Raw genomic sequence first — 57671 nt, forward strand, 5'->3', positions numbered from 1 at the left:
TGATCAGTGCCGCCCGTACCGGGGATGCGCAAAGTCTGAATATTCGGCTGGGTTAACTGACAAAACAGTGTTTGCACTGAACAGCGCGGGGCTTCTCCAAGGATAGAGAAGCCGGTCTGTAGAGGTATCCGCAAAATCCGACGGGCGGGATCAATGAAGAACCCGTGGCCCCTCTTCCTTATCAAATTCGCCTTCAACCAGGCGTCCTGCCATCTGAACACCGACGCTCAACATCGCCTTGGCGACTTCCACGTGCTGGCCTTGCAGGAAAGCCTTGGCATCCTCGGAGAAATCCAAAGTAACCAGGGAACCCTCGTCCTCGGCCCTACGCAGCTCGATTCGGCCGTCTGGTAACTCGACAATTTCTAGAAAGGACGTTGGCATAAAGGACTGTTCTCCACGAAAGGCAGGGATTATATAGGCATCGGCCAAGCTTCGCTCGGGATCTTGACCAGATGCCATCACGAAGAGAAATTTCTGACATCATGCTTCTTTGAGCGGGCCATTCGCCAAGCACTCAATCCTTCAGCACTCGTTCAGCCCTTCGCGAAACCGGATCGCCAGGCTTTTCAGACTCTGGCGCCAGCTCTCCAGTTCTTCCCGGCTCAGCTCTTCAGGCGCCTCTTCTTCGTCCAGATTGACCGCCAGAATGAGCGGTTGCGTCACATCACCCTTGGGTTTGTGCGGCGCACGAGGCGGCTGAAACAGTGCGGCATAAGCCGACAGCAGTTTGGCCAGCCAGGTTTCAGGGTTTTGCGCCAACTCGACCATCTCGGCCATTTCCGGAATAGCGATGGTTTCGAGCACTTCGCGGGTCAGCAGCATCTCTGCCCGCGGCGCATTGGCCTGAGGCAAGCGATAGAAACCGGCGATTTCATGGCACAGCCCCAACAGCGCTCCGTACAGGTGAAACAACGCCGATTCGCGCCCGGCCTGAATCAGTGCCAGGGAGTTCATCGCCCGCCCCTCTTCAGCCTTGGCGAGCGCTTCCAGCGAAAGGCCGGCGAAATAAATCTTCTGGTTGGTACGGGTATAGAGTTCGTGGGCCATGACGGCAGCCTCCACAACGAAATAATTGCTTCACGCAGGTCTGACAGTGTCGTGGATCACCCAAGCTCACCGCAAGCCCAAAACAAAAAGGCCGCATGAAAACCCGAGGGTTGTCATGCGGCCTTTTATGTACAGCGGCTTTTAAGCCTTGGCTGCTGGACGCTTGTCTTCAACCGTCCACTTGCCGCCATCGTAATACGCTTTCCAACCAGTCGGCTTACCGTCGACTTCTGTCTGCACGTATTGCTCTTTGGTCTTGCGGCTATAACGGATCACTGCTGGCAGACCGTCAGGATCTTTCTTCGGCGCTTCGCAGAGGAAGTGGTACTTCGGATCGATCTCATCCTTGTGCGGCACGATCTCGACGACCAATGGCGCACGGGTCTCGCGGTTTTTCGGGAACTGGCTGGCCGCCAGGAACAGGCCGGAAGCACCGTCACGCAGGATGTAGGTGTCGTTGACCTTTTCGCATTTGAGCTCAGGCATCTTCACCGGATCCATCTTCGGCGGCGCCGCATCACCGCTCTTCAGCAGCTTGCGGGTGTTCTTGCAGGTTGCGTTGGTGCAACCGAAGAATTTGCCGAAACGGCCGGTCTTGAGCTGCATCTCGCTGCCGCACTTGTCGCATTCCAGGCTCGGACCTTCGTAGCCCTTGATGCGGTAAGTGCCCTCTTCGATCTCGTAGCCTGCGCAATCCGGGTTATTACCGCAGATGTGCAGCTTGCGCTTCTCGTCGAGCAGGTAAGCGTCCATCGCCGTGCTGCAGATCGGGCAACGGTGCTTGCCGCGCAGAACCAGCGACTCCGACTCGCCCTCGTCGTCCGCAGCGATTTCGTCGCCCGGCACTAGGTTGACGGTGGCCTTGCAGCGCTCTTTCGGCGGCAGGCTGTAACCCGAGCAACCGAGGAACACGCCGGTCGATGCAGTACGAATCTGCATCGGACGACCGCACACCACACAAGGAATATCAGTCATTACCGGCTGGTTGGCGCGCATACCGCCTTCGGCGCTTTCGGCCACTTCGAGCTTCTTCTTGAAGTCGCCATAGAACTCGTCGAGCACGTTTTTCCAGTCGCGCTCGCCCTGGGCCACGTCATCGAGATTCTCTTCCATGCCGGCGGTGAAGCCGTAGTCCATGAGATTGGAGAAGCTCTCGGCCAGACGCTCGGTGACGATGTCGCCCATCTTTTCCGAATAGAAACGACGGTTGTGCAGCGCCACGTAGCCGCGGTCCTGGATGGTCGAAATGATCGCCGCGTAGGTCGAAGGACGACCGATGCCGCGTTTTTCCATTTCCTTTACCAGGCTCGCTTCCGAGTAACGCGCCGGCGGCTTGGTGAAGTGCTGGGTCGGATCAAGCTTGATCAGCTTCATCGCATCGCCCTGAGCCATGTCCGGCAGCACGTCGTCATCGCCAGGCTTGGTGATTTGCGGCATGACGCGGGTGTAACCGTCGAACTTCAGGATGCGGCCCTTGGCCCGCAACTCGAAGTCACCGGCACCGACGGTGACCGTGGTCGACAGGTATTGGGCCGGCAGCATCTGGCAGGCGAGGAACTGGCGCCAGATCAGCTCGTAAAGCCGCTCGGCATCACGCTCCATGCCCGACAGCTTGCTTGGCTCGGTATTGGCGTCGGACGGACGAATCGCCTCGTGAGCCTCTTGTGCGCCTTCCTTGCTGCTGTAGACGTTCGGGGTTTCCGGCAGGTACTTCTTGCCGAATTCGCCTTCAATATAAGTACGCGCCATCGTCACGGCATCGGCCGAGAGGTTGGTGGAGTCGGTACGCATATAAGTGATGTAGCCGGCTTCGTACAGACGCTGGGCCATCATCATGGTTTTCTTCACACCGAAGCCCAGGCGGTTGCTCGCGGCCTGCTGCAGGGTGGAGGTGATGAACGGTGCCGACGGCTTGCTGCTGGTCGGTTTGTCTTCGCGCTTGACGATACTGTAGCTGGAAGCCTTGAGCTTCTCCAGCGCGGCCATGGCCTGGGCTTCGTTGAGCGGCTTGAAGGCTTCGCCTTTCTCGCGAGCCACGTCGAAGCGCACAGTCGCGCCCTTGGCGGTGCCGAGGTCAGCGTGAACTTCCCAGTACTCTTCCGGGTTGAACGCGCGGATTTCACGCTCACGCTCAACCACCAGCTTCACGGCAACCGATTGCACGCGACCGGCGGACAGGCCACGGGCGACCTTGGCCCACAGCAGCGGCGAAACCATGTAACCCACCACGCGGTCGAGGAAGCGACGCGCCTGCTGGGCGTTTACGCGATCGATGTCCAGCTCGCCCGGTTGGGAGAAAGCTTCCTGGATCGCTTTTTTGGTGATTTCGTTGAACACCACGCGCTTGTAGCGGCTGTCGTCACCACCGATGGCTTCGCGCAGGTGCCAGGCAATGGCTTCCCCCTCGCGATCCAAGTCGGTTGCGAGATAGATGGTGTCAGCATCTTTGGCGAGCCGGCGCAGCTCTTCGATAACCTTTTCCTTGCCCGGGAGGATCTCGTACTTGGCTTTCCAGCCATGATCGGGATCGACACCCATGCGCGAGACCAGCTGCTTGCGCGCTTTCTCTTTCGGCGTGAGCACCGGACCTTCGCCTGCGGCGGCCTTGCCACGCTTGGCGGCAGGCTCTTTGCTGGCGCTAGCCGAACCGCTGGTGGGCAGGTCTCGGATATGGCCGATACTCGACTTCACCACGTATTGGTTACCCAGATACTTGTTGATGGTCTTGGCCTTAGCCGGGGATTCCACAATGACCAGCGATTTGCCCATGGATCAGAAAATTCCTGAATTCTAGAAGTGAAAGGCGGTTGGCGCCTGACGCGGCACCGCTATATATAGTGGCTACAAGGTGAGGTCAAGCGCAGGGTTCTGCGCGCACTCCCCTTATGGCTGCGGAAAAATGCTCGGTTCGGCTTGCACCAAAGCAAAGCGTGGCACCTGTTCGCCGTCAACCTCGACCGACTCCAGGAACATGCTCAAGGGGCGCACCCAAAAGCCGTAATCGCCATACAGGGCTTGGTAGAAGACCACTTCTTCTTCGGTCTCCGAATGCCGCGCAACACTGAATACGCGGTACTGCGGACCTTTGTAATGTTGGTAGAGCCCAGGTTGTATCGGCATGCTTTGGCCCTCACTCAAATTTTTTCAAAATAAAAACAAAAATAAATCCGGAAAAACAAAAACCGGGGCACTTGGCCCCGGCTTCCATCGACGAAACGCTTAAACGCGTTCGAAGACGGTGGAGATACCTTGGCCGAGACCAATGCACATGGTGGCCACCCCGAAGGTGCCGCCATTCTGCTTCATCACGTTCAGCAAGGTGCCCGAAATACGTGCACCGGAGCAACCGAACGGGTGACCCAGGGCGATCGCGCCGCCGTGCAGGTTAACCTTCTCGTTCATCTTGTCGAGCACTTTCAAATCTTTCAGCACTGGCAGGGCCTGTGCAGCGAAAGCTTCGTTGAGCTCGAAGAAGTCGATATCGTTGATGCCAAGGCCCGCGCGCTTCAATGCTTTCTGCGTTGCCGGTACTGGACCATAGCCCATGATCGCCGGGTCCACACCTGCCACTGCCATCGAGCGAATCACCGCCAGCGGCTGGATGCCCAGGTCCTGGGCACGCTGTGCCGACATCACGATCATGCACGAAGCACCATCGGTGATCTGCGACGAAGTACCAGCGGTCACGGTGCCGCCCTTCGGATTAAACGCTGGTTTCAGAGCCGCCAGGCTTTCCAGGGTGGTTTCCGGACGAATGGTTTCGTCGTAGTCGAACAGTTTCAGGAAACCGTTCTCGTCGTAGCCCTGCATCGGGATGATTTCGTCCTTGAACTTGCCTTCCACGGTCGCCTTGTGGGCGAGTTGGTGGGAGCGCACGCCAAAGGCGTCCTGCTGTTCGCGAGTAATGCCGTGCATTTTACCGAGCATTTCTGCAGTCAGGCCCATCATGCCCGAGGCTTTCGCCGCGTACAGGGACATGTGCGGGTTCGGATCGACACCGTGCATCATGCTCACATGACCCATATGCTCGACGCCGCCAACGACGAACACGTCACCGTTGCCGGTCATGATTGCTTGTGCGGCAGTGTGCAGCGCACTCATCGAGGAGCCACACAGACGGCTGACGGTCTGGCCGGCCGAGGTGTGCGGGATCTGAGTCATCAGGGACGCCATGCGGGCGATGTTCCAGCCCTGCTCCAGGGTCTGGTTCACGCAGCCCCAGATCACGTCTTCGACTTCGCTCGGGTCGACCTTGACGTTGCGTTCCAGCAATTTGCTGATCAGGTGTGCCGACATGTCTTCGGCGCGGGTGTTGCGGTGCATGCCGCCCTTGGAGCGGCCCATCGGCGTACGACCGAAGTCGACAATCACGACGTCTCTAGGATTCAAGCTCATATACTTTCACTCTCGCTCTAGTGTGGGCGCTTAACCGAAGAAGCTCTGACCGTTCTTGGCCATTGCACGCAGCTTCGCGGTCGGGTGGTACAGCGCGCCCAAATCAGCGTACTGGTCAGCCAGGGCAACGAACTCTGCAACACCGATCGAATCGATGTAGCGCAGCGCACCGCCACGGAATGGAGGGAAACCAATACCGTAGACCAGACCCATGTCGGCTTCGGCGGCGGTTTCGACGATGCCGTCTTCCAGGCAGCGCACGGTTTCCAGGCACAGCGGGATCATCATCCAGTTGATGATGTCTTCGTCAGTGACTTCAAGCTGTTGGAAAACGATCGGCTTGAGCACTTCCAGCACCGACGGATCGGCGACTTTCTTCTGCTTGCCGCGCTTGTCGGTCTCGTAGGCGTAGAAGCCCTTGCCATTTTTCTGGCCCAGGCGCTTGGCTTCATAGAGCACGTCGACGGCCGAACGGCGATCGTCCTTCATGCGATCCGGGAAGCCTTCAGCCATGACGTCACGACCGTGGTGGCCGGTGTCGATGCCGACCACGTCCATCAGGTATGCCGGGCCCATTGGCCAGCCGAATTTTTCCATGACCTTGTCGATACGGACGAAGTCCACGCCGGCGCTGACCAGCTTGGCGAAACCGCCGAAGTACGGGAACAGCACGCGGTTGACCAGGAAGCCCGGGCAGTCGTTGACGACGATCGGGTTCTTGCCCATTTTCTTGGCGTAGGCAACGGTGGTGGCAACGGCCACTTCGCTGGACTTCTCGCCACGGATCACTTCAACCAGCGGCATCATGTGCACCGGGTTGAAGAAGTGCATGCCGACGAAGTTTTCCGGACGCTTGAGGGCTTTGGCCAGCAAGGTGATGGAAATAGTCGAGGTGTTGGACGCGAGGATGGTGTCCTCTTTGACCTTGTCTTCGACTTCGGCCAGAACGGCTTGCTTGACCTTCGGGTTCTCGACCACGGCTTCGACGACCAGATCGACGTGACCGAAATCGCCGTAGGACAGGGTCGGACGAATACCGTTGAGCACTTCGGCCATCTTCGCCGGGGTCATGCGACCTTTATCAACGCGACCAACCAGCAGCTTGGCGGCTTCAGCCAGACCTTGCTCGATACCATGCTCGTTGATGTCCTTCATCAGGATCGGCGTGCCTTTGGAGGCCGACTGATAAGCGATACCGCCACCCATGATGCCGGCGCCCAATACGGCGGCCTGCTTCACTTCCTTAGCGATTTCGTCGTAGGCCTTGGCCTTTTTCTTAAGCTCCTGATCGTTCAGGAACAGACCGATCAAGCTCTGCGCGGCAGAGGTCTTGGCCAGTTTGACGAAACCGGCGGCTTCAACTTCCAGGGCCTTGTCGCGACCGAAGTTCGCGGCTTTCTGGATGGTCTTGATCGCTTCGACCGGCGCCGGGTAGTTCGGGCCCGCCTGGCCGGCCACGAAACCTTTGGCGGTTTCGAACGACATCATTTGTTCGATGGCGTTGAGCTTGAGCTTTTCGAGCTTCGGCTGACGCTTGGCTTTGTAGTCAAACGTGCCGGAGATGGCGCCCTTGATCAGGTTCAGCGCCGCTTCGTGCAACTTCTGCGAGTCGACCACCGCGTCGACGGCACCGACTTTCAGTGCGTCTTCAGCGCGGTTTTCCTTACCGGCGGCAATCCACTCGATGGCGTTGTCGGCACCGATGATGCGCGGCAGGCGCACGGTACCGCCGAAGCCTGGGTAGATGCCCAGCTTGACTTCCGGCAGACCGATTTTGGCGGTGCTGGCCATGACGCGGAAATCCGCTGCCAGGCACATTTCCAGACCGCCACCCAGTGCGATGCCATTGATCGCGGCAACAGTCGGGACGTTGAGGTCTTCGAAATCGCTGAAAATCTTGTTGGCTTCGAGGTTGCCAGCAACAAGCTCGGCATCCGGCAGCTTGAAGTTGTCGACGAATTCGGTGATGTCGGCGCCGACGATGAATACGTCCTTGCCACTGCTGACGATCACACCCTTGATCGAAGCATCTGCCTTGATGGTGTCTACAGCCTGACGCAGTTCGTTCAGGGTAAGACGGTTGAACTTGTTGACGGACTCACCCTTGAGGTCGAACTTCAGTTCGACGATGCCACTTTCAAGAGCCTTAACCGTGATGGCTTTACCTTCGTAAATCATCAACTGATCTCCACGATATGGAAGCTGAACAGTACACGTCGGACGCAGGCGGCTGGCTCGGCAGGGACGTTTATCGTCAATGCTAACGCCAACTCACCCGGCACACCCGCCAACGCGATAGTCGGGATTCTGTAGGAGCAGTCTGTAATACAAACGCTCAATTCATACGCCCGTTTGATTTGGGTGTGTCACCTTCACGGAATTTCCGGCAATTGTCAATCGCCCAAAATACTGGTTGAAACGCGACTTTCCGGTCACTTCCGTACCACGAAGCCCTGCAACACGCGGATGCATGTGAGGCCATTCATAGAATCAATAGTTAGAAAAGTCGCCCTAATTCGCGGCAACCTGTGTTTAACAGGCTACGCTGGCGGGACCCTGAAGAAAAAATTGAACGCTTTTGACGAATGCCAAGCGTAAGATCTGTGCCACAAAGAATTACCGGCCTGCCTGGCCAACCCCAGCCCGATGATGATGTCGGGCTTTTTATTGCCTTCCGCAGCAGATCGGGGTTCAGGCGAGTGCCTTGAGCGTAGCGTCGATCTGTTGCAGAACCTCGGCTTCGCCCTTCTCGCCCCAATACAGGGCAATCATTTGCTTGTCTGCCTCGACCTTGTAGACGTTGGCAGGCAATTTTTCGAAATGATTCAGCAGCACTCCATCCTCGCAGACTTCCTGCCACTGATTGACCCACACACCCGGCGTCTTCTGCCAATAGCTCCAGCACGCCGGCTGAGTGCCACGGCGCGGTCGGTGGTACTGGGCGCAAGGGCTTGGCGGCTCCTGGCTCAGCCAGTGCGGCCACTCTTGGGGCGCCAATTGCATGGCAAGGCCGATGCGCCGCGCCTCCATGCGCAGGGCCATGCGACCGCTCTGGACACGAGACGGTCGCAACCAGGCCAGCGGGCTCAGCACCACCAGCAGGATTGACACCACTATCCAGACCGTCATATCTGTACTCCCGATTCTTGATGAGCCCATTGGGTCACGTTGAAACCAATGCGCTTGAAACCAGCCATACTTACCAATATTGCAATCCTCAGGAGGAGCACCTCATGCCCTACCACCATATTCTGGTCGCTGTAGATCTAACCGAAGAGTGCGATCCTGTAATCCACCGCGCCCGCGAACTTTCGGTGAGCAATGGCGCAAAGCTGTCCCTGGTGCATATCGTCGAGCCGATGGCCATGGCCTTTGGCGGCGACGTGCCGATGGACCTTTCCCAGTTGCAACAGCAACAGTTCGATCAGGCCAAGGAGCGCCTTGAGCGGTTGATCCTGAAATACCCGGAGCTCTCCAAGGAATACAGCCACCTGACCTACGGCCAGCCGCGACAGGAGATTCACCATCTCGCCAAGGAGCAAACGTGCGACCTGATCGTGGTGGGCAGTCATGGCCGGCATGGCCTGGCACTGTTGCTCGGCTCCACTGCCAATGACGTGCTGCACGGCGCGCCTTGCGATGTACTTGCCGTGCGCCTGCAAAAAAGCTGACAACAAGCAACAATTAAACCGTTACGAAAAGCCCGGCATTCACACGAGTGAAGCCGGGCTTTTTTATAGCCGGATCAATCAGGCATCCAGTTCGGCCCAGCGCTCGACCATCACGTCGAGTTCAGCCTGCAACTGCTCAAGCTGAGCGATCACTGCAGCCGTCTCGGCAGGAGGACGCTGGTAGAAGCCGGCGTCCGCCATCTGCGCTTCAACCACCGCGATCTGCTGCTCCATGGCTTCGATCTGGCCAGGCAAGGCTTCCAGCTCACGCTGCAACTTGTAGCTGAGTTTCTTTTTCGCCACCGGCGCTGGCGTTTCCACTGCAGCAACCGGCGCAGGTTCGGCCGTCACGACAGCCGAGTTCAGGTCGGCCTTGCCGGACTTGCTCTCGGTCACGCCCAGCAGGCGCGGCGAGCCGCCCTGACGCAGCCAGTCCTGATAACCACCGACGTACTCGCGAACCTTGCCTTCACCTTCGAAGACCAGGGTGCTGGTGACCACGTTGTCGAGGAATGCCCGGTCGTGGCTGACCATCAGCACAGTGCCGTTGAAGGTCAGCAAGACCTCTTCCAGCAGTTCGAGGGTTTCCACGTCGAGGTCGTTGGTCGGTTCGTCGAGCACCAGCAGGTTCGCCGGCTTGCTGAACAGTTTCGCCAGCAGCAGACGCGCTCGCTCACCACCGGACAGCGCCTTGACCGGCGTGCGGGCACGCTGCGGGCTGAACAGGAAGTCGCCAAGGTAGCTCAGCACGTGACGGCTCTGGCCATCGATATCGATGAAGTCGCGACCTTCAGCGACGTTGTCAATCACGGTCTTTTCCAGATCCAACTGATGGCGCAACTGGTCGAAATAGGCCACGTCGATGCGCGTCCCCTCTTCCACTGTGCCGCTGGTCGGTTGCAGACCGTTGAGCATCAGCTTCAACAGCGTGGTCTTGCCGGTACCGTTGGCGCCGAGCAGACCGATGCGGTCGCCGCGCTGCAGGACCATCGAGAAATCCTTGATCAGGAACGGGCCGCCCGGGTGCGCGAAGCTCACGTTCTCGAGCACCATCACCTGCTTGCCGGACTTGTCGGCGGTATCGAGCTGAATGTTGGCCTTGCCGGTACGCTCACGACGCTCGCTACGCTCGACGCGCAGGGCTTTCAGTGCACGGACACGGCCTTCGTTACGGGTGCGACGCGCCTTGATGCCCTGGCGGATCCAGACTTCTTCCTGGGCCAGTTTTTTGTCGAACAGCGCGTTGGCGGTTTCTTCAGCGGCCAGCGTGGCCTCTTTGTGCACGAGGAAGCTGGCGTAATCGCCGTTCCAGTCGATCAAGCCACCGCGATCCAGTTCCAGGATACGGGTTGCAAGGTTCTGCAGGAATGAACGGTCGTGCGTGATGAACAGCACGGCGCCCTGGAAATCCTTCAGCGCTTCTTCAAGCCAGGCAATGGCACCGATATCCAGGTGGTTGGTCGGTTCGTCGAGCAGCAGCAGGTCCGGTTCGGAAACCAGCGCCTGAGCCAGCAGGACGCGACGACGCCAGCCGCCGGACAATTCGGCGAGGGTCTTGTCGGCAGGCAACTGCAGACGGCTCAAGGTGCTGTCGACCAGTTGCTGCAAGCGCCAGCCATCGCGGGCTTCGAGGTCGTGCTGGACGTGCATCAGCTTGTCCAGATCGGCGTCGGTGACGATGTTCTGGCTCAGGTGATGATATTCGGCAAGCAACGCGCCAACGCCGTCGAGGCCTTCGGCAACCACGTCGAACACAGTCCGCTCGTCGGCTACCGGCAATTCTTGCGGCAATTCGCCAATCTTGAGGCCGGGCGCGCGCCAAACGGAGCCATCGTCAGGCTTCTGGTCGCCCTTGACGAGCTTCATCATGCTGGACTTGCCAGTGCCGTTGCGGCCGATGATGCACACCCGCTCACCACGGGCGATCTGCCAGGACACCTTGTCCAACAACGGCATAGCGCCGAAAGCAAGGGACACATCGCTGAATTTGAGCAGGGTCATGAGCTTCTCCAAAAACCGGGCGCGCATTCTACCTGACTTGAGGCTACAGAAGGCCGGCAATTTCAATGTCGAAGCACTCTGCACAACAATTGTTGCGAACTTGTGCCGACAGCTCGGCAAAGCTTTCGCCCGTTGCTGGCAAAAGGCTAAGCTACAGACAATTCAGTGCCGCTCCTGCTGGCACTTGTCATGATTTCTCTGCCCGGACGTCTCATGCGCAGTCGCCTTTTCAGTCTTTTTTCGTGTTTGCTTCTTACAGCCGCTGCCGTTCAATCCGCCCAGGCGGTAGACCTGTCTACCCAACGCCAGTATTACGACGAAGCCAAGCGTGCCTTGGCCAAGGGCGATTCCGGCCCTTATTTCCGTTATAGCCAGGCGCTCAGCGATTATCCGCTGACCCCCTACCTGGCTTATGACGAACTGACCGCGCGGCTGAAAACCGCGAGCAATGCCGAAATCGAGAACTTCCTCGCCGAACACGGTGACCTGCCGCAAGCCAACTGGATGAAATTGCGCTGGCTGCGCTGGCTGGCCGAACGCGGCGATTGGGCGACCTTCGTCAAATATTATGACCCCAAGCTCAATTTCACCGAACTGGACTGCCTGAACGCGCAGTATCTGATCAGCCATAACCGTAAGGCCGAAGGCTACGCCAGCGCCGACAAGCTCTGGTTGAGCGGCAAAACCCGGCCCGAGGCATGCGATGCAGCGTTCGGCATGTGGGCCGCCGATGGTCAACTGACTGAACAGAAACGCTGGGAACGCACCAAGCTCGCCGCCCAGGCCAGCAACTACCCGCTGGCCAACAGCCTGATCAATGGCCTGACGACCCTCGCCCCGCGCGGTCGCCTGCTGGTGGATGTGGCGCAGAAACCCGAACTGCTGAATCAGCCGTCGCGCTTTATCCCGGCCGATGAGCCGATGTCCGATATCGTCAGCCTTGGCCTGCGCCGCCTGGCCCGTCAGGATCCGGACAGGGCTATGGCCCTGCTCGACGGTTACGCCAGCACCATGCACTTCTCCCGTGATGAAAAAGTCGCGATCGCCCGGGAAATCGGGCTGACCCTCGCTCGACGTTTCGACAGCCGCGCGCTGGACGTGATGACCAAATACGACCCGGAACTGCGGGACAACACCGTTTCCGAATGGCGCTTGCGCCTGCTGTTGCGTCTGGCCCGCTGGGACGATGCCTATCAGTTGACTCGCCGCCTGCCTCAGGACCTGGCCACCACCAACCGCTGGCGTTACTGGCAGGCTCGCACCCTGGAACTGGCGCAGCCACAGAATCCGCAAGCACAAACGCTTTACAAGGGCTTGGCTCGCGAACGCGACTTCTACGGTTTCCTGGCAGCCGATCGCTCGCAGTCTCCCTATTCGCTGATCAACAAACCGCTGGTGCTCAGCCAGGCGCTGATCAACAAGGTGCGCAATACCCCAGGTGTGCGCCGCGCGCTGGAGTTCCATGCCCGCGGGCAGATCGTCGATGGCCGACGCGAGTGGTACCACGTCAGCCAGCATTTCAGTCGTGACGAAATGGTCGCCCAGGCGAAACTGGCCTATGACCTGAAATGGTATTTCCCGGCAATCCGCACCATCAGTAAGGCGCAGTACTGGGACGACCTGGACATCCGCTTCCCGATGGCTCACCGCGATACCCTGGTGCGTGAAGCCAAGGTCCGTGGCCTGCACTCGAGCTGGGTGTTCGCGATCACTCGTCAGGAAAGCGCCTTCATGGACGACGCCCGCTCCGGCGTCGGCGCCAGCGGCCTGATGCAACTGATGCCCGGCACCGCCAAGGAAACCGCGCGCAAGTTCAGCATTCCCCTGGCCTCGCCGCAGCAAGTGCTCGATCCGGACAAGAATATCCAACTCGGCGCCGCTTATCTGAGCCAGGTCCATAGCCAGTTCAACGGCAACCGCGTGCTCGCCTCCGCTGCCTACAACGCCGGCCCCGGCCGCGTGCGTCAATGGCTGCGCGGCGCCGACCACCTGAGCTTCGATGTGTGGGTGGAAAGCATCCCGTTCGACGAAACCCGCCAGTACGTGCAGAACGTGCTGTCGTATTCGGTGATCTACGGCCAGAAGCTCAATTCACCGCAGCCGCTGGTGGATTGGCATGAACGTTACTTTGACGATCAATAAAATGCCGATTACGTAAGAGCTGCGTAGGAGCTACGTAGGAGCTGGTAGGAGCTGTCGAGTGAAACGAGGCTGCGATCCTTTGATCTTGCTTTAAAAAAAATGCCCACATCAATCGATGCGGGCATTTTTTGTTGTGGTCTCAAAGCAAGATCAAAAGATCGCAGCCTCGTTTCACTCGGCAGCTCCTACGATTGAAGTTTCAACCTTGCCATCGTTGAACTGCAACGCAGCCAATCGCGCATACAACGCATTGCTCGCAATCAACTCCTGATGCGTCCCCACCGCCACCAGTTTCCCTTGGTCCATCACCGCGATTCGGTCAGCGTTTTTCACTGTCGCCAGTCGATGGGCGATGACCAGTGTGGTGCGGTTTTTCATCAGGCTGGGCAGGGCTTGCTGGATCAGATGCTCGCTCTGGGCGTCGAGGGCGCTGGTGGCTTCGTCGAGCAGCAGGATCGGCGCGTCCACCAACAGTGCCCGGGCGATGGCCAAGCGCTGGCGTTGACCGCCGGACAAACCGAGACCCGCGTCGCCGAGGTGGGTCTGGTAGCCGTTGGGCATTTGCTCGATGAAGTCGTGGGCGTAGGCAATTTTCGCGGCTTCCTGGACCTGGGCCAAAGTCGCCGTCGGGTGGCCGTAGCGAATGTTCTCTTCGATGCTGCCGAAGAACAGCGCCGGGGTTTGCGAGACGAGGGCGAAGCAGCGACGCAGGTCCAGAGGGTCGAGTTGGGTCAGCGGCACACCGTCCAGCAGGATGCGTCCTTCAGCGGGGTCGTAAAAGCGCAGCAGCAGGTCATACACCGTCGATTTGCCGGCACCTGACGGCCCGACCAGGGCGAGGGTTTCGCCGGCGTTGATCGTCAGACTCAAACCATCGACGGCATAGCTCTCAGGACGCGACGGGTAGGAAAAGCGCACATCTTGCAGCACCAGATCGCCCTTCACCCGTTCAGGCAAGGTCACCAGCCCATGGGTCGGTGGCTGGATGATGTTTTCCGAACGCAACAGCTCGGCAATCCGTTCCGCCGCTCCTGCTGCTCGCTGCAGTTCGCCGATCACTTCACTCAGTGTGCCGAAGGCGCCACCGACGATCAGGCTGTAAAAGACGAACGCTGCCAACTCACCCGCGGAAATCCGCCCGGCGATGACGTCCATGCCGCCGACCCAGAGCATCACCCCGACCGCGCCCAACACCAGCAGGATCACCAGGGTAATCAACCAGGCCCGCTGGAAAATGCGTTTGCGGGCAGTATTGAAAGCCTCTTCCACGGTCGCGGCAAAACGCTGCTCGTCCTGCACCTGATGGTTGTAGGCCTGCACGGTTTTGATCTGACTCAGGGTTTCGGAAACATAACTGCCAATGTCGGCAATCCGGTCCTGGCTCTGTCGCGACAGGGTGCGCACCCGGCGGCCAAAAATCAGGATCGGTGCGACCACCAGCGGCAATGCGATCACCACGATGCTGGTGAGTTTGGGGTTGGTGATAAACAGCAAGACAATCCCGCCGATTACCATCAGCCCGTTGCGCAGGAACAGCGACAGCGAAGAACCGATCACCGATTGCAGCAGCGTGGTGTCGGCAGTCAGTCGTGACTGGATCTCGGAGCTGCGGTTGTCTTCATAAAAACCCGGATGCAGATAGACCAGGTGGTTGAACACCCGACGACGGATGTCCGCGACAACGCGCTCGCCGATCCACGACACCAGGTAAAAGCGCACAAAGGTGCCGATCGCCAGACCGATCACCAGCAACATGAACAGGCCGATGGATTGATTGAGCAAATGCGTCGACTGGGTCATGAAGCCCTGATCCACCAACAGGCGAATCCCCTGCCCCATGGACAAGGTGATGCCGGCAGTGACAATCAACGCCAGCAAGGCGCCGAAGGCCGGCCAACGGTAAGGCGAGATGAAACGGCTGGCCAGGCGAATGGCGCGGCGGTGACGGGCAGAGAGCATGAAGATCATCCGAAGGCTTAACCCATTGCTTTGACCCGATCAAGCCTACACTGCTCAATCGGATTGAACGCTGTAAATCACAATGAGTCGGGTTAATTATGACCGCCTAGACTAGTAGCTAGAGATTATTGGTCTAAAGTCCGGGTGGAAACATCAGGGTATTTCTGATGGACTGAAGATGCCGACCTGAAAGATCGCAGGGAATTGTCACAGCCCGGTCACCTGGCGGTTTTACAGTAAGCGCACAACCTGATGAGGAGACAGGCCATGTCCTTGCAAAACAGCAGCGATGACAAGATTCAAGTGATCCGCACACAGCCAGACCAGTCTCTGGGTTGCTCGATTATCGATGAGGAAGGACGCGAAGTACCGATCACTGAAAGCATGATCCAGGACGCTTGTCGCGAACTGGAAAAGCGATTGGTCAAGCCTGCCGAACAAAAGTGATATAGCCACCGTCTTCTTGACCCGGCCCTGTTGGCCGGGTTTTTTATGGGTGCCTGTTTCGCGTAGCTTGTGTAGGAGCTGCCGAAGGCTGCGATCTTTTGATCCTGGCTTTTGATTTCCGAGGATTACAAGCAAGATCAAAAGATCGCAGCCTTCGGCAGCTCCTACAGGGGTCCGGTCAGTTTGCTAGGCCGAGGTTGCGCCCAAGGCCGCCACGATCTGCTGCAACGCCGGCGAATCCCCGTCAATCCGCACTTTCAATCCATCGATCTCACGCCGCAGCGGGTAATGCTTGCGCAGCGCATCGAACGCCGCACGCTGTTCACTCACATTGCCTACAAGGCTGCGACGGAAATCCGCGTCATCACGGCGCGGGTCGTACACGCCACGGCACAACATCGCCAGCGCCCAGGCCGGATCGGTATCAGCATTCAACGTAACAGCCGACAGCCATGGCGCTGGCAGCAAATCGTTCAGGCTGACCTGTTCCGGTTGCCCAAGAAATTTGCAAAACGCCTGATAGATCTGCGCCGTCCCGCGCTGTTTGCCGTCGAGGCTGTAGCCGGCAATGTGCGGCGTCGCGATGACACACAACTCCGCCAGCGCTACATCGACTTCAGGCTCAGCCTCCCAGACATCCAGCACCGCTTGCAGATCTTCACGCTGCAACAGCACCTGACGCAGGGCGGCGTTGTCGATCACCGGGCCACGACTTGCGTTGATCAGCCAGGTGCCGGGTTTGAGTTGGTTCAAACGGTTTTTATCGAACAGATGCCAGGTTGCCTGAGGGCCCTGTTTGTCCAGCGGCGTGTGCAGGCTGACGACATCGCATTGCTCGATGATCTGCTCGAGACTGACGTAATCGCCCCCTTCAGCGGCTTGCCGTGGCGGATCGCAAACCAGCACGTTCCAACCCAGGCCTTGCAGAACCTTGACCAGCCGCCCGCCCACCTCGCCAGCGCCGACCACGCCGTAAGTGCGCTGAGCCAGGTCGACTCCTTCGATTTCGGCCAGGGTCAGCAGACTGCCCAGCACGTAATCGACCACACCCCGGGCATTGCAGCCTGGCGCGCTGGACCAGGTGATGCCGGCCTGCTGAAAGTAGTCCAGGTCCAAATGATCGGTGCCGATGGTGCACGTGCCAACAAAGCGCACGTTGCTGCCTTCGAGCAATGCACGGTTGACGTTGGTCACCGAGCGCACCAGCAGCACATCGGCCTGCTCGACAGTGGCGCGGTCGATGGAACGTCCCGGCACTCGGCGGATTTCACCGAAACCTTCGAAGAAGGCATCGAGCAGCGGGATATTTTCGTCGGCAACAATCAACATGGCAGGCTCCTTTGGCGGACCGGCAGTTTAGGCGCAGATGACCGTCATGGGCCAGCGGGCATTGCGCAGCTCGAAGTGATGAGACAGCACCGCCCCTGTGGCGAGGGGGCTTGCCCCCGTTGGGCTGCGAAGCGCCCCCTTGAAGCTGCGCGTGCAACTACAGACACACCAGGTGCAATGGATTGGCGACTGCTTCGCAGCCGAACGGGGGCAAGCCCCCTCGCCACAGAGAATGTCGCAACGTTCGAAACCATTTACAAATCGGTAACACAGGATTTTTCCTGACCATTGCGTCAAGGCGTAGAATGCGCCGCCTCGCGCATCAAAATCCTTTGGACGTTTCGCCTTGAATTCCGTGACTGATCACACCGCCGCTATTTCCCTCAACCGCCCGGCCCGGGTTCGCCTGGAGCTGAAAAACCTGCTCGGCCTGGCGTTGCCGATCATGATCGCGCAACTGGCGACCACCGCCATGGGCTTCGTCGATGCGGTGATGGCGGGACGGGTCGGGCCTCGCGATCTTGCGGCCGTCGCGTTAGGCAACTCGATCTGGGTGCCGGTGTTTCTGTTGATGACCGGTACGCTGCTGGCCACCACCCCGAAAGTCGCCCAGCGCTTCGGTGCCGGCACTCACAGCGAGATTGGCCCGATCGTGCGTCAGGCCTTGTGGCTGGCGCTGGTGGTGGGTTTGATGGCGACCGGCCTGCTGTTCAGCGCCGAACCGATCCTGCATATCATGAAGGTCGATCCCGAGCTGATCGGCCCGTGCATGCAGTACCTGCACGGCATCGCCAGCGGCCTGCCCGCCGTCGCGTTCTATCACGTATTGCGCTGTTTCAGTGATGGCCTGGGTCGCACGCGTCCGGCCATGGTCCTTGGCTTGTGCGGGCTGACGCTGAACATTCCGCTCAATTACATCTTCATCTATGGTCACTTTGGTGTGTCGGCGATGGGTGGTGTCGGCTGCGGCTGGGCCACGGCAATCGTGATGTGGGTGATGGCGCTGGGGATGGCCGGCTGGGAACGGTGGGCGCCGGCCTATCAGTCGAGCCAGTTGTTCAGCCGTTTCGACTGGCCCCAGTGGGCGGTGATCAAACGCTTGCTGGGCATCGGCCTGCCGATCGGCATCGCCGTTTTCGCCGAGTCGAGCATCTTTGCCGTGATCGCCCTGCTGATCGGCAGCCTCGGCGCCACGGTGGTCGCCGGGCACCAGATCGCCCTGAATTTCAGTTCACTGGTGTTCATGATCCCCTACTCCCTGGGCATGGCCGTGACCGTGCGGGTCGGCCAGGCACTGGGCCGTGAAGAACCACGCGAAGCACGCTTCGCCGCCGGAGTCGGCATGGGCACGGCACTGGCTTATGCGTGTATTTCCGCAAGCATGATGCTGTTGCTGCGTGAACCCATCGCCGCGATCTACACCGCCGACCCGACGGTGATTCACGTGGCCGCGATGCTGATTGTGTACTCGGCGCTGTTCCAGTTTTCCGATGCGATCCAGGTGACGGCGGCCGGTGCACTGCGCGGCTATCAAGACACGCGAGTGACGATGATCCTGACGCTGTTCGCTTATTGGGGCATCGGTTTGCCGGTGGGTTACGCCTTGGGCCTGACCGATTGGTTCGGTGCGCCGAGCGGCCCGAGCGGGCTGTGGCAGGGCTTGATCGTCGGCTTGAGTTGCGCGGCGCTGATGCTGTCGATCCGCCTGGCGCGCAGCGCACGCAAGCGGATCCGCATTAGCCGTTCGGCCGGTTAAGCGAGCGCAAAAAAGGGCCTGGCTATGCAGCTGGCTATGCAGGCCCTTTTTTTGTGCCCGTTAAGCGAGTTTCTTGCGGATCCAGTACAGGTAGGTGCCTGCCTCTTCGTGCTGCGCCACCAACTCGTGGTCAAGGAACACGCAGAACTTGGGAATGTCGCGACGGGTCGACGGGTCAGTGGCGATCACCTTCAGCAGGCCGCCGGGCACCAGATCACGGATGTGCTGGTGCAGCATCATCACCGGTTCCGGGCAATTGAGGCCGGTGGCGTCGAGGGTGCCGTCAACCGGCGTATCGATCATTTCACTCATGGTTTACTCCTGAAACTTGCCGGCATTGTCGCGCATTGCCGGGTATGTGGCGAGGGAGCTTGCTCCCTCGCCACACAAGTCCGCACATTAATTCGGGTGTATCAGCGGGATTTCGGTTTTTTCACGTCAAGCCGGCGCAAATGGCAGGTCACTTCTTCACGGTCGTGATACAGCTGCTTGCAGCCGATTTCAACCCGAATGCCCCGCGCCTTGAACCCATCGGCAATACGCTCCAGCAAGCGCTTCACTTCGGCATAACGCTGTTTCATCGGCAGCTTGAGGTTGACCACCGCTTCCCGGCAATGCCCCTCGCCAATCCATTCTTCCAGCATCGCCGCGTTGCGCGCCGGCTTCTCGACGATGTCACAGACCATCCAGTCCACCGGCTGCTTGGGCTTGAAGGTGAAACCGTCGGCCATCAAGTGCTGCACCAGACCGGTATCCATCAGGCTTTCGGCCATCGGGCCGTTGTCGATGGCGGTCACCAGCATGCCGCGATTGACCAGTTGCCAGGTCCAGCCGCCAGGGGCGGCGCCGAGGTCGACACCGGTCATGTCGCTGTGCAGACGCTCATCCCACTGGTCGCGGGGAATGAAGTGATGCCAGGCCTCTTCCAGCTTCAACGTCGAACGGCTCGGCGCTTCACGGGGGAACTTCAGGCGTGGAATGCCCATCGGCCACATCGCCGAGTTGTTCGACTCCGCCAACCCCATGAACACTTCGCGGCCGCTCTTGAAGGTCAGCAACAGCCGTGGCTTGTTGGCGTCTTCCACCAGTTTGCCGGCCGCCATCAGCGCCTTGCGCAGGTGCACTTCGAATTTCTTGCAGAAGTTCGACAGCTCTTTGCCATCGTTGGTGTCGACCATCTCCAGCCACAGGCTGCCGCACAGCGGGAAGTCCGCCATGTGCGCGAGGATCACGCTGATGCGGTCGGTTTCCGGCAGATCAATAAAGATCCCGCGGGCCCACTGGCGCGGGAAGATCAGGTCGGCGAAACGCTGGCCACGCATCAGGCGCTCGGCACCGTCTTCTTCGGTGCAGATGAATTCGGCATAGGCGCTGGCGGTCTTGGCCTTCGCATAACCGGCCACGTTCAGCCGCGCGGCATGTTCGGAAATCTCGGAACAGACTTCGCCTTCGAAGCCCGGCCGGCAATGCATAAAGAGGGTGTTCATTCTTACTCCTGGGCAGTTGGCGGAAAAATTGCGCCACTGCGCGATGCCCAGACTTGCGTTGAAGCAAAGCCTGTCACGAAAACCGGCGCATGATAGCCGAGTTCGGAACCTTGGACTTGCCCTTAGGGTCCAGTTATTAGCCTTAAGCACCAAACAGGACTAGGTTTAAACCTCTGCCCTTCCCTCAGTCCGTAGCCGTGTGGACTTAAAGGAGTCATTTCAATGCCGTCCCTCGATAGCCTGAAAACCCTTAAAACCTTACAAGTCGACGACAAGACCTATCACTATTTCAGCCTGCGCGAAGCCGCCAAGAGCCTGGGCGATCTGGACAAGCTGCCGATGTCGTTGAAAGTGTTGCTGGAAAACCTGCTGCGCTGGGAGGACGAGAAAACCGTCACCGGCGCCGACCTCAAGGCGATTGCCGCCTGGCTCAAGGAGCGTCGCTCCGACCGCGAAATCCAATACCGCCCCGCGCGGGTATTGATGCAGGACTTTACCGGTGTCCCGGCCGTAGTCGACCTGGCCGCCATGCGCGCCGCCATGGCCAAGGCCGGTGGCGACCCGCAGCGCATTAATCCGCTGTCGCCGGTGGACCTGGTGATCGACCACTCGGTGATGGTCGACAAATTCGCCAGCAGTAGCGCCTTCGAACAGAACGTCGACATCGAAATGCAGCGCAACCACGAGCGTTACGCCTTCCTGCGCTGGGGCCAGAGCGCCTTCGACAACTTCAGCGTGGTGCCGCCGGGCACCGGCATCTGTCACCAGGTAAACCTTGAATATCTGGGTCGCACCGTCTGGACCAAGGATGAGGACGGCCGCACCTATGCCTTCCCCGACACCCTGGTCGGCACCGATTCCCACACCACCATGATCAACGGCCTCGGCGTACTCGGCTGGGGCGTCGGCGGGATCGAAGCGGAAGCGGCGATGCTTGGCCAACCGGTGTCGATGCTGATTCCGGAAGTGATCGGCTTCAAACTCACTGGCAAGCTCAAGGAAGGCATCACCGCCACCGACCTGGTGCTGACCGTCACCCAGATGCTGCGCAAGAAAGGCGTGGTCGGCAAATTCGTCGAGTTCTATGGCGACGGCCTCGCCGACCTGCCGCTGGCCGACCGCGCAACTATTGCCAACATGGCTCCGGAATATGGCGCCACCTGCGGCTTCTTCCCGGTAGACGAAGTGACACTGGAGTATTTGCGCCTGTCCGGCCGCACAGCACAAACCGTGAAACTGGTGGAGGCCTACAGCAAGACTCAAGGCCTGTGGCGCCTACCTGGCAAAGAGCCGGTGTTCACCGACAGCCTGGCCCTGGACATGGGCAGCGTCGAGGCCAGCCTCGCCGGGCCGAAACGCCCACAAGACCGTGTCTCGTTGCCGAATGTCGCGCAAGCGTTCACCGACTTTCTCGGCTTGCAAATCAAACCGACCAGCAAGGAAGAAGGTCGCCTCGAAAGTGAGGGCGGCGGTGGCGTCGCGGTAGGCAACGCCGATCTGATCGGTGAAGCGGACTACGCCCACGAAGGCCATACGCATCGGCTGAAAAACGGTGCGGTGGTGATTGCCGCGATCACCTCCTGCACCAACACCTCCAACCCCAGCGTGATGATGGCGGCTGGACTATTGGCAAAAAAAGCCGTGGAAAAAGGCCTCAAGCGCAAACCCTGGGTCAAGAGTTCGCTGGCCCCCGGTTCGAAAGTGGTCACCGACTACTACAAGGCAGCCGGCCTGACCCACTACCTCGACCAACTCGGCTTTGCCCTGGTCGGTTATGGCTGCACCACCTGCATCGGCAACTCCGGGCCGTTGCCGGAGCCGATCGAAAAAGCCATCCAGAAAGCTGACCTGACCGTCGCCTCGGTGCTGTCGGGCAACCGCAACTTCGAAGGCCGTGTGCATCCGCTGGTGAAAACCAACTGGCTGGCCTCCCCGCCCCTGGTCGTCGCCTATGCATTGGCCGGCACGGTGCGCATCGACATCAGCACTGAGCCCTTGGGTAACGACAAGGACGGCCACCCGGTTTACCTGCGAGACATCTGGCCGAGCACCAAGGAAATCGCCGACGCGGTGACTCAGGTGAACACCGCGATGTTCCACAAGGAGTACGCCGAAGTGTTCGCCGGCGACGAGCAGTGGCAAGCCATCGAAGTGCCGCAGGCGGCAACTTATGTCTGGAACAACGATTCGACCTATATCCAGCATCCGCCCTTCTTCGATGACATTGGCGGCCCTGCGCCAGTGGTCAAGGATGTCGAAGGAGCGAAAGTCCTCGCGCTGCTCGGCGATTCGGTAACCACCGACCACATCTCCCCCGCCGGCAACATCAAGGTCGACAGCCCTGCCGGCCGTTACCTGCGTGAGCAAGGGGTGGAACCGCGGGACTTCAACTCCTACGGCTCGCGTCGAGGCAACCACGAAGTGATGATGCGCGGCACCTTCGCCAACATCCGCATTCGCAACGAAATGCTCGGTGGTGAAGAAGGCGGCAACACGATTTACATTCCGACCGGGGAGAAGCTGCCGATCTACGACGCGGCCATGCGTTACCAGGCGTCGGGCACGCCGCTGGTGGTGATTGCCGGGCAAGAATACGGCACCGGCTCGAGCCGTGACTGGGCGGCCAAGGGCACCAACCTGCTGGGGGTCAAAGCCGTCATCGCAGAAAGCTTCGAGCGGATTCACCGTTCAAATCTGGTGGGCATGGGCGTGTTGCCGCTGCAGTTCAAGCTGGATCAGAACCGCAAAAGCCTGAACCTCACCGGCAAGGAAACCCTGGACATTCTTGGCCTGACGGGCGTCGAACTGACTCCGCGGATGAACCTGACACTGGTCATCACCCGTGAAGACGGCAGTAAGGAAAAGGTCGAGGTGCTGTGCCGGATTGATACGCTGAACGAGGTGGAGTACTTCAAGGCCGGAGGGATTTTGCATTACGTGTTGCGGCAATTGATTGCCTCGTAACAGCCAGCTGACAACGACACCGCCTTCGGGCGGTGTTTTTGTTTGGGCGACGTATGTCTCTATAATTGCGCGCCCCAAGAAAACAGGCACCTCCGCCCTCAAGGACTTCAAATGATCGCTCTGCCATGGATCTATCTGGCACTTCTCTCGCTCGGCTACAGCCTGGCTTTGATCTACGGCCATCTCGGCTGGCTGGCTGCCATTTCTTTCGGGTTACTGCTGATCGCCGGTTTCGCCGTTCGCCAACAACAGATTCCCCTCGGCCGCCACCTCGGCCACGGCTTGTTCATCGTCCTGGCGGTGGCGCTGGCGACACACTGGCTTCCCGGTTTCTACAACGGTCGCGCTATCGATCCCCTGCGTTTCACCGACGATGCCGTGCGGTTCGCCATGTACCTGAATCAGGACAAACCCCTGATCGGCTTTTGGCTGTTGCTGGTTTGTCCGTGGATTATCGGCCGGCGCTCCCTGCGCCTGTCCGTGTATGCCACCGCCCTCGCCCTGACCGTGAGTGCCGTACTGGCTCTGGGTGGTGCGCTATTGCTGGGCGTGATCAGTTGGGCACCGAAATGGCCGGATCAGGCCTGGCTGTGGATGCTGAACAATCTGTTGCTGGTGACGCTGGTGGAAGAAGCGCTGTTTCGCGGCTACATCCAGGGCGGTCTGAGCCGGCAGTTCAAACACCTGCCTTATGGCGAAAGCCTCGCGCTGGTGCTCGCATCATTGCTATTTGGCCTCGTTCATCTGGGCGCAGGCTGGCAATGGGTGTTACTGGCCAGCCTGGCCGGTGTCGGCTATGGCCTGGCTTACCGTTTCGGTGGGTTGGCCGCCGCCATCGCCACCCATTTTGGTTTGAATCTGCTGCATTTCGGCTTGTTCACGTATCCGATGCTCGCGGGATGATGACGCAGCGGTCGTTTTGCGACGCGTTACTGATTTATTGAAAAAAAACTTCAATAAATGCCTGACGATGCCGATACACCATCAAAGCCTTGCGGATTGAAAAAGCCATGCGTAACAACCAGCCCATTACACAACGCGAACGGACCTTCCCGGCGCAGCAACGGTTGATTTCCACCACCGATGCCAAGGGCATGATCACCTACTGCAACGATGCTTTCATCGAAATCAGCGGGTTTTCGCGTGAGGAACTGATCCGTGCGCCGCATAACCTGGTTCGTCATCCCGACGTCCCGGCTGCGGTGTTCGCGCACATGTGGGGCACACTGAAACAAGGCTTGCCATGGATGGGCATTGTCAAGAATCGCTGCAAGACCGGTGACCACTACTGGGTTAACGCCTATGTCACACCGGTGTTCGAAGGCAATCAGGTGATCGGCTACGAGTCGGTGCGGGTCAAGCCCACCGCCGAGCAGATCCGCCGTGCCGAAGCGCTCTACCAACGCATCAATCAGGGCAAGTCAGCCGTTCCTCAAAGGGATAAGTGGTTGCCGGTGCTTCAGGACTGGCTGCCGTTCATTCTGGTCAGCCAGTTGAGCTTCATGATCGGCGCCACCCTGACGTCGCAATGGGGCTTCGCCCTCGCCGCCGGTCTTTCGGTGCCGTTGGGCTTGATGGGCTTGAGCTGGCAACAGCGCGGCATCAAGCGTTTGCTGCGCCTGGCCGAACAGACCACGTCCGACCCGCTGATCGCGCAGATGTACACCGACAGCCGCGGTGCCCAGGCACGCTTGGAAATGTCCATTCTCAGCCAGGAAGCTCGCCTGAAAACCTGCCTGACGCGCCTGCAAGACACCGCCGAGCATCTGAACGAACAAGCGAAACAGTCCGACACCCTGGCCCACAACAGCTCCACCGGCCTGGAACGTCAGCGCGTCGAAACCGAGCAAGTGGCGACCGCCGTCAATCAGATGGCCGCTACCACTCAGGAAGTCGCCAGTCACGTGCAGCGCACCGCCGACGCCACTCAGGAAGCCAATCGCCTGACCGGGCGCGGTCGCGACATTGCCGGCGAAACCCGCGAAGCCATCCAACGCCTGTCGGTGGTGGTCGGTGAAACCGGCCTGACCGTTACGCAACTGGCCAAGGACAGCGACGAAATCGGTGGCGTGGTCGATGTGATCAAAGGTATTGCCGACCAGACCAACCTGCTCGCTTTGAACGCTGCGATCGAAGCCGCACGTGCCGGTGAGATGGGCCGTGGTTTTGCGGTGGTGGCCGACGAAGTGCGCCAATTGGCGCAGCGCACCAGCGAATCCACCGGGCAGATCCACGCCCTGATCGCCAAGCTGCAACAAACCGCCAGCACGGCGGTACAAACCATGGAGGCCGGTCATCGCCAGGCTGAAGAAGGTGTTGCGCGGGTATTGGAAGCGGATCAGGCGCTGGTGGGCATCAGCGAAGCGGTGGCCCACATCACTGACATGACCACCCAAATCGCTGCCGCGACCGAAGAGCAAAGTTCGGTGGCCGAAGAAATCAGCCGCAACATCAGCAACATCTCACAACTGGCAGACCAGACCTCGGAACAGGCACAGAACTCGGCGCTGCTGAGTGAAGAACTGACCAAAACCGCGAATACACAGTATTCGTTGGTGGAGCGGTTTAACCGCTGACAACAAAGTCAAAAGATCGCAGGCTGCGCCGGCTCCTACATTTGAACGGCGTACACCCCGTAGGAGCTGCCGAAGGCTCGGGCCGCGTTCGGACGATCTTTTGATCTTGCTTCTCACAGAAACCCGGCGACCTTCTTCGCTGTCGCGTCCAAATGCTGCTCATGCGTAAACCCTGAAGCTTTCAACGGCTTCAGATCATGATCCGCCGCCTCCAGCCAGAACACCTCGATACCCGGCGCCAACGTATAAGCCTCAACGGCCTCACGATTGCCCAGCGCATCGCGCTCGCCCTGCACAATCAACGTCCGTGTCTTTAGCGCAGCCAAATGCTCAACCCGAGGTTTCTCCGGTTTGCCGACGGCATAAAACGGATAACCGAGGCACACCAGCGCATCCGCTTCCAGCTCATCGGCCAAAAGACTGGCCATCCGCCCGCCCATGGACTTGCCGCCAATGGCCAGACGCCCAGTGACATGGCGTCGCACCACGGCGTACACCTCGCGCCAGCATTCCAGCAACTTCGGCGCTGGATTCGGTGGGCGCTTGCCGCCGTCCACTCGCCGCTGGGCCATGTACGGAAACTCGAAGCGCAATACGTTGACGCCTTGATCGGCGAGGCGTGCAGCCATGTCGCTCATCCAGCCGCTGTCCATCGGCGCACCGGCGCCATGGGCGAGAATCAGTGTCGCCGAGGCCGGCACCGAGGCGGCATTCCACAGCCATCCGTGATCCCGCACGCACTGCGCCCATTGATCCCCGTCAATACTGGCCTTGTGCTGTTTGTCCATGCTTGCCTCGCTTTTAGTCTGCCTATAACTCCAGGCGAAGGGAGCGTCTGCCTTGCGGCTTACTCGCAAAGACAGGCCCTCACTTCGGCTGAACCGTGGATGGGGAACCATGAACACTTCTATCAGTACCGCCTACAACTACAAGGTGGTCCGCCAATTCGCCATTATGACGGTGGTGTGGGGCATCGTCGGCATGGGGCTCGGGGTTTTTCTCGCCGCCCAGTTGGTCTGGCCCGAACTCAACTTCAATCTGCCATGGACCAGTTTCGGCCGGTTGCGCCCGCTGCACACCAACGCGGTGATCTTCGCCTTCGGCGGCTGCGCGTTGTTCGCCAGTTCGTTCTACTCGGTACAGCGTACCTGCCAGACTCGATTGTTTGCGCCGAAAATCGCCGCGTTCTGCTTCTGGGGCTGGCAACTGGTGATCCTGTTGGCGGCGATCAGCCTGCCGCTGGGTTACACCAGTTCCAAGGAATACGCCGAACTGGAATGGCCGATCGACATCCTGATCACCATCGTCTGGGTGGCCTACGCCATCGTGTTCTTCGGCACGATCATGCAGCGCAAGACCAAGCACATCTATGTCGGTAACTGGTTCTTCGGTGGATTCATCATCACCGTGGCAATCCTGCATATCGTCAACAACCTGGAATTGCCGGTGAGTCTGACCAAGTCCTACTCGCTGTACTCCGGTGCGACCGATGCCATGGTGCAGTGGTGGTACGGCCACAACGCCGTAGGCTTTTTCCTCACCGCAGGTTTCCTCGGAATGATGTACTACTTCGTGCCGAAACAGGCCGAACGCCCGGTGTATTCCTATCGCTTGTCGATCGTGCACTTCTGGGCGCTGATCACCCTGTACATCTGGGCCGGTCCCCACCACTTGCACTACACCGCGCTGCCGGACTGGGCGCAGTCGCTGGGCATGGTGATGTCGCTGATCCTGCTGGCGCCGAGCTGGGGCGGGATGATCAACGGCATGATGACCCTGTCGGGTGCCTGGCATAAGTTGCGCAGCGACCCGATCCTGCGCTTCCTGGTGGTGTCCCTGGCGTTCTACGGCATGTCGACCTTCGAAGGGCCGATGATGGCGATCAAGACGGTCAACGCCCTCTCCCACTACACCGACTGGACCATCGGCCACGTTCACGCCGGCGCGCTCGGCTGGGTGGCGATGATTTCCATTGGTGCGCTGTACCACATGATCCCGAAAGTCTTCGGCCGCGAGCAGATGCACAGCATCGGCCTGATCAACGCGCACTTCTGGCTCGCCACCATCGGCACCGTGCTGTACATCGCCTCGATGTGGGTCAACGGCATCGCCCAGGGCCTGATGTGGCGCGCAGTCAACGAGGACGGCACGCTGACCTACTCCTTCGTCGAAACCCTGGTGGCCAGCCATCCTGGCTTCATCGTGCGACTGGTGGGCGGCGCGATCTTCCTCAGCGGCATGCTGCTGATGGCTTACAACACCTGGCGCACCGTGCGGGCCTCGCAGCCTGCCGAAGCCGTCGCTGCCGCGCAGATCGCCTGAGGAGTCCGCCATGAAACACGAAACAATCGAGAAAAACGTCGGCCTGCTGATGTTGCTGATGGTGTTCGCCGTGAGCATCGGCGGCCTGACCCAGATCGTCCCGCTGTTCTTCCAGGACGTGACCAACAAACCGGTGGAAGGCATGAAGCCCTACACCGCGCTGCAACTGGAAGGTCGCGACATTTACATCCGCGAAGGCTGCGTCGGTTGCCACTCGCAAATGATCCGCCCGTTCCGCGCCGAAACCGAACGCTACGGCCATTACTCGGTAGCCGGGGAAAGCGTGTGGGATCACCCGTTCCTCTGGGGCTCCAAGCGCACCGGGCCGGACCTGGCGCGAGTCGGCGGGCGCTACTCCGAAGACTGGCACCGCGCGCACTTGTACAACCCGCGCAACGTGGTGCCGGAATCGAAGATGCCGGCGTATCCATGGCTGGTGGCCAACCCGCTCGACAGCAGCCACACCGAAACCAAGATCCGCGCCATGCGCACCCTCGGCGTGCCGTACACCGACGAAGACATTGCAGGCTCAGTCGCTTCGCTCAAGGGCAAGACCGAGATGGACGCGCTGGTCGCCTACCTGCAAGTGCTCGGCACTGCCATCAAGAGCAAGAGGTGAGTCATGGTCATTGATATGAGCACAGGCCTGATCCGCGGCCTCGGCACAGTCGTGGTGTTCGTGGCCTTCGTCGGCCTGACCCTGTGGGTGTTCAACAGCAAGCGCAATCCGCAATTCGCCGAAGCGCGCCTGCTGCCGTTCGCTGACGAGCCGCAACCCGAAACTACCCAAGAATCTGCAACAACAAGGAGTGCCCGGCCATGACCACCTTCTGGAGTGCGTGGATCTGCGTACTGACCATCGGCAGCCTGATCGGCCTGACCTGGCTGCTGATCGGCACTCGCCGGGGCGAAACCAAGGGCAGCGTCGACCAGACCATGGGCCACAGCTTCGACGGCATCGAGGAGTACGACAACCCACTGCCGCAGTGGTGGTTCATGCTGTTCGCCGGCACCCTGGTGTTCTCGGTCGGCTACCTGATTCTTTATCCGGGCCTGGGCAACTGGAAAGGCATCCTGCCCGGTTATGAAAACGGCTGGACCGGCGTGCACGAATGGGAAAAGGAGATGAGCAAGGCGGACGCCAAATTCGGGCCGATCTTCGCCAAATTCGCAGCAATGCCGGTGGAAGAAGTAGCGAAAGACCCGCAAGCGCTGAAAATGGGCGGCCGCCTGTTCGCCTCCAACTGCTCGGTGTGCCACGGCTCGGATGCCAAGGGCGCGTTCGGCTTCCCCAACCTGGCCGACAGCGATTGGCGCTGGGGCGGCAGTGCCGAGACCATCAAGACCACCATCATGGGTGGCCGGATGGCGGCCATGCCGGCCTGGGGTGAAGTGTTGGGTGAGACCGGGGTGAAGAACGTCGCCGCGTACGTGCGTCACGAATTGGCCGGCCTGCCGCTGCCAGCCGACAGTGGTGCCGACGTGCAAGCCGGACAGCAACTGTTCAGCACCACCTGCGTAGCCTGTCATGGGGCAAACGGCCAGGGCACTGAAGCCATGGGCGCGCCGAATCTGACGCACCCGGCCGGTTTTATCTACGGTACCAGCCTGGCGCAACTGCAACAGACTATTCGCCATGGTCGCCAGGGCCACATGCCGGCGCAAAACGAACTGCTGGGCAACGACAAGGTGCAATTGCTGGCCGCTTATGTGTACAGCTTGTCCCACGGAGTCGGCACCGAGCGTTTGCAGGCACAAGGCAAAAGCGAATAATTTTTGACCGCTCTGCTGCCGCATTCTGCGGAATGCGGCAGTTCCCTGCCTCTTTGCGACCCATTGTCGCACCCTCCCGTTCCCCTTCCTTTCGGTTCACCAGATTCGGGTCTAAGCTTGCTCGGTGCGGACTGGCATGAGTCGGTTCCAGGTCGATTTTACCCGATGTGTTCGACGATTCTGTTCGATGACAGGCCGCAAAGGCTGGTAGATACCGGCTGTCGCGCAAATTGCCGTCTGTCCCTCGATCGTTACGTTTGAACACACCCCGTTACATCTGACTTGAACCCCTCGCCTTTTTCATCCGCTGCGACATTTTGTCAGAGGGCAATTTTGTCCTTACGCGGCGCATGGAAAGGCCGCAGAATCAGGTTTTGAAAGCATTGACCCAGGTCATGGCGCGTTGCAATGACCCCCCGCTTTCTCCATACTTGCGGCCGATTTTTACTCCTAATAAAACACCCAAACCGTGGAACCTTAGAATGAGCACAGCAATCAGTCCGACTGCTTATAACTATAAGGTAGTCCGCCAGTTCGCCATCATGACGGTGGTCTGGGGGATCCTTGGCATGGGGCTTGGTGTCTTCATCGCCTCACAGCTCGTATGGCCGGAATTGAACTTCGGTCTGCCGTGGACGACTTTTGGACGCTTACGCCCGTTGCACACCAACCTGGTGATTTTCGCCTTCGGTGGTTGTGCTCTGTTTGCCACTTCTTATTACGTCGTGCAGCGAACCTGCCAAACGCGACTGATCTCCGACAGCCTCGCGGCCTTCACCTTCTGGGGTTGGCAAGCGGTGATCGTCGGCGCGATCGTGACCTTGCCGATGGGTTTCACCACCACCAAGGAATACGCGGAACTGGAATGGCCCCTGGCTATTCTGCTGGCCATCGTCTGGGTCACCTACGGTCTGGTGTTCTTCGGCACCATCGTCAAGCGCAAGACCAAGCACATCTATGTCGGTAACTGGTTCTACGGTGCCTTCATCGTCGTGACCGCGATGCTGCACATCGTCAACCACATGTCGCTGCCGGTCAGCCTGTTCAAGTCCTACTCGGCCTACGCGGGTGCGACCGACGCGATGATCCAGTGGTGGTACGGCCACAACGCCGTGGGCTTCTTCCTGACCACCGGTTTCCTGGGGATGATGTACTACTTCGTGCCGAAGCAGGCCGAGCGTCCGATCTACTCCTATCGCCTGTCGATCGTGCACTTCTGGGCGCTGATCACCCTGTACATCTGGGCCGGTCCGCACCACCTGCACTACACCGCACTGCCGGACTGGGCTCAGTCCCTAGGCATGGCGATGTCGATCATCCTGCTGGCTCCGAGCTGGGGCGGCATGATCAACGGCATGATGACCCTGTCGGGCGCCTGGCATAAGCTGCGCACCGACCCGATCCTGCGTTTCCTGGTCGTGTCGCTGGCGTTCTACGGCATGTCGACCTTCGAAGGCCCGATGATGGCCATCAAGACCGTCAACTCGCTCTCGCACTACACCGACTGGACCATCGGCCACGTACACGCCGGCGCCTTGGGCTGGGTAGCGATGATCTCGATCGGCGCCATCTACCACATGATCCCGAAACTGTTCGGCCGTGCACAAATGCACAGCACCGGCCTGATCAACGCGCACTTCTGGCTCGCGACCATCGGTACCGTGCTGTACATCGCGTCGATGTGGGTCAACGGCATCACCCAGGGCCTGATGTGGCGTGCAATCAACGACGACGGCACCCTCACCTACTCGTTCGTGGAAGCGCTGCAAGCCAGCCACCCTGGTTTCATCGTTCGTGCCCTGGGCGGCGCGTTCTTTGCCAGCGGCATGCTGTTGATGGCCTACAACGTGTTCCGTACCGTTCGTGCCTCGGACCCGGCTGAAGCTGAAGCCGCCGCCAAGATTGCTGTAGTTGGAGCTCACTGATGAAGCATGAAGCAGTCGAGAAGAATATTGGCCTGCTGGCCTTCTTCATGGTTATCGCCGTCAGCATCGGCGGCCTGACCCAGATCGTTCCGCTGTTTTTCCAGGACGTTACCAACAAGCCGGTCGAGGGCATGAAGCCTCGTACCGCCCTTGAACTGGAAGGCCGCGACATCTACATCGCCAACGGTTGTGTCGGCTGCCACTCGCAGATGATCCGCCCGTTCCGCGCTGAAACCGAACGCTACGGCCACTACTCGGTCGCCGGTGAAAGCGTCTGGGACCACCCGTTCCTGTGGGGTTCCAAGCGTACCGGTCCGGACCTGGCCCGTGTCGGCGGTCGTTACTCCGATGACTGGCAGCGTGCGCACTTGTACAACCCGCGCAACGTGGTGCCCGAGTCGAAAATGCCGGCTTACCCGTTCCTCGTGGAAAACAAGCTCGACGGCAAAGACACCGCCAAGAAAATGGAAGTCTTGCGCACGCTCGGCGTCCCTTACACCGACGAAGACATCGCCGGCGCCAAGGATGCTGTGAAGGGCAAAACCGAAATGGACGCGCTGGTGGCCTATCTGCAAGGCCTGGGCACCATCATCAAAAGCAAACGGTGATTTAGATGGATATCGGGATGATTCGTGGCCTGGGCACCGTTGTTGTGATGGTGGCCTTCATCGGTCTGGCGTTGTGGGTATTCAGCCCCAAGCGCAAGTCGGAGTTTGAAGACGCGACCTTGCTGCCTTTCGCGGATGATCCCGAAGCCATCAAGCACGTCGAGCAAGCTTCTAGGAGTAACAAAGAATGACTACGTTCTGGAGTCTGTACGTCACAGTCCTCAGTCTCGGCACCATCTTCGCCCTGACCTGGCTGCTGCTGTCCACCCGCAAGGGCCAGCGCGCCGAGCAGACCGACGAGACGGTCGGCCACTCCTTCGACGGGATCGAGGAGTACGACAACCCACTGCCAAAATGGTGGTTCATGCTGTTCGTGGGCACCATCATCTTCGCCCTTGGCTATCTGGTCCTGTACCCGGGCCTGGGTAACTGGAAAGGCCTGCTGCCGGGTTACAGCTACCTCGATAACGACAAGCAGACCGCGTTCGCCAACGGCCAGACCGGCTGGACCGGCGTCCACGAGTGGGAAAAGGAAATGGCCAGGTCGGACGCCAAGTTCGGCCCGATCTTCGCCAAGTTCGCTTCCATGCCAATCGAAGAAGTCGCCAAGGACCCGCAAGCCCTGAAGATGGGTGGCCGCCTGTTCGCCTCCAACTGCTCGGTCTGCCACGGTTCCGACGCCAAGGGCGCTTATGGCTTCCCTAACCTGACCGACGCCGACTGGCGCTGGGGCGGTGAAGCGGCAACCATCAAGACCACCATCATGGGCGGTCGTCACGCCGTGATGCCGGCCTGGGCCGAAGTGATCGGCGAACAAGGCGTCAGCGACGTTGCCGCTTACGTGCTGACCAGCCTCGATGGCCGCAAACTGCCGGAAGGCGCCAAGGCTGACCCGGTTGCCGGCCAGAAGCTGTTCGCTGCCAACTGCGTGGCTTGCCATGGTCCGGAAGGCAAAGGCACCCCGGCCATGGGCGCCCCTAACCTGACTCACCCGGCAGCGTTCATCTACGGTTCGAGCTTCGCTCAACTGCAGCAGACCATCCGTTACGGCCGTCAGGGCCAGATGCCTGCGCAAGAACAGCTGCAAGGCAACGACAAGGTTCACCTGTTGGCCGCTTACGTCTATAGCCTCTCTCACGGTGAGAAAGCGCCGGTGGCAGACGCCCAGTAAGGCAAATGCTTGAAGCAAAAAACGGCCCCGCCAATGAGAATTGGCGGGGCCGTTTTGTTTTAGACACTCTTGCCTGCCCCCTACCGACCAGTGGTAGCGGACCCGTCACCCATGAGGTTGCGATACGACCTGCCGAGTAGTAACGTTTCTACAAAGTACTTTCAAGAGGGTCAACCATGATGGCCATCACCACCATTTCCAGCCGTAAATTCAATCAGGACACAAGTAGTGCCAAAAAAGCCACGCGTCAGGGGCCGGTTATCATCACCGACCGTGGCAAGCCCGCTCACGTACTGCTAAGCATTGAGGAGTACCAAAAATTGACTGGCATAAACGCCAACATCGTCGATCTGTTGGTGATGCCAGAAGCAGCCGACATCGAATTCGAAACCGAGCGTGCCGTGATCATTCATCGCCCCGTGGACCTGTCCTGATGTTTCTACTCGACACCAACGTGATTTCTGAACTACGCAAACCCCAGGCCGATGTAAACGTCGTCGCCTGGGCCAAAAGTGTCATCGCACCACGTATGTTTATTTCGGCCATTACCTTGAAGGAACTGGAGACAGGGGTATTACGAATGGAGCGACGTGACCCCGCGCAAGGGAAGGTTTTGCGTGCGTGGCTGAAGCGACATGTCATTCCGGCTTTCGATGCCAGAATCTTGCCGGTCGACGCCGCTGTGGCGCTACGCTGTGCCAGCCTGCATGTTCCGGACCGCGCCAACGAAAGCGACGCCCTGATCGCAGCGACCGCGCTGGTTCATGGCCTTACAGTGGTCACCCGTAACATCAGCGATTTTCAATCCAGTGGTGTTGCCCTGATCAATCCATGGGCCGATTGAGCGCCAACACTCGCGTAACCGTCCATAATTCACAAGTCAATTGATTCAAGTCATTACACTGTCAGTTGATTTCCACCAACGTGACCAAAGGTCGCACCCTTGAGTTAGAGCTACAGGCGTATCATTGCGCCACTGCAACACCTCTTTTTGACCGCGGTCGGCACGTACTGACCGAGGCATTTTTCCACTGCCGTGGGATGCAATGATGAGCAATCAGATTCCGGTACACGACGTCACTCCACCTGCCAAGAACGCGAACAACAGCGTCGACCTCTACGCCTCTCGAGAAAAGATCTACACCCGCGCCTTCACCGGTCTGTTCCGTAACCTGCGGATGACGGGTGGTGCCGCACTGTTTCTGCTGTATTTCGGCACGGTGTGGCTGAGCTGGGGCGGTCATCAGGCCGTCTGGTGGAACCTGCCGGAGCGTAAGTTCTTCATTTTTGGCGCGACCTTCTGGCCCCAGGATTTCATCCTGCTCTCGGGCATTCTGATCATCAGCGCCTTCGGCCTGTTCTTCATTACCGTGTATGCCGGTCGGGTCTGGTGCGGCTACACCTGCCCGCAAAGCGTCTGGACCTGGATCTTCATGTGGTGCGAAAAGGTCACCGAAGGCGACCGCAACCAGCGCATCAAGCTCGACAAGGCGCCGATGAGTGCCAACAAATTCCTGCGCAAATTCAGCAAGCACACGATGTGGCTGCTGATCGGCTTCGTGACCGGCATGACCTTCGTCGGCTACTTCTCGCCGATTCGTGAACTGGTGATCGACTTCTTCGCCGGTGAAGCCGATGGCTGGTCGTATTTCTGGGTCGGTTTCTTCACCCTCGCCACCTACGGCAACGCCGGCTGGTTACGCGAACAGGTGTGCATTTACATGTGCCCTTATGCACGCTTCCAGAGCGTAATGTTCGACAAGGATACGCTGATCGTCTCCTACGACCCGCGCCGTGGCGAAAGCCGTGGTCCGCGCAAGAAAGGCATCGACTACAAGGCTCAGGGCCTGGGCGATTGCATCGACTGCACCATGTGCGTCCAGGTCTGCCCCACCGGCATCGACATCCGCGACGGCCTGCAAATCGAATGCATCGGCTGCGCGGCCTGCATTGACGCCTGCGACAGCATCATGGACAAGATGGATTACCCGCGCGGCCTGATCAGCTACACCACCGAGCACAACCTGTCGGGGCAAAAAACCCATAAACTGCGCCCGCGCCTGATCGGCTACGCCTTGGTGTTGCTGACCATGATCGCGTTGCTGGTGACCGCGTTCTTCATGCGCTCGCTGGTCGGTTTCGATGTCAGCAAGGACCGCGTGCTGTACCGCGAGAACGCCGAAGGCCGGATCGAAAACGTCTACAGCCTGAAGATCATGAACAAGGATCAGCGCGACCACACCTACGTGCTCGAAGCCACCGGCCTGCCGGACCTCAAGCTGCAAGGCAAGCGCGAGATCAAAGTCGCGGCCGGGGAAATTTTCAGCCAGCCGGTCGAGTTGTCCAGCTCACCGGAGCAACTGCCGTCAAGCACCAACGAGGTGAAATTCATCCTCAAGGATGCCGATGACGCCAGCGTCCACGTTGAAGCCAAGAGCCGATTCATCGGCCCACAAATTCGTTGAGAGAAGTGATCATGCCCGCAGCAACTGCCGCAAGTCCCTGGTACAAGCACCTTTGGCCGTGGATCATCATCGCCATCCTGGCCTGTTCGGTGACCTTGACCCTGTCGATGGTGACCATCGCAGTGAATCACCCGGACAACCTGGTCAACGACAACTATTACGAGGCGGGCAAAGGCATCAACCGCTCCCTGGACCGGGAACTGCTGGCCCAGACCCTGCAACTGCGAGCCAGCGTGCACCTGGATGAGCTGACCGGCGAAGTCGACCTGCGCCTGAGCGGCAACAGCCAACCGAAAACCCTTGAGCTGAATCTGATTTCGCCGACCCAGCCAGAGAAGGATCGCAAGATCACCCTGGCCCGCAGCGAAACCGAACAGGGCCGCTACATCGGCCAGCTGAGCGACAAGGTTGAAGGCCGGCGTTTCGTTGAGTTGTTGGGTGTGCAGGATGACAAGACCTGGCGCATGTTCGAAGAAGAACAGGTCAGCCATGCCAAGGATCTGTTGCTCGGTGATGAGCCGTTGCAAGGTGCTGAAGACCTGAAAAAATAGTCACAACGATCTCCTGTGGCGAGCGGGCTTGCCCGCGTTCGGTTGCGCAGCAGCCGCAGGTTGTCTACTCGATCTATCGAGAAGTTCGCGCTGACTGTCTTTGGGACCGCTGCGCGGTCCAACGGGGGCAAGCCCCCTCGCCACAGAGGCCTTTGGGCCTGCCACAATGGTTTCCATGGCAACAAACATGACCACTCCAACCCCCTGCTACCACTGCGCCCTGCCCGTCCCGGCCGGTAGCCGCTTTACCGCCGCCGTCCTCGGGGATACCCGCGAATTCTGCTGCCCGGGTTGCCAGGCGGTGGCCGAGGCCATCGTGGCCGGTGGGCTGGAAAGTTATTACCAGCATCGCAGCGAAGCCTCGGCCAACCCCGAAGCCTTGCCGGTGCAGTTGGTCGACGAGTTGGCGCTGTATGATCGCGCCGATGTGCAGCAACCCTTTGTCCGCCACGAAGGCGAACTCGCCGAAACCACCCTGTTGATGGAAGGCATCAGTTGCGCCGCCTGCGGCTGGCTGATCGAAAAACATCTTCGCAGCCTGCCGGCAGTGGCCGAGGCGCGCCTGAACCTGTCCAACCATCGCTTGCACGTGCGCTGGGCCGACGCGCAATTGCCGTTGAGTCAGGTGCTCAGCGAATTGCGCCACATCGGTTACGCCGCTCACCCTTATCAGGCCGACCGCGCCAGCGAACAACTGGCCAGCGAAAACCGCCTGGCCCTGCGCCAACTCGGCGTTGCCGGACTGCTGTGGTTTCAAGCGATGATGGCGACCATGGCCACCTGGCCGGAATTCAACATCGACCTCAGCCCCGAACTGCACACCATCCTGCGCTGGGTCGCATTGTTTCTCACTACGCCGATCGTGTTTTACAGCTGCGCGCCGTTCTTCAAAGGGGCAATGCGCGATCTGCGCACCCGGCACCTGACCATGGACGTCTCGGTGTCACTGGCAATCGGCAGTGCCTATATTGCCGGGATCTGGACTTCGATCACCGGGGTTGGCGAGCTGTATTTCGATGCGGTGGGAATGTTTGCGCTGTTCCTGCTGGCTGGGCGCTACCTGGAACGCCGTGCCCGGGAGCGAACCGCCGCCGCGACCGCACAACTGGTCAATCTGTTGCCCGCCTCCTGCCTGCGGCTGAGTGCCGACGGCCAGAGCGAGCGAATTCTGCTCAGCGAGCTGCGCGTGGGCGATCAGGTGCTGGTGCACCCCGGCGCGATCCTGCCGGCCGACGGCAAGATCCTCGACGGTCAGTCGAGCATCGACGAATCCCTGCTCACCGGCGAATACCTGCCGCAACCACGGACCCTGGGCGACGCGGTCACCGCCGGCACCTTGAACGTCGAGGGTGCGTTGACCGTAGAAGTCCTGGCGCTGGGTCAGGACACGCGCCTGTCGGCCATCGTCCGCCTGCTGGATCGCGCCCAGGCCGAAAAGCCGCGGCTGGCGGAAATCGCCGACCGCGCCGCGCAGTGGTTCTTGCTGCTGACGCTTATCGCAGTGGCCGCCATCGGCCTGCTCTGGTGGGAGCTGGATTCATCGCGAGCGTTCTGGATTGTCCTGGCGATGCTGGTTGCGACCTGCCCGTGCGCATTGTCCCTGGCCACGCCGACCGCCCTCACCGCCGCCACCGGCACACTGCACAAACTCGGTTTGCTGCTGACGCGCGGCCATGTACTGGAAGGCCTGAACCAGATCGATACGGTGATTTTCGACAAGACCGGCACCCTCACCGAAGGTCGTCTGGCCTTGCGTTCGATCCGGCCGCTTGGGGCTCTGGCGAGCGATCAATGCCTGAGCCTCGCCGCCGCCCTGGAAAACCGTTCCGAACACCCGATCGCCCGGGCTTTTGGCCGCGCGCCGCTGGCCGCCGAAGAGGTCCACAGCACGCCGGGCCTGGGCCTTGAAGGCTTGGTCGGCGCGCAACTCCTGCGCATTGGCCAACCGGGTTTTGTCTGCGAGCTCAGCGGTGCTCAACTGCCGATGATGCCCGATGAACCCGGCCAATGGCTGCTGCTCGGCGACAGCCAGGGACCACTGGCGTGGTTTGTCCTCGATGACCGTTTGCGCGCCGACGCCCCCGCCCTGCTGGCGGCATGCAAGGCACGCGGCTGGCGCACCTTGCTGCTGTCCGGCGACAGCTCGCCGATGGTCGCCAGCGTCGCCGCCGAACTGGGTATCGACGAGGCCCGTGGCGGTTTGCGCCCGGACGATAAATTGCAGGTGCTGCAACAGCTGCACCTGGAAGGTCGCAAGGTGTTGATGCTCGGTGACGGGGTCAACGACGTGCCGGTGCTGGCCGCCGCCGACATCAGCGTCGCGATGGGCTCGGCCACCGATCTGGCAAAAACCAGTGCCGACGCGGTGTTGCTGTCGAACCGACTCGACGCGCTGGTGCAAGCCTTCAGCCTGGCCCGTCGCACCCGTCGGGTCATCATCGAGAACTTGCTGTGGGCAGCGCTGTACAATGGCCTCATGTTGCCATTCGCCGCCCTCGGCTGGATCACTCCGGTATGGGCCGCGGTCGGCATGTCCATCAGTTCGTTGACCGTGGTGTTGAATGCTTTGCGCCTGACTCGCCTGCCGAGCGCGCCAGCCACCAGCGCCACGCCAGAAACCCGTCCGCTGCCGGCTTGAGCCGCGCGGGCATGGAGTCCAGATGCCAGCTCTCTACGTGATGATCCCGGCCGCGCTGCTGATCGTGGCCATCGCTATCTACATCTTCTTCTGGGCGGTCGACAGCGGTCAGTACGACGACCTCGACGGCCCGGCCCACAGCATCCTGTTCGATGACCAGGACCCGAAGCACACGGCAGCAGTCGACGAGGCCAGCGGCCATCCGGTCAAACCGGACGACAAGGCGCCACCCCATGCTTGAGTTGGCACCGCTTCTGGTCTCTGCGCTGATCCTCGGCTTGCTCGGTGGCGGCCATTGCCTGGGCATGTGCGGCGGCTTGATGGGCGCGTTGACCCTGGCGATCCCCAAGGAACAACGCAGCCGACGCTTCCGATTGTTGCTGGCCTACAACCTGGGGCGGATTCTCAGCTACGCCGCGGCCGGCCTGCTGATCGGCCTGGCCGGTTGGGCCGTGGCCAATAGCCCGGCGGCGATGTTCATGCGCATCCTCGCCGGATTGCTGCTGATCGCCATGGGGCTGTACCTGGCCGGCTGGTGGAGCGGATTGACCCGCATCGAAAGCCTCGGTCGCGGCCTGTGGCGGCATATCCAGCCTATCGCCAACACACTGTTGCCGGTGTCGAACCTGCCCCGCGCCTTACTGCTCGGCGCGCTGTGGGGCTGGCTGCCATGCGGGCTGGTTTACAGCACATTGCTGTGGTCGGCGAGTCAGGGTAATGCGCTGGACAGTGCGTTGCTGATGCTGGCGTTCGGGTTGGGCACCTGGCCGGTGCTGCTCGCCACAGGCCTGGCCGCCGAGCGGGTCACGGCGTTGTTGCGCAAACGCAGCGTGCGCATGACCGGCGGCTTGTTGGTGATGGTGTTCGGCATCTGGACCTTTCCGGGGCCGCATCAGCATTGGTTGATGGGGCATTAAAGGGCAAAAGATCTTGATCTTGACACCCGTTGATGCAAATCAAGATGCCGCAACGTCGCAGCCCCTAGACTCGCCGACACTGCCAGCCTATCCGGGGGAATGCCCGCATGCTCGACGCCATTCGTTGGGACACAGATCTGATCCGCCGTTACGACCTGGCGGGGCCACGCTACACCTCGTATCCGACGGCCGTGCAATTCGACAGCCAGGTCGGCACCTTCGACCTGTTTCATGCCCTGCGCGACAGCCGCAAGGCGCTGCGGCCGTTATCCCTGTATGTGCACGTGCCGTTCTGCGCGAACATTTGCTACTACTGCGCCTGCAACAAAGTCATTACCAAGGACCGCGGCCGCGCCCTGCCCTATTTGCAGCGCCTGGAACAGGAAATCCAGCTGATCGCCTGCCACCTCGACCCCATGCAAAAAGTCGAGCAACTGCATTTCGGCGGCGGCACACCGACCTTTCTCAGCCACGATGAACTGCGTCAGCTGATGGCCCGGCTGCGCAAGCATTTCAATCTGCTGGACGACGATTCCGGCGACTACGGCATCGAGATCGACCCGCGCGAAGCCGACTGGTCGACCATGGGCCTGCTCCGGGAACTGGGCTTCAACCGGGTCAGCATCGGCCTGCAAGACCTCGACCCGGCGGTACAGCGGGCGGTCAATCGCCTGCAAAGCCTGGAAGAAACCCGTGCGGTGATCGACGCCGCCCGGACCCTGCAATATCGCTCGATCAACATCGATCTGATCTACGGCTTGCCGAAGCAGACGCCCGAGAACTTCGCCCGCACCGTCGACGAAGTCATCAGCCTGCAACCGGACCGGCTCTCAGTGTTCAACTACGCCCATCTGCCAGAGCGCTTCATGCCGCAACGGCGGATCAACAGCAACGATCTGCCGGCGCCGGCGCAGAAACTGGAAATGCTCCAGCGCACCATCGAACAACTGACGGCCGCCGGTTACCGCTACATCGGCATGGACCACTTCGCCCTGCCCGATGATGAACTGGCGATTGCCCAGGAAGAGTCGACCTTGCAACGCAACTTCCAGGGCTACACCACCCACGGTCATTGCGATCTGATCGGCCTGGGGGTATCGGCCATCAGCCAGATCGGCGACCTGTACTGCCAGAACAGCAGCGACCTGACCCAGTACCAGAACGCTTTGGCGTCCGCGCAACTGGCCACCAACCGTGGCCTGCTGTGCAATGCCGACGATCGCTTGCGTAGGGCGGTGATTCAGCAACTGATTTGCCATTTCAACCTGGAATTCGCGGACATCGAACAGGCCTTCAATATCGATTTTCGCGGTTACTTCGGCGAGCTTTGGCCACAACTGCAGGACATGGCCGAGGACGGACTGATCGTGTTGGACAATGAAAGAATCACCGTGCTGCCCGCAGGCCGGCTGCTGGTGCGTTCGGTGTGCATGGTGTTCGATGCTTATCTGGGACACAGCAATCGCCAGCGTTTCTCACGCGTAATTTAGAGTATGAGGTTAAATTGTCGCAGGCTGGCCCGAATGTCCTCCCGTGGGGTACCCTTACGTCTTATGCGTGTTTTCCCACAAGGATTAAAGAAATGTCCGAGCCAGTAAAACTGCGCGCTCATAACCAGGCCCATTGCAAGGATTGCAGCCTGGCCCCTCTCTGCCTGCCACTTTCTCTGAATCTGGAAGACATGGATGCGCTGGACGAAATCGTCAAACGTGGTCGCCCGCTGAAAAAAGGCGAGTTTCTGTTTCGCCAGGGCGACACGTTCGATTCTGTTTATGCAGTCCGCTCCGGTGCCCTGAAGACTTTCAGCCTGAGCGATGGCGGCGAAGAGCAACTCACCGGCTTCCATTTGCCGAGTGAACTGGTCGGCCTGTCAGGCATGGACACCGAAAAGCATCCGGTCTCGGCGCAAGCCCTGGAAACCACTTCGGTGTGCGAGATCCCGTTCGAGCGCCTCGACGAACTGGCCCTGCAACTGCCACAACTGCGCCGTCAGTTGATGCGCGTGATGAGCCGCGAGATTCGTGACGATCAGCAAATGATGTTGCTGCTGTCGAAGAAAACCGCCGACGAGCGCATTGCCACCTTTCTGGTCAACCTGTCGGCCCGTTTCCGCGCCCGGGGGTTCTCGGCCAACCAGTTCCGGTTGAGCATGTCGCGCAACGAAATCGGCAATTACCTGGGCTTGGCGGTGGAAACCGTGTCCCGGGTGTTCACCCGCTTCCAGCAAAACGAACTGATCGCCGCCGAGGGCAAGGAAGTGCACATCCTCGACCCGATCCAGCTCTGCGCCCTGGCCGGTGGCTCGATCGAAGGTTGATCCTTTCACGGTGGCTGAGCGAAACGGTTCAGCCGCCGTTATACTGCGACGTTTGCAGCCCGCCAGGACACTTCGACGATGGTCTTCGACTCCTTCGACATCAAATCCCTGATCCGCCCCGTGATCGACTTTCCCAAGCCGGGCGTGATCTTTCGCGACATCACCCCGCTGTTCCAGTCGCCCACGGCCCTGCGCCTGGTGATGGACAGCTTTGCCCATCGCTACGTCGAGGCCGACTTCACCCACATCGGCGCCATGGACGCGCGCGGGTTCCTGATCGGTTCGATATTGGCGTATCAGTTGAACAAGCCATTGGTGTTGTTCCGCAAGCAGGGCAAATTGCCTGCCGACGTGCTGGCCGAAGGTTACGCGACCGAATACGGCGAAGCCTTCCTTGAAGTCCACGCCGACAGCCTGTGCGAGGGGGATTCGGTGGTGCTGTTCGATGACCTGATCGCCACCGGCGGCACGCTGATTGCGGCGGCCAACCTGGTTCGGCGCATGGGCGCGCGGGTGCATGAAGCGGCGGCGATCATTGACTTGCCGGAGCTGGGTGGTTCGCAACGGCTGGAAGACATGGGGATTGCGACTTTCTGTCTGACGCAGTTTGCGTTGAGCGATAAGTAAGCGGCGTCTGGAAGGACGCCTTCGCGGGCTTGCCCGCGATGGCGTCAGTTGCCACACCACCAACTACAGCCCCATCTGCTTGCTGATAATCTCGTTCATCACTTCCCGCGTCCCGCCACCAATCGACAGAATCCGGTTATCGCGGTACAGCCGCTCCACCAGACTTTCACGCATGTAACCCATACCACCCAGAATCTGCACCGCGTCGGTGGTAATGCGATCTGCCGTGTCTGTAGCGAAATTCTTCGCCATGGAAATCTCTTTGATCACACTCTGCCCGGCTGCCATTTTCGCCGCCTGGCGGTAGGTGAATTCCCGAGACACCTCCAATGCCGTGGCCATTTCCGCGAGGCGGTGCTTGAGCACCTGGAACTTGCCGATGGGTTTGCCGAAGGCTTCACGCTGACCAGCCCATTTCAGGCTCTCCTCCAGCGCCAACTCTGCGGTCATGTTGGCCATCAGCGCCAGAGCCAGACGCTCGCTCTGGAAATTACCCATGATGCAGGCAAAGCCCCCGTTTTCGGCACCGATCAAATGGCTGGCCGACACCCGGCAATCATCGAAAAACAGCTCGGCGGTGTCGGACGCCCACCAGCCCATTTTCTTCAACTGACGACCGACGGTGAAACCCGGCGTGCCCTTCTCGATCAGCAGCAAACTGATGCCGCCGAATCCCGGCTCGCCGGTGCGCACCGCCACGGTGTAGACATCCGCGCGAACGCCGCTGGTAATGAAGGTTTTGCTACCGCTGACCCGGTAAAAGTCGCCATCACGCACGGCGCGGGTTTGCAGGTTAGCGACGTCGGAGCCGCCGCTGGGCTCGGTGACGGCCAGGGCGCTGATCTTCTCGCCCGCCAGCACCTGAGGCACTACGCGATCGCGGACTTCGGGCCTGGCCCACTTGAGGATCGGCGGCAGGCCGATGTCCAGCGAGCCCAGCCCCGCGACCAGACCACCGGAACCGCAGCGCATCAGTTCTTCACTGGCGGCGATCTTGGCGAACACATCCCCTTCGTGGCTACCGCCCAAGGCTTCGGGATAGCCGATGCCCAGAATCCCCGCCGCGCCGGCCTTGAGGTAGAGCTCACGAGGGAAGCTTTCAGCTTCTTCCCACTGATCGATGTCCGGAAGAATCTCGCGCTCGACGAAACGTCTGACGCTGTCGCGGACCAATTGGTGGCTGGGGTCGAAGTATTCCTGGAAGGCAGGCATCGGCGAACTCCACTGAAGGTTCAGCGAAGTTAACCGAGCGCTTGCTTGGTATTCAAGTGAGGATTGAAGATGCGGTTACAGCGAAATCGGCTTACGCCCGGCAAACGAATGCGCCAATGTCCCGCCATCCACCAGTTCCAGCTCGCCACCCAACGGCACGCCATGGGCAATACGCGAGGCAACCAGGCCTTTGTTGCTGAGCAGTTGGGCGATGTAATGCGCCGTGGCTTCGCCTTCCACCGTCGGGTTGGTGGCGAGGATGACTTCGGTAAATGTGCCCGCCTCTTCGATCCGCGCCATCAGTTGTGGGATGCCGATGGCTTCCGGCCCCAAGCCGTCCAGAGGCGACAGGTGGCCCTTGAGCACAAAGTAGCGACCGCGGAAACCGGTCTGCTCCACCGCGTACACGTCCATCGGACCTTCCACCACACACAGCAAGGTGTCGTCGCGGCGTGGATCGGCGCATTGCGGGCACAGATCGTCTTCGGTCAGCGTGCGGCACAAACGGCAGTGGCCCACCCCTTCCATGGCCTGGCTCAGCGCCTGGGCCAGTCGCGAACCGCCGCTGCGATCGCGCTCAAGCAGTTGCAACGCCATGCGCTGGGCAGTTTTCTGACCCACACCCGGCAAAATTCGCAGGGCATCGATCAGTTGGCGAATCAAAGGGCTGAAGCTCATGGGGAAAAGTCCGACATAACAACGAGACGCGGTTTATACCCGCGCCTCTGTTTAGCGTCAAATAGCAGCGTCAATTACCCTGTGGCGAGGGGGCTTGCCCCCGTTCGGCTGCGCAGCAGTCGTTAAATCAGTCAATACAGCTTTCAATGCTGGGCCCGCTTCGCGAGCCAACGGGGGCAAGCCCCCTCACCACAGGGTAAACCGCAGGCAGAAACAAAAATGCCAGGCGCGATGCCTGGCATTTTTTTTAACCCATCCGACCCGCGCTGGCGAATCAGAATGGCAATTTCATACCCGGTGGCAGTTGCATGCCAGCGGTCATGCTGCCCATTTTGTCCTGGCTGTTGGCTTCGATCTTGCGCACGGCATCGTTGACGGCGGCGGCGAATACAGCCTCCAGCATCTCTTTGTCGTCTTCGCTCAGGCCTTCGACCAGGCTTGGATCGATGGTCACGCGCTTGACGTCGTGACGACCGGTCATTACCACGGTGACCATATCGCCACCGGCCTTACCGGTGACTTCGGCGTTGGCCAGCTCTTCCTGCATCTTGGCCATTTTTTCCTGCATCTGCTGCGCCTGCTTCATCAGGCCGGCCATGCCACCTTTCATCATGGGAATCACCTCAAAAGTACTTGGATAAAAACAGCGCCCGGCGAGTGCGGCCAGGCGCCTTCAGTTATTAGCCCTGACTGACCAGGGCCTCGACAGGTTCAATAGTATCGTGACGGACCACCGCCCCGAACTGCTGCATCATTTGCTGGATGAACGGATCGCCATGGATCGATTCCTCGGCCTCGCGCTGACGGTCGGCACGACGCCGGGACGCCGCCTGGGCCGGGGTTTCCTGCTCGGGCTTGATCAGCTCAATGCTCAGGGTCAGCGTACGCCCGTGATGCTGGTTCAGCGCATCGTTGAGGCGACGTTGTTGCGTCGCGTTGAACAGGGCGCTGTGGGCCGGGTCCAGGTGCAACAGCCAATTGTCGCCATCGACGGCGATCAGCGTGCAGTTGGCGGCGATGCTGCCGGTCATGCCGGACACCGGCAATTTCGGGAACAACTCCAGCCATTGCAGGGCCAGGCCGGTGGCCGGCATCGCGGCCGGTTCAGGCTCGGGCTGCGCCGCAGGTTCGGCGGTATGCTCACTGGCCAGATCGTCGAGGTAGCTGTAGGCCGAATCCATGTCCGGCTCGATGTAGTCCTCGTCCAGCGGCGGTTCGTCATCCAGGTCGATGCCCGGCGTGGCGGCATCGACTTCGGCCACGGACGGTTCCGGAATCGGCGCAGCGGCCCACTCAGGCGCATCCGGCACCACGCTGTCGGGCGTCGGCATGGGCATCGGCGGTAATTCGGGTTGTTCACCGGCCGTCTCCAGCACCGGCTCGACAGCAGGCTGCTGGACAACCTCGGGCTCTACCGGATCGTTCCAGGGCAGATCGACGACTTCTTCGACCGCTACGGGCTCGACCACTGGCTCGGGCTCAGGCACCGCCACCGGCGCGACGGGTTCAGGCGCAACGGCCGGGACAGGTGCTGGTGCAACCACGGGCGCCACTGGAACCGGTGCCACGGCCGCAGCGACTACCGGCGCAACAATCGGCGCGGCAGCCACTGAGTTTGCGGAATCAACTGTGGCCTGGCTGATCCCCACTGGCTTTAGCGGTTGCCTCGGAGCGTCCTCGGTGTCTGCTGGCCTGAATGCGAGCATTCGCAGCAGGACCATTTCGAAGCCGCCGCGCGGATCCGGTGCCAGCGGCAAATCCCGGCGACCGATCAGGCCCATCTGGTAATAGAACTGCACATCTTCGGCCGGCAGTGCCTGGGCCAGTGCCAATACGCGATCACGGTCGCCATGGCCGTTGTCGACACCTTCAGGCAGGGCCTGGGCGATGGCAACACGGTGCAACACGTTGAGAATTTCCGAGAGCACGCCGTTCCAGTCCGGGCCTTGCTCGGCCAGATGGCGCACGGCTTCGAGCAACGCCTTGGCATCGCCTTCGATCAGCGCATGCAGGACGTCGTAGACCTGGCCGTGATCGAGGGTGCCGAGCATCGCCCGCACGTCGGCGGCCAGAACCTTGCCTTCACCGAAGGCGATGGCCTGGTCGGTCAGGCTCATGGCATCGCGCATCGAACCGTCGGCGGCGCGACCCAGCAGCCACAGCGCATCGTCTTCGAACGGCACGTTCTCGACGCTCAGCACATGGCTCAGATGCTCGACCACCCGCTCAGGGGTCATGTTCTTCAGGGAGAACTGCAGGCACCGCGAGAGAATCGTTGCAGGAAGTTTCTGCGGATCGGTGGTAGCCAGGATGAACTTGACGTAGGGCGGCGGCTCTTCGAGGGTTTTCAACAGCGCATTGAAGGAATGGCTGGAAAGCATGTGCACTTCGTCGATCAGGTAGACCTTGAAGCGCCCGCGGCTCGGCGCGTACTGCACGTTGTCGAGCAGCTCGCGGGTGTCTTCGACCTTGGTCCGGCTCGCGGCGTCGATCTCGATCAGGTCGACGAAGCGGCCTTCATCGATTTCGCGGCACACCGAGCACTCGCCACAGGGCGTCGAAGTGATACCTGTTTCACAATTCAGGCATTTGGCGATGATCCGCGCGATGGTGGTCTTGCCGACCCCGCGGGTACCGGTAAACAGGTAGGCGTGGTGCAGCCGCTGGCTGTCCAAGGCATTGATCAGAGCCTTGAGCACATGGGTCTGGCCGACCATTTCGCGGAACGAGCGCGGACGCCATTTACGTGCAAGAACCTGATAACTCATCGAAAACCGTCGCAGCGAAGGAAGCAGAAGCGGCTAATGCTAGCGGAGCAAGGCCAAAATTGCATCCGGTGCGCTCGTCTATTCTGGCTAAGCTGCACTTTGAGGAGCTTTTATCAGCTCAGGCTTGAGCCGTACCGGAGCATTTATGCACTTTGCCTTGGGGGCACTGCTATTAGTCAGCCTGAGCGTCGCGGCCGCCGAAGTGCCGTTGCGCTTTGTCGTGCCGGACAGCTGGGCCATGCCCTTGGTGCAAATCGAGCGCGACCGGCCGACCCAGGGAATTCTGCACGACATCATGCTTAGCCTGGCGACTCAGGTCGGCGCGCCGGCGCAATTTCACGTGTTGCCTCGGCCGCGAGTACAGAACGCCATGGAACACGGCGAAGCCGATGTGCGCTGTTTCGTCTCACAAGACTGGTTGCCGACCCCGTCCGGCGACTATATCTGGAGCGTTCCGCTGCTGGTTCAGCGCGACATGCTGATTGGCCGGCAAGGCCCACCCGATTCTGTCAATCCAGCGGAACTGCCACAACAGTCGATCGGCACCGTCCTCGGCTATAGCTACCCGACCCTGCAACCACTGTTCGACGCCGACCGGCTGCACCGCGAGGACGCACGCAATCAGGAACAGGTGCTGGAAAAGCTGCTGGCTGGACGCTATCGCTACGCGGTGAGCAACCAATGGACCCTGGACTGGTTCAACCAGCGCCTGCTGCCCGACCAGCAACTGAAAAGCGTTGCGCTGGTGCAGGAACAGCCTATCAGTTGTTACGTGCGCAATGACCCGAAAGTGCCGGTACAACGCATTTTGCGTACGTTGCAGCAAATGAAAACGTCGGGGGAGATCAATGACATCATCCGGCTCTATACCGGTAACCCGCCCCCGTAGCAGCTGCCGAAGGCTGCTATATAGAGCGAGTCAGGCTATTTGATCGAGTGCCTGCCATTGCGACGGGGCGACAAACCCCGCCACCCAGGCCGGCACCTCGGAGGGCGGCATCGGACGGGCGATGAAATAGCCTTGAGCGACTTCGCACCCCAGCCGCAACAACAACTCACCGTGCTCAAGGCTTTCCAGCCCCTCGGCAATCACCTGCCGACCGAATGCGCGGGCCAGGCCAATCACCGCCGTGGTCAGGGCCAGGTCATCCCGGTCATTCAGAATGTCACGCACAAATGACTTATCGATCTTGATAGTCTGGGTGCGTAAACGCTTGAGATAACTCAGGGACGAATAGCCGGTGCCGAAATCACCCAGGGAAAACTGCACCCCCAACGCCTGACAGGCCTGCAAACAGGCGCTGACATGCTGGATATTCTCGATCGCCACCGACTCGACGATTTCCAGGTCGAGCATCCGCGGGGCAACCTGAGCATGCCGAGCGAGTACCTCTCTGAGCCGGTCGACGAAATCCGCGCGCTGAAAATGTCGCGCCGCGATGTTGATACTGATCGGCCAGCCCTGCCCCGCTTGCTGCCAGCGGTGCAACTGCGCCAGCACCTGGTCCATCACCCATTCGCCGATATCGATGATCAGGTCGGTATCCTCTACCAGCGGCAAAAACTCCCGAGGCGGCACCATGCCGTTTTGCGGGTGCTGCCAACGCAGCAAGGCCTCGAAACCGACGACCTCGCCACGACGCATGTTCACCTTGGGCTGAAAGTGCAGGCGAAATTCACCGGCGACCAGCGCCTGACGCACCCGCTCGACGGTCTGGTGCGTGGCCTTGACCTCTTGATCCCGGGACACATCGAACAGATGAAAGCGGTTTCGCCCGCGCTGCTTGGCCACATACATCGCCTGGTCGGCATGGCGCAGCAGGGTTTCGGCATCTTCGTTGTCATGGGGAAACAGGGTGACGCCGATACTGGCAAACACATTGATGTCCTTGCCGTGCAATGTGTATGGCGCCGAGATCGCCCCAAGCACGCGACTCAACGCTGCGCGCAATTCCGGCAGATCACGCACGTAACGCAACACCAGCACGAACTCGTCACCGGCCAATCGCGCCACCACATCTTCGCCGCGCACAATGTCACGCAGACGCTTGGCCACTTCCACCAGCAACATATCGCCACTGGCGTGACCGTAGCCGTCGTTGACCGCTTTGAACCCGTCGAGGTCAAGCATGCACACTGCCAGCGGAATGTTTTCCTGCCGGGAAAACTCCAGCGCCTGATCCAGCAAATCCGACAGGAACGCCCGATTGGGCAGCCCGGTCAGCACGTCATGCCCGACCCGCCATTGCAGGGATTGCAGCAATTGGCGTTTTTCGCTGATGTCGAAACGAATCGAGAGGTATCGATCAACGAGCCCGGTGGTGTCGTCGAGCACCGGCACCATGGTGCTGTCGACCCAATACAACCTGCCATCCTTGGCGCGATTACAGATTTCGCCCTTCCAGATATTGCCCAGGGCAATGGTGCGCCACATGGCAGCGAAGAAATCGGCGGAATGCAGGCCGGAGTTCAGCAGGCGATGGTTTTGCCCCAGCAATTCCTCGCGGCTGTAGCCGGACACGACGCAGAATTGATCGTTGACGTAAGTAATCCGGCCGTTCAGATCAGTCTCGGAAAAAATTGCGGCGGCATCCACGGCCCTGCGGTATTTCTCATCCATGAGTGAGGCTCACTGTCGCTAGCGGAGGTACCGCTCGACCAGTGCAGGATGCCCGGAAGAGATGTTTTGAGACGTACAGCGCAGAGACACGTTATCACTCCATGAACAGCATTTGATGGCCCCCGGACCGCCGAAGATCAACTAGTCTCGGGCAAGGTAGCAACACCGACTCTGGTAACATTTCGCGAGGGTTTCAGACCGCCAACGGCTTCTCTGCACACCCGGCAAGGGAAGACAATGCTGGCTGTTTCATATCGCCTAAACTTCAGACAGCAGATCATCAAACCCCCCTCCGAAGCGGCGATTCTACGAAATGCATCACATTTTGCAAAGCAAGGTGATGGATCATGCAGTTGCCTAATGCAAAAATCTATCGTTAAGTTCTTGATTCTAAATGGGAATTGAGCGATGCAAATTTCAAGTTTGGGTCCAGCCATCCGACGCTACCGCAAGGTCGCAGGGCTTACTCAGGCTGAACTCGGCGAAAAAACCGGTTTTGACCCCAAAACCATCAGCCGCTTCGAAACTGGCACCTATACCCCCAGCGTGGAAGCATTGTTCCTGCTTGCCGACGTGCTGGGTGTGAAGCTGAAAGCCTTTTTCGCAGATCTAGGCGACGAAGATGAACAGCGAGCGTACCTGTTCAGCGTCATACACAAAGCCACCCCGAAGGATCTGGGAAAGCTGATCGCAGCGGTTGACCAGGCCTTGTCCAAGCCTTGATGCTAACAAACAAAAAAAAGAGGCCGACCTGTCGAATGCGACAGATCGGCCTCCTTTTTTATATCCCGCTGTTTCATTCGGAAACGCGATAAACCGCCCTGGATGAGCTCCATGGCAGGGAAAGCAAAACAGTATTTTTAGATAGAACACACGAAAGAGGGTTCGTGTTGCGTTATGGAGGCAACCCCACCAGCCACACCCCGGCACACAATGTTCCCGCTGTGGCTGCTTCCTTCCGGATCTGACCAGGTTCACGGGTAATCGTTGCGGGGGGACCGATGGGGTCACCATAACGACGCTCACCTGACGGCGAGCCGCGCCATTGTACCTATCTGAGACGAAGTTACAACCGTTCGGGCGGATTAAAAAACATGAGCCGCTTCAAGGACATGCGCAGGCCTGAAAAGATCGCGACCTGTAGCAGCTGGCGCAGCCTGCCTTCGGCAGCTGCTACAAGGCTGCGATCTTTTGATCTTCTATTGCACCAACACTTCATCTGCCCGGCCGCCCTCTTGCTGGATCACCAGGTGAATGAAGTGCAGCCTGGCGATCACCGCCGGCGGCAAGACGAACGGATAGAAATCCGGCTGCCCCATGCTGCGTGACAGCTCGTTAAGCATGCCGGCCAGCTCGATCCACGCATTGACGAACGACAGGAACGCCGGACCGCCGGGGTGCTGCGGATCAAACAGCGTGCTAGGTGGAAACGGCTGATAGTCGAAATCCATTTCCCGCGCACTCATGCCAAAACACAGGGCGGTGTCCACCGCATCCATCATGTGCAGGTAGTGAGCCCAGGTTTCCGCCCAGTCTTCCCAAGGGTGCATGGTGGCGTAGGCGCTGACGTAATGTTGCTGCCAGTCGAGCGGCGCACCTTGTTGATAATGCTGTTCAAGGGCCTCGGCGTAGCTGGCACGCTCGTCGCCGAACAGGCCGCGGAACGGTTCCAGCCAGGCACTGTTGGCGATCAGTCGGTCCCAGTAGTAATGCCCTGTCTCGTGCCGAAAGTGACCGAGCAGCGTGCGATAGGGCTCGTGCATCTGCACGCGAACCTGCTCGCGGTGGGCGTCGTCGGCTTCTTTGATATCGAGGGTGATCAGGCCGTTGGCGTGCCCGGTGGTCGGCGGCTTGCCTTCGAGGTCGATACCGATGAAATCGAAGGCCAGACCAGTCTCTTCGTCTACTGTTTTGGGAATGACCTGCAAGCCCAGGCTGAGCAACTGCGCCACCAGACGACGCTTGGCGGTTTCCACTTTGCCCCAGCGCTCGTGGTTCTCGGGAATCGACAGGTCGGGGATGGTGCGATTCAGGCTACAGGCGATGCACAACCCATCGTGATGATTGGCCGGCAATAACCAGTTGCACGCAGCCGGGGAGTCGAGATTGGCGCAACGGCGGAAAATACCGGCGTCAGGGTCGGCGTCAAGCAACCAGGTATCCGCTTGCGGGCCGGGTTGCAGCGACGACAAGCGACTTTGCTGCGACTGATAGCCCAGCGCCGCCGAACAGGCCAGGCACTGGCTGTTGCGAAAGAACAGCGACTGCCCGCAGCGACAATGCCAGACCTTGCTGTTGCGCGAATGCTCACCCATAAAGGGCGCGGCGATGCGCGAGCTGAGCTGTTCGAAGAAGCGGTACATGGCGATCTCTCTTTGGGGACTGCCAAGACTAGATCATTCCTCTGCAATGATCGTTCCCACGCTCTGCCTGGGTAAAATCAAAAGATCGCAGCCTTCGGCAGCTCCTACAGTGGAAAGGCGTACACCCGTAGGAGCTGTCGAAGGCTGCGATCTTTTGGCGATCTTAAACGTCGATACCGTGCTTCTTCAGAAACTCGACAAACGCCTCTTCATCCAGCACCTTCAACCCCAGCTCATTGGCCTTGGCCAGCTTCGAACCTGCGCCCGGCCCGGCGACCACGCAATGAGTCTTGGCCGATACCGAACCGGCCACCTTGGCCCCGAGGCTTTCAAGTTTGTCCTTGGCAACGTCGCGACTCATCAGTTCCAACGAACCGGTCAGCACCCAGGTCTGCCCGGCCAGCGGCAATCCTTCGACGACTTTTTTCTCGCTCTGCCAATGCATGCCAAAATCGCGCAGCTGCTTTTCAGCGGACTCGGCGAGCTGACGATTTTCTGCGACCGCAAAAAACTCACGCACCGAATTTGCCTGTTTCTCCGGCAGCGTCTGACGCATGTCCAGCCAGTCAGCATTCATCACCGCTTCAAGCGAGCCGAATTTGTCGGCAAGCTTCTGCGCCCCGCCCGGCCCGACCGAAGGAATGTTCAGCTTGTCGAGAAAACCGCCAAGCGTGGTGCTTGCAGCGAATTCGGCAGCCAACGCTCCCTGATCCTGAATCTGCAGGCCGTGCTTCAACAGATTGGCGATCACCTGCTGATTATGCGGGTCTTCAAAGAAGCTGTGAATCTCGTGAGCCACTTCCAGCCCGACATCCGGCAGGTACGTGAGCACTTGCGGCAACGCCTGCTGAACACGCTCCAGCGAGCCGAGAGACCGCGCAAGCACCTTGGCCGTCTCTTCGCCGACATCAGGGATACCCAAGGCATAGATGAACCGCGCCAGACTCGGCCGCTTGCTGTCTTCGATAGCGCCGAGCAGGTTCTTGCTCGACAGCTCGGCAAAGCCTTCAAGGTCGACGATTTGTTCGAAGGTCAATGCGTACAAATCGGCTGGCGAATTCACCAGACCTTCATCCACCAGTTGCTCGACGCTCTTCTCGCCCAGCCCTTCGATGTCCATGGCGCGACGCGAAACGAAGTGAATGATCGCCTGCTTGAGTTGCGCACCGCAGGCCAGACGGCCGACGCAGCGATACACCGCGCCTTCGCTGACAGTCTCGCGACCCTTGCTGCGCTTGACCAGCTGCGTACGCTCGACATGCGAACCGCAGACCGGGCACTGCTCGGGAATCTGTACCGGTCGTGCATCCTCAGGACGACGCTCGATGACCACTTGCACCACTTGCGGAATAACGTCACCGGCGCGACGGATGATCACGGTGTCGCCGATCATCAGCCCCAACCGCGCAACCTCATCCATGTTGTGCAGCGTCGCATTGGCCACGGTAACGCCGGCGACCTTGACCGGTTTCAAGCGTGCCACCGGCGTCACGGCACCGGTGCGGCCGACCTGAAACTCCACATCGAGCAACTCGGTGAGTTCTTCCATCGCCGGGAATTTATGCGCGATAGCCCAACGCGGTTCGCGAGCACGAAAACCCAACTCGCGCTGGGAGGCAATGCTGTTGACCTTGAACACCACGCCGTCGATTTCATAGGGCAGCGCATTGCGGCGTTCGCCGATGTCGCGGTAGTAATCCAGGCACTCATCGATGCCACGAGCCGATTTCAATTCATGACTGATCGGCATACCCCAGATCTTGAGTTGCTGCAGATTGCCAATGTGCGTGTCGGCGATATCGGCGGAAACCTGGCCGATGCCGTAGCAGCAGAATTCCAGCGGACGGTTGGCGGTGATCTTTGAATCCAGCTGCCGCAAGCTACCTGCCGCCGCGTTCCGCGGATTGGCGAAGGTCTTGCCGCCGACTTCCAGTTGCGTGGCGTTGAGCCGCTCGAAACCGGCCTTGGACATGAACACTTCGCCGCGCACTTCCAGGGTCGCCGGCCAGCCGCTGCCATGCAGCTTGAGCGGGATATTGCGCACGGTGCGCACGTTGACGCTGATGTCTTCGCCCGTGGTGCCATCGCCGCGAGTGGCGCCGCGCACCAGCATACCGTCCTGATACAGCAGGCTGACCGCCAGGCCATCGAGCTTGGGTTCGCAGCTGTACTCCACCGCTGCGCCGCCACCGAACAGGTCGCCGACCGGCAGGTCCAGCCCTTCCGTCACCCGACGGTCGAACTCGCGCATGTCGGTTTCTTCGAAGGCGTTGCCAAGGCTGAGCATCGGCACTTCATGACGCACCTGAGTGAACGCCGACAGCGCCGCACTGCCGACACGCTGGGTCGGCGAGTCACTGGTGATCAGCTCGGGATGGGCCGCTTCAAGGGCCTTGAGCTCATGGAACAAGCGATCGTATTCGGCGTCCGGAATGCTCGGCTCATCCAGCACATGGTAGCGATAGTTGTGCTGATCGAGCTCGGCGCGCAGCTCTAGAATGCGGGTTTCGGCGGCAGTCATGGGTGTTCTCTCATAAAGCAAAAGAGCAGCCGAGGCTGCTCAATCTCATTTCATCAAGATCAAGGGATCGCAGCCTCGTTTCACTCGACAGCTCCTACAGAAAATCGCGAACCCTGTAGGAGCTGTCGAGTGAAACGAGGCTGCGATCCTTTGACCTCAGCGCTTCTGGGTCAATGCGCGGCGTTCGAATTCGACGATGCGCTGACGGTAGTGCTCAATTGTCTGGGCGGTCAGCACGCTGCGCTGGTCGTCTTTCAGCTCGCCGTTCAGCTCCTGGGACAGCTTGCGCGCCGCCGCTACCATCACGTCGAAGGCTTGCTTCGGATGACGCGGGCCTGGCAGGCCGAGGAAGAAGCTCACCGCCGGGGTGCTGAAGTGGTCGATATCATCCAGATCGAAAACGCCCGGCTTGACCGCGTTAGCCATGGAGAACAGCACTTCGCCGTTACCGGCCATGCTTTCGTGGCGGTGGAAAATGTCCATCTCGCCGAAACGCAGACCGCTTTCCAGAATGTTCTGCAACAGCGCCGGGCCCTTGAAGCCGGCCGGGTCGCGGCAGATCACACTGATCACCAGCACTTCTTCGGCTTGTGGCTGATCTTTTTCAGGCGAGCTGGCGGACTTGCTGTCATCCGGGAAATCGTTGTCACGGCTGCTGAAGCTCGGGCCGCCGTCCAGGTCCAGGCTGAGGTTCATATCGCCTTGCGACGGCTCGCCATGGCCACGCTTGCCACGCTTGGAACCCGATTCGCGCGGTTCACGGGCAGGCATGCTCACCGACGGCAAGTCGTGCTCGTCCAGTTGCGGTTCTTTCTGGGTGTCCAGCACGCGGGGCGGGCCCAACAGCTCGGCGCTGGTGTCCTCGTCGGGCAGGTTGGACAGACTTCGGTCAAGACGGAATTTCAGTTTTCCCTTGCCGCCGCGCATGCGACGCCAGCCATCGAAAAGAATACCGGCAATGACAATAATGCCGATGACGATCAGCCACTCGCGCAGACCGATTTCCATGTAATCCCGTGCCTCTATAAAAAATGCTGAAAAATAAGGGGTTTACATTGTGTAAACCGCTTTAAAACGTGGCGCCAACTCTATGTTCTGACAGGCGTTTTGCCCACGCATACGAAAAATTGACATTAAACTAGCACGACCAAAGATAACTTTACACCGTCTGTCACATTGGCTTGCGCGAATATGTCGATTGGCCAGCAAGTCAAGCCAGGTAAAAAAGCCCTACAGCTCAAAATTACCTGCCCTACATGCAATGACTCAGGCGTCCACCATGGCCATCGCCTCCTCCACATCCACTGCCACCAGACGCGAGCAACCCGGTTCGTGCATCGTCACCCCCATCAATTGATCGGCCATTTCCATGGCGATCTTGTTGTGGGTGATATAGATGAACTGCACCGTCTGCGACATCTCTTTGACCAGCCGCGCGTAGCGTCCAACGTTAGCGTCATCCAATGGTGCGTCAACCTCATCGAGCATGCAGAACGGCGCCGGATTCAACTTGAAGATGGCAAATACCAGGGCCAATGCGGTCAGGGCTTTTTCGCCACCGGAGAGCAAATGGATGGTGCTGTTCTTCTTTCCTGGCGGCCGCGCCATGATCGTCACCCCTGTATCGAGTAGATCTTCGCCCGTCAGTTCCAAATAGGCGCTGCCTCCACCGAAAACTTTTGGGAAAAGGGCCTGTAAACCGCCATTGATCTGATCAAAGGTATCTTTGAAGCGGTTCCGGGTTTCCTTGTCGATCTTGCGAATCACGTTCTCGAGAGTGTCCAGTGCTTCCACCAGATCGTCGTTCTGGGCATCCAGATAACGTTTACGCTCGGATTGTTGCTGGTATTCGTCGATGGCCGCGAGGTTGATCGCGCCGAGGCGCTGAATCCGCGCGGCAATACGCTCGAGTTCTTCTTCGGCGTCTTTCTCGCTGACCCCGGCCACCAGTGTGGCGAGCACGCCATTGAGATCGTAGCCGTCTTCGAGCAATTGATCCTGCAAGGTCTTGCGTCGCACCGTCAACGCTTGCCATTCCATGCGCTGCTGTTCGAGCTGGCTGCGAATCAACTGGGATTGCTGCTCGGCCTGAGTCCGGCGCTTTTCGGCATCGCGCAGTTCACGGTCGGCGTCTTCCATGGCGATTTGCGCGGTCTTGAGCTCTTCGTCGACAGTCATGCGTTTGTCGAGCAACTCTTCGAGCTTCAGCCGCAGCTCTTCCAGCGGCGCCTCGCCCTCTTCCAGGTTGAGGCTCAGCTGTTCGCGCTTCTCGGTCAGGCGCTCTGCCTGCATTTCCAGCCGCTCAAGAGCCTGACGGGTGGAATCGTGTTGCGCCTTCAGCGACCCCAGGCGCACCGCCAATTGATGCGCATGGTCCTTGTGCTGCCGGGCTTCCTGGCGCACCCGGTCGAGGCGTTC

The 57671-nt window shown here is 59.9% G+C and carries 50 protein-coding genes and 1 other RNA gene (2 of these 51 cut by a window edge); 28 read left to right on the top strand and 23 right to left on the bottom strand.

Annotated elements, in window-relative coordinates; translation table 11 throughout:
* Window positions 1-56, top strand: the end of a protein-coding gene (gene sulA / locus ACEN9A_RS19880; RefSeq protein ID WP_007933172.1) for an SOS-induced cell division inhibitor SulA. The gene continues 418 nt to the left of window position 1, outside the view; only the last 56 of its 474 coding nucleotides appear in the window; the start codon falls outside the window, past its left edge; the stop codon is at window positions 54-56.
* A 94-nt stretch (window positions 57-150) separates the two neighbouring features.
* Here sulA and ACEN9A_RS19885 read toward each other — a convergent pair whose 3' ends face one another.
* The 7 genes from ACEN9A_RS19885 to ACEN9A_RS19915 all read right to left on the bottom strand — a co-directional run bounded on the left by ACEN9A_RS19885 (window position 151) and on the right by ACEN9A_RS19915 (window position 8574).
* Complete coding sequence (locus ACEN9A_RS19885) at window positions 151-384, bottom strand: hypothetical protein (RefSeq protein WP_007933173.1); 234 nt, start codon at window positions 382-384, stop codon at window positions 151-153.
* 141 nt (window positions 385-525) lie between these two features.
* Window positions 526-1050 carry a DUF6586 family protein gene (locus ACEN9A_RS19890; RefSeq protein ID WP_258670124.1) on the bottom strand — a complete coding sequence of 175 codons (525 nt, stop codon included), beginning with the start codon at window positions 1048-1050 and terminating at the stop codon, window positions 526-528.
* Window positions 1051-1191: 141 nt separating this feature from the next.
* The gene (gene topA / locus ACEN9A_RS19895) at window positions 1192-3819 is read right to left on the bottom strand and encodes a type I DNA topoisomerase (RefSeq protein WP_019648305.1); all 2628 of its coding nucleotides are present in this window, start codon (window positions 3817-3819) and stop codon (window positions 1192-1194) included.
* Window positions 3820-3933: 114 nt separating this feature from the next.
* Window positions 3934-4170, bottom strand: a complete 237-nt coding sequence (locus tag ACEN9A_RS19900; RefSeq protein WP_007933188.1) for a DUF1653 domain-containing protein — start codon at window positions 4168-4170, stop codon at window positions 3934-3936.
* A gap of 99 nt (window positions 4171-4269) precedes the next feature.
* Window positions 4270-5445 carry an acetyl-CoA C-acyltransferase FadA gene (gene fadA / locus ACEN9A_RS19905; protein WP_007933190.1) on the bottom strand — a complete coding sequence of 392 codons (1176 nt, stop codon included), beginning with the start codon at window positions 5443-5445 and terminating at the stop codon, window positions 4270-4272.
* Between the two features lie 30 nt (window positions 5446-5475).
* Window positions 5476-7623: a fatty acid oxidation complex subunit alpha FadB gene (gene fadB, locus ACEN9A_RS19910; RefSeq protein WP_258670126.1), complete on the bottom strand. Its 2148-nt coding sequence runs from the start codon at window positions 7621-7623 to the stop codon at window positions 5476-5478.
* Window positions 7624-8136: 513 nt separating this feature from the next.
* Entirely contained in the window at window positions 8137-8574 is a 438-nt protein-coding gene (locus ACEN9A_RS19915; RefSeq protein ID WP_258670129.1) for a hypothetical protein, read from the bottom strand.
* A gap of 104 nt (window positions 8575-8678) precedes the next feature.
* Here ACEN9A_RS19915 and ACEN9A_RS19920 point away from each other — a divergent pair, with 104 nt between their 5' ends.
* Entirely contained in the window at window positions 8679-9116 is a 438-nt protein-coding gene (locus ACEN9A_RS19920; protein WP_007933196.1) for a universal stress protein, read from the top strand.
* Window positions 9117-9194: 78 nt separating this feature from the next.
* Here the strand turns inward: ACEN9A_RS19920 and ACEN9A_RS19925 are convergent, their stop codons facing one another.
* On the bottom strand, window positions 9195-11117 hold the full coding sequence (locus ACEN9A_RS19925; protein WP_018925314.1) for an ATP-binding cassette domain-containing protein: 1923 nt from the start codon (window positions 11115-11117) through the stop codon (window positions 9195-9197).
* A 213-nt stretch (window positions 11118-11330) separates the two neighbouring features.
* Here ACEN9A_RS19925 and ACEN9A_RS19930 point away from each other — a divergent pair, with 213 nt between their 5' ends.
* Complete coding sequence (locus tag ACEN9A_RS19930) at window positions 11331-13259, top strand: transglycosylase SLT domain-containing protein (protein WP_258670131.1); 1929 nt, start codon at window positions 11331-11333, stop codon at window positions 13257-13259.
* 171 nt (window positions 13260-13430) lie between these two features.
* Here the strand turns inward: ACEN9A_RS19930 and ACEN9A_RS19935 are convergent, their stop codons facing one another.
* Entirely contained in the window at window positions 13431-15227 is a 1797-nt protein-coding gene (locus ACEN9A_RS19935; RefSeq protein ID WP_258670134.1) for an ABC transporter transmembrane domain-containing protein, read from the bottom strand.
* Between the two features lie 258 nt (window positions 15228-15485).
* On the opposite strand from ACEN9A_RS19935, the gene ACEN9A_RS19940 reads away from it, so the two are divergent.
* Window positions 15486-15665, top strand: coding sequence for a PA1571 family protein (locus ACEN9A_RS19940; RefSeq protein ID WP_019648301.1), 180 nt, complete (start codon window positions 15486-15488; stop codon window positions 15663-15665).
* A gap of 186 nt (window positions 15666-15851) precedes the next feature.
* On the opposite strand, the gene pdxB is transcribed toward ACEN9A_RS19940, so the two are convergent.
* Entirely contained in the window at window positions 15852-16994 is a 1143-nt protein-coding gene (pdxB, locus tag ACEN9A_RS19945) for a 4-phosphoerythronate dehydrogenase PdxB (protein ID WP_258670137.1), read from the bottom strand.
* Between the two features lie 346 nt (window positions 16995-17340).
* Between pdxB and ACEN9A_RS19950 the strand changes: the two genes are divergently transcribed.
* Window positions 17341-18750 (top strand): MATE family efflux transporter, encoded by a 1410-nt coding sequence (locus ACEN9A_RS19950; protein ID WP_258670138.1) that lies wholly within the window; start codon window positions 17341-17343, stop codon window positions 18748-18750.
* Between the two features lie 60 nt (window positions 18751-18810).
* On the opposite strand, the gene tusA is transcribed toward ACEN9A_RS19950, so the two are convergent.
* Entirely contained in the window at window positions 18811-19062 is a 252-nt protein-coding gene (gene tusA / locus ACEN9A_RS19955; RefSeq protein ID WP_007907805.1) for a sulfurtransferase TusA, read from the bottom strand.
* A gap of 101 nt (window positions 19063-19163) precedes the next feature.
* Window positions 19164-20237, bottom strand: a complete 1074-nt coding sequence (gene rlmM, locus ACEN9A_RS19960) for a 23S rRNA (cytidine(2498)-2'-O)-methyltransferase RlmM (protein WP_258670139.1) — start codon at window positions 20235-20237, stop codon at window positions 19164-19166.
* Window positions 20238-20459: 222 nt separating this feature from the next.
* On the opposite strand from rlmM, the gene acnA reads away from it, so the two are divergent.
* The 3 genes from acnA (at window position 20460) to ACEN9A_RS19975 (ending at window position 25777) form a co-directional block, all read left to right on the top strand.
* Window positions 20460-23201 (top strand): aconitate hydratase AcnA, encoded by a 2742-nt coding sequence (gene acnA / locus ACEN9A_RS19965; protein WP_258670141.1) that lies wholly within the window; start codon window positions 20460-20462, stop codon window positions 23199-23201.
* A gap of 111 nt (window positions 23202-23312) precedes the next feature.
* The gene (locus ACEN9A_RS19970) at window positions 23313-24104 is read left to right on the top strand and encodes a CPBP family intramembrane glutamic endopeptidase (RefSeq protein ID WP_019648296.1); all 792 of its coding nucleotides are present in this window, start codon (window positions 23313-23315) and stop codon (window positions 24102-24104) included.
* A 107-nt stretch (window positions 24105-24211) separates the two neighbouring features.
* On the top strand, window positions 24212-25777 hold the full coding sequence (locus tag ACEN9A_RS19975) for a methyl-accepting chemotaxis protein (protein ID WP_019579905.1): 1566 nt from the start codon (window positions 24212-24214) through the stop codon (window positions 25775-25777).
* 113 nt (window positions 25778-25890) lie between these two features.
* Here ACEN9A_RS19975 and ACEN9A_RS19980 read toward each other — a convergent pair whose 3' ends face one another.
* On the bottom strand, window positions 25891-26565 hold the full coding sequence (locus ACEN9A_RS19980; protein WP_258670145.1) for an alpha/beta family hydrolase: 675 nt from the start codon (window positions 26563-26565) through the stop codon (window positions 25891-25893).
* Window positions 26566-26674: 109 nt separating this feature from the next.
* Between ACEN9A_RS19980 and ccoN (ACEN9A_RS19985) the strand changes: the two genes are divergently transcribed.
* From ccoN (ACEN9A_RS19985) to ACEN9A_RS20070, 18 genes are all read left to right on the top strand, one after another.
* Window positions 26675-28099: a cytochrome-c oxidase, cbb3-type subunit I gene (gene ccoN / locus ACEN9A_RS19985; protein ID WP_007942213.1), complete on the top strand. Its 1425-nt coding sequence runs from the start codon at window positions 26675-26677 to the stop codon at window positions 28097-28099.
* A gap of 10 nt (window positions 28100-28109) precedes the next feature.
* Window positions 28110-28718 (top strand): cytochrome-c oxidase, cbb3-type subunit II, encoded by a 609-nt coding sequence (gene ccoO / locus ACEN9A_RS19990; protein ID WP_007942211.1) that lies wholly within the window; start codon window positions 28110-28112, stop codon window positions 28716-28718.
* Between the two features lie 3 nt (window positions 28719-28721).
* Window positions 28722-28922 (top strand): cbb3-type cytochrome oxidase subunit 3, encoded by a 201-nt coding sequence (locus ACEN9A_RS19995; protein WP_018925303.1) that lies wholly within the window; start codon window positions 28722-28724, stop codon window positions 28920-28922.
* Window positions 28919-29872 (top strand): cytochrome-c oxidase, cbb3-type subunit III, encoded by a 954-nt coding sequence (ccoP, locus tag ACEN9A_RS20000; protein WP_018925302.1) that lies wholly within the window; start codon window positions 28919-28921, stop codon window positions 29870-29872. The genes ACEN9A_RS19995 and ccoP (ACEN9A_RS20000) overlap by 4 nt, the downstream gene beginning before the upstream one ends.
* Window positions 29873-30354: 482 nt before the next feature.
* On the top strand, window positions 30355-31797 hold the full coding sequence (gene ccoN, locus ACEN9A_RS20005; RefSeq protein WP_007942208.1) for a cytochrome-c oxidase, cbb3-type subunit I: 1443 nt from the start codon (window positions 30355-30357) through the stop codon (window positions 31795-31797).
* Window positions 31797-32405 (top strand): cytochrome-c oxidase, cbb3-type subunit II, encoded by a 609-nt coding sequence (ccoO, locus tag ACEN9A_RS20010; RefSeq protein ID WP_018925301.1) that lies wholly within the window; start codon window positions 31797-31799, stop codon window positions 32403-32405. Before ccoN (ACEN9A_RS20005) ends, ccoO (ACEN9A_RS20010) begins: the two co-directional genes overlap by 1 nt.
* Window positions 32406-32410: 5 nt before the next feature.
* Window positions 32411-32596 (top strand): CcoQ/FixQ family Cbb3-type cytochrome c oxidase assembly chaperone, encoded by a 186-nt coding sequence (locus tag ACEN9A_RS20015; RefSeq protein ID WP_003175465.1) that lies wholly within the window; start codon window positions 32411-32413, stop codon window positions 32594-32596.
* Complete coding sequence (ccoP, locus tag ACEN9A_RS20020; protein WP_258670150.1) at window positions 32593-33576, top strand: cytochrome-c oxidase, cbb3-type subunit III; 984 nt, start codon at window positions 32593-32595, stop codon at window positions 33574-33576. The genes ACEN9A_RS20015 and ccoP (ACEN9A_RS20020) overlap by 4 nt, the downstream gene beginning before the upstream one ends.
* Before the next feature lie 179 nt (window positions 33577-33755).
* Window positions 33756-34010, top strand: coding sequence for a type II toxin-antitoxin system Phd/YefM family antitoxin (locus tag ACEN9A_RS20025; RefSeq protein WP_258674205.1), 255 nt, complete (start codon window positions 33756-33758; stop codon window positions 34008-34010).
* Window positions 34010-34420, top strand: coding sequence for a type II toxin-antitoxin system VapC family toxin (locus ACEN9A_RS20030; protein WP_258670152.1), 411 nt, complete (start codon window positions 34010-34012; stop codon window positions 34418-34420). Before ACEN9A_RS20025 ends, ACEN9A_RS20030 begins: the two co-directional genes overlap by 1 nt.
* A 205-nt stretch (window positions 34421-34625) precedes the next feature.
* A complete protein-coding gene (ccoG, locus tag ACEN9A_RS20035) occupies window positions 34626-36041 on the top strand; it encodes a cytochrome c oxidase accessory protein CcoG (RefSeq protein ID WP_258670154.1) in 1416 nt (471 codons plus the stop codon).
* Between the two features lie 11 nt (window positions 36042-36052).
* Window positions 36053-36592, top strand: a complete 540-nt coding sequence (locus ACEN9A_RS20040; protein ID WP_019579898.1) for a FixH family protein — start codon at window positions 36053-36055, stop codon at window positions 36590-36592.
* Between the two features lie 187 nt (window positions 36593-36779).
* Window positions 36780-39230 (top strand): heavy metal translocating P-type ATPase, encoded by a 2451-nt coding sequence (locus ACEN9A_RS20045; protein ID WP_258670156.1) that lies wholly within the window; start codon window positions 36780-36782, stop codon window positions 39228-39230.
* Window positions 39231-39252: 22 nt separating this feature from the next.
* Entirely contained in the window at window positions 39253-39471 is a 219-nt protein-coding gene (ccoS, locus tag ACEN9A_RS20050) for a cbb3-type cytochrome oxidase assembly protein CcoS (protein ID WP_019648288.1), read from the top strand.
* Complete coding sequence (locus tag ACEN9A_RS20055; RefSeq protein ID WP_258670160.1) at window positions 39464-40147, top strand: sulfite exporter TauE/SafE family protein; 684 nt, start codon at window positions 39464-39466, stop codon at window positions 40145-40147. Before ccoS ends, ACEN9A_RS20055 begins: the two co-directional genes overlap by 8 nt.
* A gap of 107 nt (window positions 40148-40254) precedes the next feature.
* Entirely contained in the window at window positions 40255-41637 is a 1383-nt protein-coding gene (gene hemN, locus ACEN9A_RS20060) for an oxygen-independent coproporphyrinogen III oxidase (protein ID WP_258670163.1), read from the top strand.
* 92 nt (window positions 41638-41729) lie between these two features.
* Window positions 41730-42464, top strand: coding sequence for a fumarate/nitrate reduction transcriptional regulator Fnr (fnr, locus tag ACEN9A_RS20065; protein WP_258670165.1), 735 nt, complete (start codon window positions 41730-41732; stop codon window positions 42462-42464).
* Between the two features lie 78 nt (window positions 42465-42542).
* Entirely contained in the window at window positions 42543-43091 is a 549-nt protein-coding gene (locus ACEN9A_RS20070) for an adenine phosphoribosyltransferase (protein WP_019579893.1), read from the top strand.
* A 63-nt stretch (window positions 43092-43154) separates the two neighbouring features.
* On the opposite strand, the gene ACEN9A_RS20075 is transcribed toward ACEN9A_RS20070, so the two are convergent.
* The 4 genes from ACEN9A_RS20075 to dnaX form a co-directional block, all read right to left on the bottom strand.
* Entirely contained in the window at window positions 43155-44303 is a 1149-nt protein-coding gene (locus ACEN9A_RS20075; RefSeq protein WP_258670169.1) for an acyl-CoA dehydrogenase family protein, read from the bottom strand.
* 75 nt (window positions 44304-44378) lie between these two features.
* Window positions 44379-44981 (bottom strand): recombination mediator RecR, encoded by a 603-nt coding sequence (recR, locus tag ACEN9A_RS20080; protein ID WP_019648283.1) that lies wholly within the window; start codon window positions 44979-44981, stop codon window positions 44379-44381.
* 274 nt (window positions 44982-45255) lie between these two features.
* A complete protein-coding gene (locus ACEN9A_RS20085; protein WP_007933349.1) occupies window positions 45256-45594 on the bottom strand; it encodes a YbaB/EbfC family nucleoid-associated protein in 339 nt (112 codons plus the stop codon).
* 67 nt (window positions 45595-45661) lie between these two features.
* On the bottom strand, window positions 45662-47749 hold the full coding sequence (gene dnaX, locus ACEN9A_RS20090) for a DNA polymerase III subunit gamma/tau (RefSeq protein ID WP_019648282.1): 2088 nt from the start codon (window positions 47747-47749) through the stop codon (window positions 45662-45664).
* Between the two features lie 145 nt (window positions 47750-47894).
* On the opposite strand from dnaX, the gene ACEN9A_RS20095 reads away from it, so the two are divergent.
* Window positions 47895-48638 (top strand): substrate-binding periplasmic protein, encoded by a 744-nt coding sequence (locus ACEN9A_RS20095; RefSeq protein ID WP_258670173.1) that lies wholly within the window; start codon window positions 47895-47897, stop codon window positions 48636-48638.
* Window positions 48639-48668: 30 nt separating this feature from the next.
* On the opposite strand, the gene ACEN9A_RS20100 is transcribed toward ACEN9A_RS20095, so the two are convergent.
* Window positions 48669-50369 carry a putative bifunctional diguanylate cyclase/phosphodiesterase gene (locus ACEN9A_RS20100; protein WP_258670175.1) on the bottom strand — a complete coding sequence of 567 codons (1701 nt, stop codon included), beginning with the start codon at window positions 50367-50369 and terminating at the stop codon, window positions 48669-48671.
* Window positions 50370-50777: 408 nt separating this feature from the next.
* Between ACEN9A_RS20100 and ACEN9A_RS20105 the strand changes: the two genes are divergently transcribed.
* Window positions 50778-51092 carry a helix-turn-helix domain-containing protein gene (locus tag ACEN9A_RS20105; RefSeq protein ID WP_007933342.1) on the top strand — a complete coding sequence of 105 codons (315 nt, stop codon included), beginning with the start codon at window positions 50778-50780 and terminating at the stop codon, window positions 51090-51092.
* A 184-nt stretch (window positions 51093-51276) separates the two neighbouring features.
* On the opposite strand, the gene ffs is transcribed toward ACEN9A_RS20105, so the two are convergent.
* The 5 genes from ffs to smc form a co-directional block, all read right to left on the bottom strand.
* An RNA gene (gene ffs, locus ACEN9A_RS20110) (signal recognition particle sRNA small type) lies at window positions 51277-51373 on the bottom strand.
* A 195-nt stretch (window positions 51374-51568) separates the two neighbouring features.
* Window positions 51569-52732, bottom strand: coding sequence for a zinc-binding metallopeptidase family protein (locus tag ACEN9A_RS20115; protein ID WP_258670179.1), 1164 nt, complete (start codon window positions 52730-52732; stop codon window positions 51569-51571).
* A gap of 163 nt (window positions 52733-52895) precedes the next feature.
* Window positions 52896-55253 (bottom strand): NAD-dependent DNA ligase LigA, encoded by a 2358-nt coding sequence (gene ligA, locus ACEN9A_RS20120; RefSeq protein ID WP_258670182.1) that lies wholly within the window; start codon window positions 55251-55253, stop codon window positions 52896-52898.
* A gap of 156 nt (window positions 55254-55409) precedes the next feature.
* Complete coding sequence (zipA, locus tag ACEN9A_RS20125; protein WP_019579886.1) at window positions 55410-56261, bottom strand: cell division protein ZipA; 852 nt, start codon at window positions 56259-56261, stop codon at window positions 55410-55412.
* A gap of 258 nt (window positions 56262-56519) precedes the next feature.
* Window positions 56520-57671, bottom strand: the final stretch of a protein-coding gene (gene smc, locus ACEN9A_RS20130; protein ID WP_258670185.1) for a chromosome segregation protein SMC. It continues 2337 nt past the right edge of the window; the window shows 1152 of its 3489 coding nt (coding positions 2338-3489); the start codon falls outside the window, past its right edge; the stop codon is at window positions 56520-56522.

The organism is Pseudomonas sp. Pseusp18, assembly GCF_059506005.1.

What these genes read in the sequence shown, in the direction of transcription:
- ccoO (WP_007942211.1), top strand. Translation starts at nt 28,110, where the DNA reads ATGAAACACGAAACAATCGAGAAAAACGTCGGCCTGCTGATGTTGCTG.
- ACEN9A_RS19890 (WP_258670124.1), bottom strand. Translation starts at nt 1,050, where the DNA reads ATGGCCCACGAACTCTATACCCGTACCAACCAGAAGATTTATTTCGCC.
- ccoN (WP_007942208.1), top strand. Translation starts at nt 30,355, where the DNA reads ATGAGCACAGCAATCAGTCCGACTGCTTATAACTATAAGGTAGTCCGC.
- ACEN9A_RS19980 (WP_258670145.1), bottom strand. Translation starts at nt 26,565, where the DNA reads ATGGACAAACAGCACAAGGCCAGTATTGACGGGGATCAATGGGCGCAG.
- pdxB (WP_258670137.1), bottom strand. Translation starts at nt 16,994, where the DNA reads ATGTTGATTGTTGCCGACGAAAATATCCCGCTGCTCGATGCCTTCTTC.
- recR (WP_019648283.1), bottom strand. Translation starts at nt 44,981, where the DNA reads ATGAGCTTCAGCCCTTTGATTCGCCAACTGATCGATGCCCTGCGAATT.
- ACEN9A_RS19885 (WP_007933173.1), bottom strand. Translation starts at nt 384, where the DNA reads ATGCCAACGTCCTTTCTAGAAATTGTCGAGTTACCAGACGGCCGAATC.
- ACEN9A_RS20015 (WP_003175465.1), top strand. Translation starts at nt 32,411, where the DNA reads ATGGATATCGGGATGATTCGTGGCCTGGGCACCGTTGTTGTGATGGTG.
- topA (WP_019648305.1), bottom strand. Translation starts at nt 3,819, where the DNA reads ATGGGCAAATCGCTGGTCATTGTGGAATCCCCGGCTAAGGCCAAGACC.
- ACEN9A_RS19915 (WP_258670129.1), bottom strand. Translation starts at nt 8,574, where the DNA reads ATGACGGTCTGGATAGTGGTGTCAATCCTGCTGGTGGTGCTGAGCCCG.
- ACEN9A_RS19900 (WP_007933188.1), bottom strand. Translation starts at nt 4,170, where the DNA reads ATGCCGATACAACCTGGGCTCTACCAACATTACAAAGGTCCGCAGTAC.
- fadB (WP_258670126.1), bottom strand. Translation starts at nt 7,623, where the DNA reads ATGATTTACGAAGGTAAAGCCATCACGGTTAAGGCTCTTGAAAGTGGC.
- fnr (WP_258670165.1), top strand. Translation starts at nt 41,730, where the DNA reads ATGTCCGAGCCAGTAAAACTGCGCGCTCATAACCAGGCCCATTGCAAG.
- ACEN9A_RS19930 (WP_258670131.1), top strand. Translation starts at nt 11,331, where the DNA reads ATGCGCAGTCGCCTTTTCAGTCTTTTTTCGTGTTTGCTTCTTACAGCC.
- ACEN9A_RS20075 (WP_258670169.1), bottom strand. Translation starts at nt 44,303, where the DNA reads ATGCCTGCCTTCCAGGAATACTTCGACCCCAGCCACCAATTGGTCCGC.
- ligA (WP_258670182.1), bottom strand. Translation starts at nt 55,253, where the DNA reads ATGACTGCCGCCGAAACCCGCATTCTAGAGCTGCGCGCCGAGCTCGAT.
- ACEN9A_RS20105 (WP_007933342.1), top strand. Translation starts at nt 50,778, where the DNA reads ATGCAAATTTCAAGTTTGGGTCCAGCCATCCGACGCTACCGCAAGGTC.
- ccoN (WP_007942213.1), top strand. Translation starts at nt 26,675, where the DNA reads ATGAACACTTCTATCAGTACCGCCTACAACTACAAGGTGGTCCGCCAA.
- ACEN9A_RS20045 (WP_258670156.1), top strand. Translation starts at nt 36,780, where the DNA reads ATGACCACTCCAACCCCCTGCTACCACTGCGCCCTGCCCGTCCCGGCC.
- ACEN9A_RS20095 (WP_258670173.1), top strand. Translation starts at nt 47,895, where the DNA reads ATGCACTTTGCCTTGGGGGCACTGCTATTAGTCAGCCTGAGCGTCGCG.
- ACEN9A_RS20115 (WP_258670179.1), bottom strand. Translation starts at nt 52,732, where the DNA reads ATGTACCGCTTCTTCGAACAGCTCAGCTCGCGCATCGCCGCGCCCTTT.
- zipA (WP_019579886.1), bottom strand. Translation starts at nt 56,261, where the DNA reads ATGGAAATCGGTCTGCGCGAGTGGCTGATCGTCATCGGCATTATTGTC.
- ACEN9A_RS19975 (WP_019579905.1), top strand. Translation starts at nt 24,212, where the DNA reads ATGCGTAACAACCAGCCCATTACACAACGCGAACGGACCTTCCCGGCG.
- fadA (WP_007933190.1), bottom strand. Translation starts at nt 5,445, where the DNA reads ATGAGCTTGAATCCTAGAGACGTCGTGATTGTCGACTTCGGTCGTACG.
- ACEN9A_RS20025 (WP_258674205.1), top strand. Translation starts at nt 33,756, where the DNA reads ATGGCCATCACCACCATTTCCAGCCGTAAATTCAATCAGGACACAAGT.
- ACEN9A_RS20100 (WP_258670175.1), bottom strand. Translation starts at nt 50,369, where the DNA reads ATGGATGAGAAATACCGCAGGGCCGTGGATGCCGCCGCAATTTTTTCC.
- ACEN9A_RS19935 (WP_258670134.1), bottom strand. Translation starts at nt 15,227, where the DNA reads ATGATCTTCATGCTCTCTGCCCGTCACCGCCGCGCCATTCGCCTGGCC.
- hemN (WP_258670163.1), top strand. Translation starts at nt 40,255, where the DNA reads ATGCTCGACGCCATTCGTTGGGACACAGATCTGATCCGCCGTTACGAC.
- dnaX (WP_019648282.1), bottom strand. Translation starts at nt 47,749, where the DNA reads ATGAGTTATCAGGTTCTTGCACGTAAATGGCGTCCGCGCTCGTTCCGC.
- ACEN9A_RS19995 (WP_018925303.1), top strand. Translation starts at nt 28,722, where the DNA reads ATGGTCATTGATATGAGCACAGGCCTGATCCGCGGCCTCGGCACAGTC.
- ACEN9A_RS20030 (WP_258670152.1), top strand. Translation starts at nt 34,010, where the DNA reads ATGTTTCTACTCGACACCAACGTGATTTCTGAACTACGCAAACCCCAG.
- ACEN9A_RS19970 (WP_019648296.1), top strand. Translation starts at nt 23,313, where the DNA reads ATGATCGCTCTGCCATGGATCTATCTGGCACTTCTCTCGCTCGGCTAC.
- ACEN9A_RS20055 (WP_258670160.1), top strand. Translation starts at nt 39,464, where the DNA reads ATGCTTGAGTTGGCACCGCTTCTGGTCTCTGCGCTGATCCTCGGCTTG.
- ACEN9A_RS20040 (WP_019579898.1), top strand. Translation starts at nt 36,053, where the DNA reads ATGCCCGCAGCAACTGCCGCAAGTCCCTGGTACAAGCACCTTTGGCCG.
- ccoP (WP_018925302.1), top strand. Translation starts at nt 28,919, where the DNA reads ATGACCACCTTCTGGAGTGCGTGGATCTGCGTACTGACCATCGGCAGC.
- ccoS (WP_019648288.1), top strand. Translation starts at nt 39,253, where the DNA reads ATGCCAGCTCTCTACGTGATGATCCCGGCCGCGCTGCTGATCGTGGCC.
- ccoO (WP_018925301.1), top strand. Translation starts at nt 31,797, where the DNA reads ATGAAGCATGAAGCAGTCGAGAAGAATATTGGCCTGCTGGCCTTCTTC.
- ACEN9A_RS19920 (WP_007933196.1), top strand. Translation starts at nt 8,679, where the DNA reads ATGCCCTACCACCATATTCTGGTCGCTGTAGATCTAACCGAAGAGTGC.
- acnA (WP_258670141.1), top strand. Translation starts at nt 20,460, where the DNA reads ATGCCGTCCCTCGATAGCCTGAAAACCCTTAAAACCTTACAAGTCGAC.
- ACEN9A_RS20085 (WP_007933349.1), bottom strand. Translation starts at nt 45,594, where the DNA reads ATGATGAAAGGTGGCATGGCCGGCCTGATGAAGCAGGCGCAGCAGATG.
- tusA (WP_007907805.1), bottom strand. Translation starts at nt 19,062, where the DNA reads ATGAGTGAAATGATCGATACGCCGGTTGACGGCACCCTCGACGCCACC.
- ACEN9A_RS19940 (WP_019648301.1), top strand. Translation starts at nt 15,486, where the DNA reads ATGTCCTTGCAAAACAGCAGCGATGACAAGATTCAAGTGATCCGCACA.
- rlmM (WP_258670139.1), bottom strand. Translation starts at nt 20,237, where the DNA reads ATGAACACCCTCTTTATGCATTGCCGGCCGGGCTTCGAAGGCGAAGTC.
- ccoG (WP_258670154.1), top strand. Translation starts at nt 34,626, where the DNA reads ATGAGCAATCAGATTCCGGTACACGACGTCACTCCACCTGCCAAGAAC.
- ccoP (WP_258670150.1), top strand. Translation starts at nt 32,593, where the DNA reads ATGACTACGTTCTGGAGTCTGTACGTCACAGTCCTCAGTCTCGGCACC.
- ACEN9A_RS19925 (WP_018925314.1), bottom strand. Translation starts at nt 11,117, where the DNA reads ATGACCCTGCTCAAATTCAGCGATGTGTCCCTTGCTTTCGGCGCTATG.
- ACEN9A_RS20070 (WP_019579893.1), top strand. Translation starts at nt 42,543, where the DNA reads ATGGTCTTCGACTCCTTCGACATCAAATCCCTGATCCGCCCCGTGATC.